The organism is Kitasatospora sp. NPDC051853 (assembly GCF_044452665.1).
Taxonomy (GTDB): Bacteria; Actinomycetota; Actinomycetes; order Streptomycetales; family Streptomycetaceae; genus Kitasatospora.
Map to the genome: position 1 here is coordinate 55829 of NZ_JBITBY010000018.1, position 54513 is coordinate 110341.

The following is a 54513-nucleotide window of genomic DNA, read 5'->3' on the forward strand; positions in this document are numbered from 1 at the left end:
GCTGGCCCCCGCGCCTGCGGGGGTCAGCCACTCCCAGGTGTGGGGGTTGCACTCCACCGCCAGAGGGTGGATGGCTGCGGCCTTGCGCAGGGTGGTCACGTGGGTGGACCAGGCGAAGGCGGGCGGGAGAAGGATCAGGTCGACGTCGACCGGATGCTGCCCCGTCTCGGTGCGACAGAGCGGGCGTGGTTGGGCAGGCTCAGGCGGTAGGGCCGAAGGTGAGGAGCGGCACGTCGTAGAGGTGGGGGTTGCGGGGGCGGGTCATGGTGGGCCCGGTGACCTCCATGATGAGGAGTTCGCTGAGGAACTGGACGCGGGCATTGAGCAGGTGGCTGGTGCGTCCGTCGGCGTCTTCGCCCTTGAGGCCGGCGGCGAGGTGGATGTGCGGGAGGATCAGGCCGGTGGCGGGGTCGTGGGCGAGGGTGCCGCCGCCGAGGGCTTCGACGAATTCGAGGCGGGTGCGGTCCCAGAGCGGCTGTTCGGGGTGGGTGAGGCCGTTGCAGGTGCCGACGATCTCGGCTTCGGAGAACGCGCCGATGAACATGGGGATGTAGCCCTGCCGGACGTCGTTGTCCTTGCAGAAGGCCGTGAGGGCGTCGAAGAAGTCCTCACCGTGTTCGAAGGTGACGCCGAACGTCCGGCCGAGGGTCAGTTCACTGGCACGCATGAGCAGGTCCTCACAGGGTCAGGGGCTGTTGCGGATCGCGGGATCAGAGGGCCACGGTCTTGAAGGCCGCGGCGATCTCATCGCTCTTGCGCCCCTGGGCGAGGAGGACGTGCAGGAGGAGCCGGGCCTTGTAGGCGTCGAGGTGGCCGCCTCGGATGAGTCCGCGGCCGAGCAGGTCCTTCTCGGAGCCGGGGAAGCTGTATGTGGCTTCCAGGACCGGTCCGTTGCCGATGCGGCTGGTGAGGATGACGGGGAGCCGGGAGGCGGTGATCTCCAGGGCGGTCACGAAGTTCTGGGGGACGTGGCCGACGCCGAACGCGGCGATGACGAGTCCGTCGCAGGCCTCGGCCATGGCGGCGAGGAGGGTGCCGTCGTCGCCGAGCGTCGCGGTGTACAGGCCGACGCGCGGGGCCGGTTCGGTGAGCGGTCCGGGGAACGCGATGCGGGTGGCGAGCGGGTGGTGGAGGTGGACGCGGCCCTCGTAGAGGCGTCCCAGGGGGCCGGTGGCCGGGGAGGTGAACGCGGCGGGGCTGGTGCTGTGGGACTTGCGGACGGTGCGGGCCGCGTGGATCTCGTCGCCGAGGACGACCACGGTGCCGGCGCCGTGCAGTTCCGAGGCTGCGGCGGCGATGACGGCGGCGTGGATGTTCGCCGGGCCGTCCGCGCCGGGCTGGGTGGGGTTGCGCATGGCGCCGGTGACGACGATCGGCTGACTGCCCTCGTGGAGGAGGTTGAGGAGGTAGGCGGTTTCCTCGATCGTGTCGGTGCCCTGGGTGACCACGGCTCCGTCGCAGCCGGCTGCGAAGGCTTCGGAGATGGCCTGTGACAGTGCGGTGAGGTCGTCGAAGCCGAGGGAGGCGCCGGGCAGGCGCCGGAAGTCGTGGACCTGTAGGTCGATGTCCAGGCTCTGCAGGGCGGGGACGGCGGCGAGGAGTTCCTGGGCGGACAGGGCCGGTACGACTCCGCCGGTGGCAGGATCTGTGGTCATGGCGATGGTCCCGCCGAGGGAGAAGACGGCAACTGTCCTCTTGTGCAACGCTGTTGTCTCCCTGTCAGCGGGTATTCCGCGAAGCGGTGCGGCCGGGTGGCCTTCGGGCAATCTATCGGTTCAGGTGGTGCGGTGGGAGGCGACGAAGCGGCATGCGGCGTCCGGGCCTTCCAGGCCCAGAAGCCGGCTGCGGGGGCGGGCGAGGGTGCGTGTTCCCGCCAGGGTGAGTTGGTGGCAGCGGCGGGTGAGCCAGGACCAGTCCAGGCCGAGGTAGTCGGCGGTGGCGATGAGGCGGTCGCGGGCGAGGCCGGCTGATGTCACGGAGTGCGCGGCGGCGTGCCCGATGGCGTCGGCGAAGGTGTGCAGATCTGCCGGTCGTGTGGTGAGGCCGAGTTTGGAGACGGCCTCGGCTCGTACCCAGCTGGCGATGCTGGCTCGCTGTCGTGGGAGCAGGACGAAGCCAGCGGTCTCCGCGAGGTCGGGGTTCTCGGTGATCCAGGTGGTGATGCCGAGTGATTCCATCAGGGAGGGCTGCGTAGGTGAACACCGAAGCTGGCATCCGGTTCTTCACCTCCGGGGTCGTCGGTGGCCGGGCCGCCGCCCTCGACGGGGCGCCGCTGGCCGGGCCGGGCCGGACGCTGGCGGCGGCGACCGAGAGCGCGGAGTTGCGCTCGTGCTTCTGCAGGGCTGTCTGGTCCCCGATCCCATTTGGCACCAGTAGCCGAGCCCTTCGTGGAGGTCGTTCCGCCCTGTCCCTCTTTCGGAGGTTCAGTGCGCCGGGCGGAACGGCCTGCCCACAAGTGGGCGGCGGGGAGCCCGGAAAGTCCCCTCCGACAGGAGGACGAGCTGGGAAACAGCAGGTCACGGGACCTGGCTAGGCGAGGCCCTACCCGGCAACTACCGCACGCACGGCTTCCTCTTCGGCCTTCAGGGTGCTGTTGATCCGGCGGGCGAGTGCCTTCACCTTCCGGCGGACCCACTCGCCGACAGACTCCGAATGTCCGGCGGCCAGCACCGCTTCCGCCCAGTTGGTCACTCCGCGGTAGCTCCGTGCGATGGCCACCGCCTGCTCGACCGAGGTGAGGGTTTCCAGGAGCGCGATCAGGCGGCTGTCGGCGAAGCCCTCGATGCCCGTCGCGTCGTCCGCATGCCGCCGAATACCCGGTCACGGACGGGCGGGCCCGCGAGATCCTGCAACGTCTGCAGCGCGGCGGACTGTTCTTCCGCGCCAACCCCAGCCGCGCCGTCTACGCCCTGAGGGCGAGCGCCCGGATGACCGAGAGGTAGCCAATGGCCAGCAAGGCGCAGCAGGTGTGGGACGGTCTGAACGACCGTCAGCGGACCTATCTGCAGGTCCTCTTCGGCATTGACCAGGGCTTGGAGAAAGAACATCACCACGACCTTGCGCGCGGTCACATCGACCGGCGGACAGCCCGAACCCGGAGGCGCATCCACTTCAACGACCAGCGCAGCCCGGTTGTCCGGGCACTGCACGCGGTCGGGGTCTACGACAGCGGTGCCGGGGCGGCCCTGGCCGCGCTCGCCGACCGGGACCTGGCCGAGGTGGACAGCGTGCCCGACCTGATCCCCACTCGCTTGGGAGGACACCTACTACGTTGACCAGATCGATGCGAACACCGGCCGACCCCCGCGCTTACGGGGAGGACGAACCAGGGTTGGTCGGCGATGACCGCTACGTGATACTGGCCCACATGAGCGAGGCGCTTGGGTACGCAAGTTCACAGCACTACCCCGCAGTTGTCACCGATCGCTGGGGTCAGTCCCAGACAACTTTGGTCAACAATGGCAGGATGTTCACGATGGTCCTTCGCGGCAACCGCTTCGAGGGCACGTCAGTTGATGGTCTCGAGCTGGTTGGAGCACCTGCCGATACCGACGAACCTCCCACGCTGCACCAGGGCGATCTGTGCTCGTGCACCATCCAGTGGCGCATGCCGGTTCAGGTTTCCCTGGCCGACGCCGGAATCATGAGCGCCCCGTTGGCTGCACGACTGGTCCTTGGAGATCCGGCACCCAACCACGCCATCGACTCTGTCGGTGTGACGTTGCAGCTGCACCTTCCGGCCGGGGTTGTGGAAACGACCACCCCCCAAGGCTTCATGGAGGATGCGTTGATGGACCTCCAGCGTGAGCTACCGGACGGCACCCGCCTCTTGGCCTGCATCTCATGCGCCTTCTCCGACTACCACCCGGCGGGCTCCGGGTTCATCGGCTCAATGGCGTGCTTCCGCGACTGCAAGGACACCTACCGGGCTGTCGCCGGCAAGCGGGACCTGTTCGCCCTCTGGGACAAGAGAAGCGGCTTCGTTCAGGAGACGTTCCACTGCCCTGACTTCGAGCAGCGCCAGTCCGGCACTGGATACCGCGGCTGAGGGCTACCCCACAACAGCTTCGCGCCCCAAGAGCAGCAGCTCAGGCCCCCTGTTTCGCGGCCGAGCGTGGCCGGCGGGGTGGAAGTGAGGCGCTGTTCGACGGGTCAGGTCTGGGCAGTGCCTACTGCCGCCTCACCCGACGGGAGGGCCGGCCAGGCCAGCTCGCCCTCGCGGCGCTCCCAGGACGGGCCGGTGGGGGGTGCGTCCACGACGTCGAGGGTGAACGGGGCGTAGTCGTTGAGGCTTTCGCGCACCGTGAAACCGGCCGAGGTGAGGATCGCGGTGATGGCCGCGAGCATGGCGTCCAGCACGGCGATGCTGTGGGTGAACGCGGGCTCTTGTGTCTGCCCGCGCATCGCCGCGTGGCGCGCACAGTCTGCCAGCCGGGGGCTGGTCTCCCATCCCACGCCCACTCCGGTGGCGATGGCGTCGGTGAGCGGGTCCACTGTGACCACCGCTCCCTGTGCGAGGTCCCGGTCCGCTCCGGAGGCCACCACTGGCAGGCCTGCGGCCGTCAGCTCACTGCGGACACGATCGGCAAGGCCCTCACGGGCCCGCAGAACCTGGTCACTCACTCTCTCCACCGCCCGAACGCTACCTGGCGGTCGTGACCGCGGCCTGACCAGTGACCCGCGCGGGCAGGCTCCCGTGGTCAACGTCTGGGTACAGGCCGCGCCCGCTGGCGTCGATGGTGGCCGACGGCTGCCTGAGCAGTCCGAGGCAGAAGGCAGGGGCTGTCGCCATGTGACCCTGTCGAGTGGGATGTCAGATGTCTCCTTGACGGGGGCGGATCAGCAGGCGCCGTCGAGGTGCTTGCCCTGACGGCGCCCGCCCGGCCCCGCCAGGAAGACGGCCCTTAGAGTGAGCCCCGTGGAGATCCCTGGCCTCGGCGCCCTCACCCCCGACCCTGGCCACGACGGCTACCGCAGCGACCCGATGCCGGTGCCGGGCCTGGGCGGCGCGGTCTGCGCAGTGGTGTTCCCCGACTGCGACGGCGGGCCGGTGGCGGAGGACCTCTTGGCAGCGGCTGTCGCCTTCCTCGCCCTTGACGCCTCCGTCCTCCGGGCTGCGGCGGGGCCGATCTTCGAGTACTACGAGGACGTGGTGAGCGTTCTCGGCGAGGACCTGCCGGACCGGGTGGCCGGACCGGCCGAGGTGCTGGCGCACATCCGACCAGGCCGGGAGGCACTGGTCGAGCGCGATGGCGACGAGGTGTACGTGTCCGTGGAGTGCGAGTGCTCCTGGGAGCCCGAGCACGGACTGCAACTGGTCTTCCTCGGGGGCCGGACGGTCTCCAAGGTCGGCCCGTACGACGGCCACCTCACCCACCACCCCCGCTTCCCGGGGGAGAACGTCGCGGGCGTGGTCTACCAGCGGATGCTCTGACCACCCGTGGCCGACGCGAGGCTGTCTGGGACGGCCCGGACGGGATCCGGCTGACCACAGGCGACGGTGCGGTGCACCTGGTCGGGCTGGCCACCAACGGCCGGCCCCGCAGCACGCTCTCCCGGGGCTACTGATGCTGGCGGCCGTGAGCACCTGAACGTCTGTCCGATCGCCTCGACATCGGCTTCCACAGCGGCCCGCTGGACGGCCCCCTCCCCCTCTGCCGTCTCCTCGCGCCTCAGCGCCCGCCCAGGTAGTGGTTGATGCCGTCGCGGATGAATGGCGGGAGGGCGAGGCCGGGGAGCTGGTCGGGGGCGAAGAACTGGAGTTTGACGCCCTCGGCCAGGGGGAGGGTGCTCTCTTCGCCGTCCCAGGTGCCGGCGAAGAAGGTGATGATCTTTCGTGCGGACGTGGCGGTGTCCTTCGTCTCGAAGAGCTCGATCAAGTCGTCGACCGCGAGTTCGGCTTCCTCCAGGAGCTCACGGGCGATCGCCTGGGCCGGGAGCTCTCCCGGCTCGCAGCTGCCGCCGAGCAGGCTCCAGTGACCGGCCCAAGGTATGCCCGGGAGGTCGTCGCGAAGGTGCAGGAGGAGGTCGCCGACGCGATTGGTGATGATCGCGACCGCCCCCCGAGGGGTGACCGTGGACTGCTGGCTGGGATCGGTAGGGAGGTTCATCCGGTCACCGTAGCGAGCTTGGTCGGTCGATCGGCGGGCGAGACACCGAAGGGCTAGGTGTCCGCGTACTGAACCGAGTGCTCCAGCGCGTACGGAGTTGTGTGCCTCACTGACCCGTCTCAGCGAGGTCGCTCTCATGGACCGTTCCGCTCACCGTAGTCTCGTGCCATGGTCGACGAACATGGGGCAACCGACGCCTTCAAGAACCGATGCACGAACGCGGCGCGGACGCTGGAGTCCTGCATCAGCTACTTCATCGAGCGCATCTCGTTGGACGAGTCCAACGAAAACCCCAAAGACAACGCCCTGGGCGTATGGCTGCGCGAGGGGCCGCACAAGCCCGATGTAGTGGTCTCGCTGTCCAACCTCCACTCGGTTCGCCCGTGGGAACCTGAGCTGACGCCCAGCTTCATCGACGGGATCTCCCTGATCCACCTGCCGACTTTGCCATCACCCTGGCCCGCCGAGGCGGTCGGCCGACTCGATCGCTCCGAGGACCTGCCCGAACTGGTCTGTCTGAGGATCGCGGGACCGCTCGAAGTCGACGCTGTGGCCTCGATCGTGACCGTTTTCCAGGCTCAGAGCGACGATGCGGCCTCTGTGCTCCGATGACAGCCTGAAGCCGTTCGACGGCTCAGGAAGCAGCCAAAATTTGATGAGCCTGGTCAACCGCTCAGGCGACGTCGGGTCCCGCCCGACGGCCTGGAGAGGGTTCTTGAGGCAGCAGCTGCTGCCGTTGATGGAGATGACGTCGCAGTGGTACAGGAGCTGGTCGAGGAAGGCGGCGGCGAGGACGGTTGTGAAGTTCCCCCTTGGTCCTGGACAGCGGTTGCTTACGCTGCGGGGGTGAAGTCGTGCTGCAGTCTGGCTCGCGTTTCGAGCGGGGTGATGTAGCCGAACTCGGGGTGCTTGCGGAGCCTGGTGCGGTTGTATTCGACTTCGACGAAGTGGAAGACTTCGGCGCGGGCCTCGGCCCGTGTGGCCCACACGGTCGTGCCGATCTCGGCCTTGAGCAGGGCGAACCAGCTCTCCGCCGCGGCGTTATCGTAACAGGATCCGACTCGGCCCATACTCTGCCGCATCCGCAACTCCCGTATCACTTCCCGGAATTCACCACTGGTGTACTCGCTGCCGCGATCGGTGTGCATGATGCAGCCCCTCTCCAGCTGCCCGCGGCCGGCCGCCATCCGCAGCGCGGCCACCGGCAGCTCGGCGCGGTGACGATCCGCCATTGCCCAGCCGATGACCTCGCGGGTGGCCAGGTCGATGCAGGTCGCCAGATACAACTTCCCTTCCAGAGTGACGAGTTCGGTCATGTCACCGACCAGGCGCATCCCCGGTCGTGGGGCGTTGAAATCCCGGCGGATCAGGTCCGCAGCGAAGACCGCACGCTTCGCCTGCCGGGTCAGACCCCGCCGCCCGCGGCGCGTGATTCCCACGATGTCGTTCTCCCGCATCAGCCGTTCCACCCGCTTGCGGTTCACGACCCGGCCGGCCCGCACCAGGGCAGCGTGAACCCGGGGCACGCCGTAGGCGCCGCGGGAGCCGGCGTGCAGCACCCGGATCTCGTCCACCAGCAGATCCTCGGCCCGGCGGCGTGCGCGCCGGGCCGTCCCGGCAGCCCGATGCGCATAGTAGGCGGAGCGGGAGATGCCCAGCGTGCGGCACAGGAAGGCCACGCTGTACCCGCCCAACCTCGTCCCATCGGCCTTCTCCGCGTCGATGAACGCGTAGCGCGCAGCTACTTCGTCCGGCGATTCGCGAAGAAGGCGGTCGCTTTTCCCAGGACCTCCACGGTCTGCTCCAGCTCGCGAACCTGGCGGCGCAGCCGCAGCAGTTCCTCGCGCTCGGCCGTGGTCAGCGCACCGGCCGGCCCCTGGCCCCGGTCGGTCTTCGCCTGGTTGACCCAGTTGCGCAGCCCCTCCGGGCTGACCCCGAGATCCCGGGCCACCTCGGTCACCGTCTTGTCCGAGGCCAGCGCGAGCTCGACCGCGTCCCGCTTGAACTCGGCCGTGTACCGCCTGCTCTTGTTGCTCTGCTTACTCACTACCTGAAACTGCTTCCTCCGGGACCATCCGTCCCAGTATCAGGCTGTCCAGGTCACAGGGGGAGCCTCAGTTGAGCCTGCCCTTCCTCTTCACGTCCCGTCACCCAGGCCAAGGTGGTGGATCGACGTCAGCTTCCGGGGTGGGAGTGGTGGGGGGACGGGCACGACGCTGTAACCGGTCTTGCCGAAGCGCCCGGTGGAGTCGCTGCGGACCTTGAGGATGAGGACTCAGGCCGGCCACTCCTCAGCGTCCCAGCGATGGATACGCCGCTGGCCGGCGCCCAGGTGCTCGGTGTCGGCGGCGATCGCGGCGGCCTGAGCGTCGTCGGGGGTGTCGGCGATCGTAAGGATTCCCTTACGGCTGACTGATCGTCAAGTAATCCTGACGGACCGCTGCGTTCGTCAGGAAACTCTGACGCATGGTCCGGGCGCGTTCGAACCGACGGAGTGTCAGATGTCGCTTGCCTGCCGGAGCCTGTGGGACCCCGCTTGCGGGGTTGCCTCGCTGGTAGGTCATGCTGCGGCGATGAGCATGCAGCACCCTCGGGAAGTTGGCCACGAGCAGGTCGTGGCCCGGTATGTCGCTGGTGAACGGCGATACCTCAAACTGCTGGGAGGTAATTTCCTTCACCTTGAGCAGGAGGCACGGGCTGCCTTCGTCGCCTCGCTGCAAGCTGACTCCCTCCAGGTGAGCGACCAGGAGATCCGGGCGCTCTTCGCGTATGAGTGGCGTTCCCGGCTGACTGCTGCGTGGCTGGTCGGCGTGGCCCGGCGGGTCGAGTGGCGTGAACGCATCGGGGGCCTTCTGCTGGCCAGTGAACTCACCTACGCAGGCCAGGGCTACTGCTTTGCGCTCGCCCGGTTCGGCAGCCAAGATGACGCGGACATCCTCGTGTCCTATCTGGACCGGTATCTCCCGCAGTTGGAATGCCGGTACGACCAGGGACCCGCCCTTGGAGCTCTCATGCGGCTGGATTCCCAGCTGGGCACACGTCACTCCGCGCGATTCGTTGCTCCGGACGGCCTCTGCGAACGGTGGGTCGATGCGCTTCCGCATACGCGCGGGACCGCGACCGCGTGGGCGGACAGCGCCAGAGCGGCGATCGACGCATGGTGCGGGCCTTGGGAGGCTTGACCTGTCCCAAGTGCGGGGTACCACCTGGCGCACCTACTGGCCCGGCACGGCCGCGGCGTCGAGGCCGTCGACGTGATGCGTGCCCAGGCCGACAACCACCCCGGCGAGGACTGGCTCCTCCACGCCCTGGCCGACCTGTGCCTCGACCAGGGCCGCCCGCAGGAAGGCTTGGTCCACCTCGATGCCCTCAAGGACAGGCGGGGCGGCGAGGAGCAGTGGGACCTGTTCCGGATCCGCCTGCCGCTGATCGCCGCCACCGCCGGGACCGACGCGGCACTCGAGCAGGCACGGGCCCACCCCGAAGGCCACACCCCATACGCCGCCGAAGCAATCGCCAGGACCCTGTACGACGCCGGCCACACCGAAGAAGCCCTCACCGTCCTGGACCCGGCCAACCCTGAAGACCACCCCGGCATGGCCGCCTACCTGATCCACCTCGGCCGCATCGAAGACGCCGTAACCCTCCTCCAACAGGACAACGGCCGCCCCTTCTCCCAATGGGGCGGCAACTGGTGCAGCGAACCCCCGTTCTGACGCCGCGCCACAGAACCGCCCGCAGCCGATCCTGAGGTCGAACTTCGGTGAGACACCGTCAAACTTCGATGAGACAGGACAGAGAGGCCGGTCACCGGTTCGGGGCGGCGGTCTCGATCGCGGCGAGCAGGTGGTGGTGGACGGCTTCGGCGGCCTCGCGGGTGGCCGGGTCCGGGTCTTGGAGCTGTGGGGCGATCAGGGCGGTGGCTGCGGCGAGGACCGGCACCGGCACGCTCGCCGAGCGCAGGTGCATCAGTTGGGAGGCGGCCTGCTCGCTGGGGGTGGCCTGGGTGCGAGCGGGGATCAGGGCGCCGATGCCCCGGGGCTGGATGGTCACCCGCCTCATTCTCCCGGGCTGGGGCGGGTGCCGGTCACCACGGTCGGCCTTCCTGGTCGCCGATGGGCAGGACACCGTGGTGGTACAGGAGCACCGCCTCGAGGAGCGCGGTGCGGGCTTGGTGCCAGCGGACGTCCTCGGTGCGGCCCGCATCCGCCGCCCACCCGGGCAGCGGCCGATCCTGCGCGGCCGCCACCAGGCCACGGCCGAGCGCTCCGATCGCCTCCTGGCAGGCACCGAGACCGCGCAGCAGCGAGCGCACCAGTTCGTCGACGGCCGCGGCGGGATCGGCGCCGAGCAGCCGGGCCTCGCCCGCCGCCTCGGCGAGCACGTCCTCGTCCAGGCCCTCGAAACAAGTGCCCGAAGAACCCAGCCAGCCGGCCTGCAATTACATAGCAGCGACATCCGGAAGCCCCTCATGGATGTGATGTCGGTCCTGGATGAGACCCTTCGCGCATGGATGGCGTGAATGGCTTGGCGATCGGGGCCGGCGATGAGCACGCCGTCGTCGCTCGGTTCCAGCTGGCAGCGGACGGCTTCGGCGGACAGAGCCAGAGGGCGACCGTCCGCCGGGCCCAGACGCTGTTGACCGAAGTGATCGACCGGGCCGGCGTCGGAGAGTTCGACGGAAACGAGTTCGGGGCCGGCGAGGTCACGCTCTACGCATACGGCCCCGACGCCGATGCGCTGTTCGCCGTCATGGCCCCCGTTCTGCGTGATCTTTCCTTCCGTCCGGCACATGTCGTGTTGCGCTACGGTTCGGCAGCCGATCCTTCGGCTGTCGAACATCGCGTGGACCTCTGACAAAGGAGCGGACCCGCCCGACCACACTCGCGAGCCCGCGGAGCAGGACGGGAGCCTGGGGAATTACGTCACCGTCCGCACAAGCAGGTGGCGACCAGCCAAGTCGGGCTCCACCCGCAGGCAATGGAGTGCGGGAGGAGTGGTCCGATCCTGTCGCGCCACCGGGACAGGACCGCAGCGGTGCCCTGCCCGAGACCCTCGAGCAGCGCCTTCCGTCAGCGAAAGAGCCGGGTGCGAGCGCAAGAGGGCTGCTCGGGTGAAGACCTTCCCGGCCGGGTGTCGAAGGTGCGGACATCCACGGCGGTGCCGATTCCGGGGCGTGATGGGAGCGGTAGTGCGGGTGGCCAAGGGGGGGATGAGCAGGGCACCACACGGCACCCGGACAGGCTCTCCCCTGGCGTGCGGTGGTTGGTTGGCGCCGCGCCCTGATCCGAAGGCGCAAGGTGCCGCGAGGTTCTGGACAGCAGGTGCCGCAGGTTCCACCACCATGTTGGCGAAGTCGGTTCCCCGAGAACCCAGCTGGGACTGCCCTGGCCTCACGGCCAGGGCTACTGGCGCCGGCTGCCACAGCTGTACACGGCCGACGAGCTCCGCAAGACCAAGGTCCGCCGCCCCTGCCTCACCTGCGTACCCGAGTAGTGACGCCGAACCGATCCGACGGTGGCCACGGCTTCGCGTACGGCGAATCGACTGCCTCCGGAGGTGACGGGAGCTGCCGGCCGCCGGTGCTGGTCCGTGTCGAGTGGCAACGACGACGGCAGCGAAGGCGGTGATGGTCAGTCGGTCCCCGCACCTGCGGCCAGGTCTGCGATCGCCGCGTGGAGTGCGGCCAGCTCGGCCGGGGTGGGGCGGGCCGGGTCGTGGGGTACCAGCGCGGCGGCGTTCACCACCGCGACGGTGCCCTCCGGGCCCGGCGTTCGGGCGGCGAGGGCGAGCAGGGCGGCCGGATCGGGCGGCGGGGTGGCAAGGCCGTTGCCGAGGCGCCGTAGCGCGTCCGCGAGCGGGGAACGCGGGAAGGGGTAGTCAGCCGGGAGCAGCTCTGCCTGCCAGGTGTGGTCGTCGCCGCGGAAGTCCAGGGTCCAGCCGTCCCAGCCCGGAAGTGGTCGGCGGTGGATGCCGGGCACGGTCTGGACCGCCCAGAGGGAGACGGTGCGGGCCTGTGGGTCGTAGTGGATGCCGGCGTACGGCATGTCGGTGGCCACCGGGGTCGCGGACGAGGACGCGAGCAGGCCGGCCAGGCGGGGCCCGTCGGCGAGGTGCTCCATGGGTTCCCGGCAGCCGCCCCAGGCGCGGACGCTTCCGTCGGGCAGGCGTAGGGAGAGGACGGTCCACGGGTCGGTCTCGTCGGTCTCCGAGGACCAGAGCGGCTCGGAGGGCTCGAACTGGTCCTGCGTGCGGGTCAGGTCCCGGCCCAGGCCGAGGTGGTGGGTCAGGTCGCCGACGGCGTCGTGCGCGAAGCGGACATCCCAGCCGGGCCAGGTCCGGGCCAGGAGGGCGCGGGCGGCGCGGTGCTCGGCCCAGGTGTCGAGGAACATGAACCAGAGCAGGACCTTGCGGTCGTGGTCGACGAGCGCGGCGCCCTCGCACCACACATCGTCCAGCCACTCCTCAGCCTCCCGGTTCGCGCGGAAGCAGCGCGTCGACGCAGCCGGACCGGGCAGCAGATCGGCCACCACCCGCTGGGCACCCCAGTGCGACCAGTACCGCTGCCACCTGCCGTTCTCCACCACCACGTACTGCGCTCGAGCTCCCATGACGGGCGAGGCTAACGCCGTCGAACGACAGACGGCGAACGCTTTTCCAGCACACCGGCACACCGGCACGGACGAGAGCACCCTGGTCCACACCGCGCCCGTCCCTCAGGAACCGCAGCGCATCCGCACCGAGACCCCCACCACTGACCAGCAGACCTACGAACTGTCCCGGGCCGTCGGCATGTGTCGGGCCGAGACCGCCGCCCGCATCCTCGACTCACCTGGCCGGTGCGGCCGTCAGGCCACCCCCCTCGCGGCCGCAGGCCGCCCGTGCGATGCGGAGCCAGCGGTACCGGGTGGTAAACGATTCGTTGTGGTGCTCGCGCGGCGGGCATGATCGCCGGGTGGACTTGACTGCCTTGCTGGCCGCGATCGAGTGCGGCGACGACATCCCAGTCCTCGAATTCCTGGACTTCGAGGACACGCCAAGGGCCGAACTCGGCGATGACGACGGTCTTGTGCTGCTGGCCGCCGCCGCGTACGCGGGGCGTCACGAGGTCGTGGGCCGGCTGATCGAGTGGGGCGTCGACCCCACGCGGCCCTGGGCCGACGGCACCGACCCGGTCACCTGGGCCGCCGAGAGCGGCGCCTTCTGGGTTCTGGAGGCATTGCTACGCCCTGAGGGCGACCCGCTGCGTGCCGACAGTTCGCACCGCCGCGCGCTGCGGGCGGCCCAGAGCGCTCTGAAGGCCGGCACCGGTGCCGGGTCGCTCCCGCCTCCGGCCCACCGGGCGGTGATCACCGCCATGGAGGCGAAGCTCGGTGTCCAGCGGAAGCCGGACGAGCTGATGGCCCGCGCCCTGGTCCACGCCGACCCCGACCACGACGACTGGCGCATATCGCTCTTCCGCATCGCTGACGGGGACAGCCGGGCAGCGTTCGACTGGGCCCGGACGGTCGCCGAAGAAGCCGATCGCACCGGCGACCTCCACCGCCGACGCTTCGCACTCGACACGGTCAGCGTCCTGGACCTCGGCCTTCACCTCGGCAACGAGGACGATCCGCCGCCGCTGCCGCGGGAAGCCGCTCAGTTCCTCCGCCCCCGTCTGGACACCGAGCAGGACCCGCACGCCCTGCGCTGCGTTCTCGCAGCCTTCATCGACTGCTGCTCCCGTGAGGAACTCCCGGCCGTCCTGACGCACGCCGGCCACCCCGCCTCGGTCGTCCGCAGCTGCGTCGTCCACGCGTTCCCCGAACTCCTGGAGCACCACCCCGACACGCTCGCCGTCCTCCTACGCCTGGCCGAAGACCCCATACCCAGCACCCGCACCAACGCGCTCTACAGCCTCACCTTCCCGCCCCACGGCACCCGGCCCGACACCCCCCACCTGCGCACCGTGCTCGCGGCACACCTCACCGACCCCCATCTCGAAGTCCGGTTGGAGGCCGCCGCGGCCCTGGCGCTGCGGGTGACGGACGCGGCACAGCGGTACTCGACGAGATCCGCCAAGGCGTCAAAAACCTCGGCAGCCGCGGCGCGGGCCGTCTCATGGGCCTCGACTACCAGCTCCGCGCCCTCACCCGCAGCGCCGCCCGGTAGCCGGCCTACAACGCACACCGGCTGCCGCCGGGTCCACCGACGACCTGAGGCATCGGATCATCACCCAGCACATCCCCGGCCCCGACGCCGCCCGGCTCCTGGACTCCCACGCCGCCGGCGCCGGTGACCGCGCCTTCCAGGACGTCCTGGCGGCCGCGCTCGGCGAGCACTACTCCAAGGAGGTCGGCCACCGCGCCGCCGACCTCCACCGCCGCCGCGTCTTCTTCCTGCCGCCCCACGACCGCGACCTTGACCCCGAAGGCCTCTACGCCGCCGGCGCCCCCGGCGAAGCCGTCGACCCCCGCACCATCGAACCCCGCACCGTGGGCGAGAAGACACCCCGCTCCCAACGCGGCCGCACCAGCTCGTAACCACGCCCAGCACCCCCGGAGGCCCGCACGGGGAGGGGCCGCCGGACCAGTCGGCGACACGCCTTGGCCCGTGCCCGGCGTGGCCACCCGGCCGGGGCGCTGACCACGCCGTCCGGCCGCACTTCCAAGGCCCCGCAGAGGACCCTGGTGCAGCGAGCGTGCTGTCGCCACCCAGCGAGAGGGAGGTCGGGATCTGTTTGGCGGCCGCGGAGGGGCAGCGTCGCCGCTGACCGACGACACCGCTCAGGAGGACAACGGTGGGGGAGATCGACGAGGGCCTGGAGCGCGCCGAGCGCACCCGGCCGATCCCGCAGTCCGTGGCCGCCCGGCCGCGGTTCCTGCTCAAGGGCCACAAGGGCTCGACCAAGCGGCTGGCCACTGAGCTCGGCGTCTCGCAGCGCACGGTGCAGCGGTGGCTGAAGGGCGCTTGCGTGCCCAAGCCGGCAGCGGCCGAGCGGATCGAGCGTCAGGTGAAGGCGCGCTGGCAGCCGAGGGTGCGTCAACGGGTGCGCCGGGAGGCGCAAAAGCGCGGCTTCATGCTGCACGTCCAGGCCCGGTTCGGCTTCACCTCATCCGCCGGCCCCACCGACGACCCCCGCCCGCGCACGCTCACCCAGCTGATGCCCGGCTCGGTGGCCGCCAGCCTCTACGCCGCCCGGGACGCCGGCGCCACCCACACCGAGCAAGAGCGGATCCTCGCGGACGCGCTCGGCGAGCACTACTTCAAGGACGGCGGCCACCGCGCGGCCGGGCTCGGCGTAGAGCTCACGGACTTGGAGTGGGTCGACATCGAGGGCATCTGACCTCTGAAGCACGCCACCGGCGTCGATGGCGGGGCGGCTGATGGGCAGATCTCACACGTGGCAGCGCACGTTGACGAGCAGCGTGTCAGCGGGCAGGGCGATGAGATAAGCCTGCACCCCCAGGTGCTCCATACCGAAGTCCGGCTCGTGGACGCACTCGAGGGGACCGTGGCATGTGCCGTGCAGGGGAGCCTCGCCAAGTTCGTACCACCACCCACTGAGCGTCAGCACGTTGCGCTGTGGCAGAACGCTGAACTCGTAGCCCGCAACGTACTCTTCGCGGCTGCACTGTCCGATTCCGACCGGATTCCAACCGAAAGAAAAGTGGTCCGCGATGTCGGGCCGGTCCAGCTCCGGCGCTACAGCCTCCCAGGCCCGGACGGCCGGCTGCGCCTGGTAGTCGGCGGCTTCCTGCGATGTCTCGTACGAGCGCCTGCTCCCTCCGGCGGCCAGGTGCCGGTAGAAGAACACGGATTCGTCGTCCGGGGCCGGGTGGCGGGAGACCACCTCCTGCCAGCGATCCCACACCCGGCCCGCGTGATGGGCCGCTTCGGCCCGCAGGGCGTCGCGGAAGTCGATCAGCCCTCGCGGCCCTCCCGCGCACTCCCCGGGCACTGCAGGCTCCAACGAACCGTCCCAGCGGGGGCGGTCAGCGACCAACCGCAGATCGTCCTCATGGCCTGCCAGCACCGGCAGACCCACGGAACCGCAGATCCGATAGTTGTCCCACACATCCCGCTCCACGGCGCCCACGCCGTCATTGGCAAACGGTGCCATCGCTTCCGCAACCGCCTCGTCCACCCTCCTCGCAGCCGAACCGGGCAGGCAGACGGTGATCGACATTCCAGCCATCCCGGGATCGTATGCACCAGGTTCCCCACACGCCATCTCATTGTTCGGTCGCCAATCAGCACAACGGGGCGCGCTCAAGGGCGTTCACAAGCTGGACGATGAGCAGCCGTACGACCTGCGCCGAGGGGAACACCACGTAACCGCGATGACGCCTCGCCAGTTCCCTCGGCCCCGCCCCCTGCAGCCGGGCCCGAGCGGCCAGGTCCAGCACGGCGGCCACTTGGCGCCGGCTCCGCGCTCGCGTCGGCTGCCCCTGACGCGAACGCCAGCGGCCGGATAGTGTCAGGATCTCGGTTCGAAGATCACTGGGCGGGGAGGCCACGATGGTGCGGGTGGAGCGGGGTTCGGGCCGGCTGTACGGGGCGATGCTCGTGTTGGCGGTGGTGGTCCTGCTCGCGGACCAGCTCACCAAGCTGTGGGCGGTCGCCGCGCTGTCCGACGGCGAGCGTATCGCCGTGATCCCGTCGCTGATCCACTTCCGGCTGCTCTACAACCCCGGCGCCGCCCTCTCCCTGGGCGCCGGATCGACCTGGGTGTTCACGCTGGCGGCGGCAGCGAGCGTGGCCGGCATCCTGTACACCGCCCGCCGCCTGGCCTCGAGGGCTTGGGCCCTGGTGCTGGGCGCGATGCTCGGCGGTGCGCTCTCCCACCTCGGCGACCGGCTGTTCCGGGCCCCTGGCCCGGCCCGCGGGCACGTGGTCGACTTCATCGACTACGGCCCGTTCGTCGGCAATGTCGCCGACATCGCCCTGGTCGCCGCCGCCACCACCCTGATGCTGCTCACCTTGCGCGGGGTGCAGCTCGCCGGTGCCCCGGCCGAGAAGCCCGCCTGAGCACCGGGCTGACGAAGCCTCAGGGCGGAAGAGAGCCGGCCGTGGCAGTGCGGGCGTGCGCTGATCCTCCAAAGGCGCGAGCTCTGCCTGATCCGCCACCAGAAGCCAGACGGCACCGAGCCGTTCTGCGCACCCGGCGGCCTGGTCCACGAGGGCGAGAGCACCATCGACGCGCTCGCCCGCGCGCTGGCCGAGGAGCAGGCCCGGACGTCGTCGCCCTCCCGGAGCCGCCGTAGCTGCGCCACGTTCAGGACCAGCTCACCACGCGGCCCGGCCGGCCCGGCCTGTTCCACCGGCTCCACCTGGTGCACGTCGTCCGGGTTCCGTTGACGGTGCGTCAGGGCATCGCGGTGGCCGAGCTGGACGCCGACGATGTCGCCGAGGTGGTCTGGGTGGACGTCTGCGCGCGGCTGGCCTGCGCCTCTACCCGGCCGTCGGCCCCGCCCTGGTCACCCTCAACGATCCCGCCGACCCGGTGCACCTGGCACCGATGACGGACGACTCGTACAGCTGGCGCTGACCCCGCCGGGCGACTGGCGGATCGTCAGGGAGCGTCACCCGTGACGCGGGCGAGCAGTCACTGAGTCACCGCCTTGGCGACGCCGCCGAGCACACTCGCGGACACCAGCACGGCGGCCGACCGCCCTCGCCGAACCGGTCGACGGTGCTTGGCCATGGTCGCAATCCCCTCCCTGGCACGGCATCCGGCCGGGCCCCCGGCCCTGATCCTGGGCCAGCCGCGCAGCGCAGCCAGGCCCGCCGAGTGGTAGCGAGTGTGGTCAAAGTGTTCGGCGGGTCCGTGACCGGGTCAGCGCAGCAGCGCCGCCATCAGCTAGGCCAGCAGGGCCAGCACCCACCCGAGGGCGGCACCGGCCAGCACGTCGCCGAGCCTGGCGAGGAGTCGGCCGACCGGCCGCTGCGGTGACCGCCAGGCGGACCACCTGCCGGAGGGCGCCGGCACCACCGCCGCTCCCGGTGCAGCGGAGCGCCGCTCCCGAACAGCCCGCCGTCGCTCGGTGCCGTCCCACCCCGCCGCGCCCGTCTCCTGGCCGCGCGGCCTCACCCCGGCAACGTCGCTCTCCTCGTCCCAACACCCGGCTGGTGAACAGCCGAACCCCGACGTCCGGGGTTCACAGCGCCGCACCGTAGGCATCCCAGGACGCCGGTCAAGCCCCTCCCGCCACGTGTCCCAGTAACACGGAAGGGTGCTGCGCCCCAGGCGCGGGTAGCGGCAGCGTCTGACCGGGGGTGGGATCGGTGTTCAGCTGGCGGGAGTGCCCGTCTCGTCGGACAGGCCGAGGTGGTCCTGAAGCGTACGCCGGCCGATCTCGGTGAGAGCGACGGCGCGGCCGGTACCGATCCGAGTGATCCAACCGGAGTCGAAGGCGTGGCGGCACAGGGCGGCACCGACGGCACCGGCCAGGTGGGGGCGGCGTTCGGTCCAGTCCAGGCACGAGCGGACGGGTGGACGCCGTGTGGCGGGCGGTAGCGCGATGCCGAGATCGGCCAGCCAGACGGTCCCGTTGCCGGTGAGTGTCAGCCCCTGCTCCCAGTCCAGCAGCCCCCGGTCGGTCATCGCCTCGGCGATCGCGACCCCGAGGGCGCCCGCGAGGTGGTCGTAGCAGGTGCGGGCGCGGGCCAGCGCCCGGCTCCGGTTGACGGCGGGCAGTGAACGGGACGCAGCGACACGTCGAGGCGCCATGGAGGCAAGGGTCTCGATCAGTTGGGCCGTCTCGGGATCGGCGAGGCGCACGTAGCGATGACGGCCCTGACGCTCCTGGGCGAGCAGTCCTCCGCCGACCAGGAGGTTCAGGTGCTCGGTGGCCGTCGAGGCGGCCACCCCGGCATGGCGCGCCAACTCGGTCGCGGTCCATGCCCGACCGTCCAGGAGGGCCAGGCAGAAGCTTGCGCGGGTGCCGTCCGCGAGAAGTGCGGCCAGAGCGGCCAGGTCCGGGCCCTCCGGGTGCGCGTCATGGTTTCTCATCGCCGTCCATCATCCACCAGCGATCCTTCGGTGGGGTCCGAAGTGTCTTCACCCTACGGTCGACTCCCATGGACACCGCTACACGCAGCACCATGCCCACCAACACGTCGCCCGCCCATGTGGCCATCGAGCCGAGCATCCTGTACTTCGGCACGCCGGTCGTACTGCTCTCGACGGAGAACGAGAACGGCTCCTTCAACCTCGCGCCGATGTCCTCGGCCTGGGCACTGGGCCACGTCATCGTCCTCGGTCTGGGCCCCGGGGGATAGACCGCGCACAATCTCCGCAGTCGACCCGATCTCGTCATCAACCTCCCCGCGCCCGCCCAGTGGCCGGCGGTGGAGCGGCTGGCGCCGCTGACCGGACGCACCCCGATACCCGTGGACAAGCGCGACACCTTCCGTTTCGAGCCGGACAAGTTCGCCGCTGCCGGCCTGCGACCCGAACCCTCCGATCTGGTCCGGCCGCCCAGGGCCGCCGAATGTCCCATCCAGCTGGAGGCCCGCGCAGCCCGGGTCCAACCCGATGCCTCCGGGGCGTTCCTCATCGTCGAAGCCCACGTGCTCAAGGTCCACGCCGATCCGCGCATCGTCGTCCCCGGCTCCCAGCACGTCGACCCGACCGCGTGGAGCCCGCTGATCTACAACTTCCGTCACTACTACGGACTGGGCCCCGAACTCGGCCGCAGCTTCCGCTCCCAGACACCCCGGCAAACCCACTGACCGACCTCGGCACCACTGTCACCCGGCCAGTTGCCGGTTACTGGCACACGCTCCTAGTGCTTCTGCTGTTCGAGGTTCTGCCGCCGCAGACGGCGAAGCTCCTCACGTTCGGCACTGGTCAGCTCGCCCGCACCACCGTCACCACGGTCGGCCTGGTCCCGCTTGACCCAGCTCCGAAGGCCCTCGGGGCTGACCCCCCTGGCCACCTCCGTGACCGTCTTGCTGGACGAGCGGGCCAGCCTCACGGCGTCCCGCTTGAACTCCTCCGAATACCGCTTGCCCTGCTTGTTGCTCACCTGGCTCTACTTCCTCTGGAACCTCACGTCCCAGTCTCCAGGTGTCCAGGTCCACGGGGAGGCTTCACCAGGGGCAGGTGGTGGTGCCGGACTGCGCCCCGGTTCGGTGGTGGTCCCTGCTGGGGTCCGGGGTGATGGGGGTCTGTGTGCCGCGTTCGGATCGTGTGGTGTCAGCGGGATGCGGCTTCGTGTCAGGGGTTGCTTGGAGGCTGAGCCGCAGGGGGATGTACAGCAGGGCTGGAACGCTGACGTTGGCCCGCACCTGCACTGACGTGTGGCCGCATGGGCCGGTAACTTCCGGTGCGGCCTCACAGCACGTAATGGGCGGTCAGATTGCGGTGGCCGGCGCTGCCGCAGCCGGTCCTGCAGTGATCCGGTCAGTCTGGGCGGCGGTGATCTCCCGGATCACCAGCAGCAGCATGACCCCGGAAGCGGCGGTGAGCACTGCGACGTACGGGGAGAACATCGGATTCGGCAGGGACCGAGTGGCGAGCAGCGCCACGACGACCTTGACCAGCCGGGTCCACCACCATCCCTCGACCAGCCAGGCGCGGCCGGCGAGTCCGCTGGCACGGCGGACATCGAGTGTCACCCGGCGCGGGATCCACAGCATGGCCACCGGGATGAGCCACCCGCCGATCGCGAAGCCGGGGCTGTACCGGTGGGTGCCGGGGGCGAACGCCTCTGCGTTGAGCCGGCACCGGCGGAGCCAGCAGATCACCGCGACCAACGAAACCGCGCTGAGGAGTGTCATAGCAGGCACGGCCTGCGGGAACGTTTCCGCTGCGCCCTCTCCGGTTGCCACCAATACGGCCTGTGCCAGCAACTCGATCCAGATCACTGCCTGTGCGACGGTCGACAGCACTCTCGGGTCGCGCACCGCCAGCGTCACAGGAGCGGGTGCCGCACTGGGTATTCCGGGTTGCATGCTGATTCCATTCAGGAGCACTGCGGTGCTGGTTACCTGCAGAGACAGGAGAAACCTAGCGGCACCGCGGCAGCCCAGTCCACAGGCTTGATCACGGTCCCCCTGGTCAGTCAGCCGCGGTGTGTGGGCCCGCTGGCGGGGTGCTGTGGGTCGGGGGGTGTGGCTGCGTTCGGGGGTGTCGGGGGGTGTCGGGGGAGAATCCGGCGATGAAGAAGTTCCGCAATCCCTCCTACGGGTTTTTCGCGTTCATGGCCATCGTCGGTGGTGTCGTCCTGTTGCTTGCCGACCTCGACAAGTTCCAGGACTTCCCTCGGGGTGACACGCCTTTGAGGCTGCTCGGCTACGCGGGCCTGACGGTCTTCGGGGTCCTGGCCACCCGTATCACGGTCGAGGTGGGTCCGCAGGGGGTGCGGGTGGTCAACCTGACCGGGACCCGCCGGGTGCGCTGGGCGGACATCACCGGGATAGCCCTGGAGACGAGCCTGGTGCTGACCCTGGCCGACGGGTCGCGGGTCAAGTGCGTCGCGGTCCAGCCGACCAACTTCGAGAACGCTTCGGGCCGCGAGGGCTACGCCCACCGTGTCGTGCAAGAACTCGACGTCATGAGGGCCAGAGCCTGAGCCGCCAGGCCGCGCCCGATCGGCCTGCCCGGCTCGGTCGTCTCTGCCGCTGGCCGGGCTGTGCAGCTGGGATCCGCCTGCCTTCGGCCGGGAGCGGCCCGCTCCGCCCGTCTCCGGCCGGGCTGCGCCTGGCCGCCCCATCCCGCCCCGCCCTGGGCCGGGTGCCCTGCCCGGCCGCCCGGGCCGGGCAGGGGGTGGGGTCGCGTGGGCGGGCGCCAGGTGTCGCACGGGGGGTGGTGTCGCGTCGTGTGAGGTGGGTGAAAGGGGCTGGAGCCCCCGCGTGGGGCCGGTGCGCGACAGTCGCGACAGGGGGCTGCGGTGCCCCTCCCGGTCTGGCCCGTCCCTGGGCCGTCCGGTGCTGCTGTGCCTGGCCGTCGTCCTGGGCACGGTGGCCGGCTTCTTCCTGGGCTGGGACAGGGGGTGCCCCAGCCTTGTCCCACCTGCGTCTCACCGTGCCCGGTTATGTCCGTTTCGCTGGGACGTCCCAAGCCGTTTTCCCAGGCAGTGGCGTTTCCGGTCCGGGGCTGGGACAGGGCGGGGACACGCCCGTGCCGGTCCGGCTGACCTGTCTCATCGAACTTCGACGAGTCTCACCGAAGTTTGACCAGGGCGGGTTTGTCTCATCGGAGTTTGACCACCCGGTTCAGAGATGATGCTCCGACCCGGTCCGGTGGGTGTGACTGCCCTGATGGGAGGCAAATTGGGTTGGCGGGTCTGCAAGGTGGTGCTAGGAACTGCGGGTGACAGTGTTTGCGTGTGTGGCCTGTGGATCTGCGATCACCGGACCGTTGACCGAGCTGGCTGAGGTCCCTGTTCGTCCGATGGAACAGGGCTACCCGAAGGACGGTGGGACGCGGACGGCGTACGCCAACGTGCCACGGGGGTACTTCGCGGTGGAACCGGAGCCTTGGGGCGCACCGTTTGTGCCCTGCGAGGACCCGGTGGCGATCTTCCCCGGAGGCCCGTGCGTCTGTGATCCAGACGGTGACGACTTCCTGGTGTCCGCAGGGCCGCGGAGGACGGTGGTTCTTCATCCCGGCGACGCGCCGGGCCTTGAGCCGCTTCGCGTCCCGGACTTCGAGGATGCCGGCTGCTGCGGGTATTCGGGCAGGGGTGGGATGAACCGCCGGTGCCCGTGCGGTGCCCCGGTCGGCACGCAGATCAGCGACTGCTCGACCCCGTACGAACTGCACCTCGACCCCGGACAGGTCCGTCAGCTCGTGGCCTGATGGAGACATGTTGGCGGTGCAGTGCTGCGGCCGGTACCGCCGATGGATGGGCCGAACGTCGTGCGGTCAAACTTCGTTGAGACTCGTCAAACTTCGATGAGACGGGTCACCGGCCTGCCCGCCTCCGCCTGGCCGGGTGTGCGGCTCCGCTGTGGGGCCGTCAGGCCGGGCTCGGTGTACCGGTGCTGGCGGTCCGTCAGGAGGGTGCCCGGCCGGGGAGGGTGCCGCAGGCGCCCCGCGCCCCCGCTCCGGGCCTGCCACGGCCCCGTCACCGGCCCTGCTGCCGGGCCGCCGCGCCCCGGCCCCGCCCCGTTGGTGCGGCCGTCAGGCCGGCACCCCGACGCGGCCCCCGGGCCGCCCGCTCGAGGACCAGGAGGAGCTGCCCGCCCCCGCCCGTCTCCGGCCCGGCTGCGTCACCGCTCCCTCGCCTCCCCCTCGGGCTGCGCCGGGCCGTTGCCGGTGCCGTAGGCACCCGGCCCCGGCCCGGTTGTGGGGCGGTCAGGTCCCGGCCCGCAGCCGTCCACCGGTGCGGCCGCCGTCAGGCCGGTCCTGTGCGACCGCAGGTGGCCCGCAGCGGGACCAGGAGGAGCTGGTTGAGCCGGAGGGCCTGGTGGTGTGCCGGGCTGCGCCTGGCCGTGGCGCCGGGGTTGCTGGTTTGGCTGCGGGTGGGGTGGTCGGGGTGCTGGGGTGGTGGCCTGTCGGGTGGGTGTGGTGCCCGGGGTGGAGCGGGAAGGAGTGTTGGCGGTGTCGGATTTCGACGAGCTGTTTGAGAGGGTGCGGGCCGAGCGGCGTGAGACCGAGGCGTTGGCGGCCGGGCGTGGGCCGAAGCCTGCCCCGGTGGTCCCGCTGACCGGGTACGAGCTGATGCGCGCCCTGGGGGCCTGGGCGCTGGAGAAGTACCTCGTGGCCGGGATCGCGCCGACGTACCCCTCCAACGCCGCGGGGCCGTGGCATCCGCGCCGTGTCGTGGCCCGCCCCGCTCCCGAGCCCGGCCGGTGGTGGCGGCGCCGGACTTCTGCGGGCCCGCTGGAGTACGAGCCGGTTCCCGACCTGTGGGAGATCTTCTCCTACGAAATCTCCTATGACGTCCAGGGGAAGTACGTACCGGTGGAGCCGGGAATGTACGACAGCGGCGGCGGGGGCTACTACGAAAAGGAACAGATCAACGCGCGGGCGGTTGTCTGTACCGACCGTGAGGGCAACCTTGTTGATTTCCGGCAGGGCTGCTGTCTCGCAATCGATAACAAGGACCGGCCGTTGTTCGGCGTCGTGATCAGCGACGAGGACATTAAGCACCTCGTCATGAACACGGTGGACCGCGCGATCCGGAGAGAAAAAGAGGCCGGGTAGCCTCAGTCGGGATTGCTGTCGCATCGGGCTTGCATTGACCATGGATTGGCCAGCGCATTTGTTCCTCAGGCGCCCGTCCGCGAGTGCCAGAAACGGCCACCGGAGCTGCCCGGATTCACCGATGTACCGTTACCGGAATCGCCCCGCACCCCTGTTCCGAAGGTGCCCGACCCCGCCTCCCGCCGCTGCTACGGCCCGGCCCGGCCCGGCTCCGGTACGCCGGACCCAGCCCGCGCACCGCCAGCGCTGTGCCGGTCCCGGCCCTGGGGGAGAGGGGTGCCCTGCTCTGGGAGCGCCAGCTGTTCCGGCCGGGCTGTCGCTCCGTCGCCGTGGTGCTCCTGTTGCTGCGGGGGGTGTGCTGCTGCTCCTCGGGGGCGGCAGGCTGTCCGATGTGGTCACCACCCTGTTCAGGCCTGTTCAGGTCTGGTCTGGTGTCCATCGCCTCATTCTGGGCCTGGGCCTGGGCGTGGCCTGCCTGCTGCTGTGCGTGGGGGTTGTAGGCAGGCCGGCCGGGCTGGGGCGTTTTGGGTGTTGTCCGCCTCAGCCGCCACTCCCTTTCCCTGCCCCCTGGTGGTTGGTCAGACGAGGACGAGTGGGTCCTCCAGAGCGTCCACGTTCTTGATGACGTCGATGGACTGCTGGTCGGTGACGTTCTGCTGCGCGACGTTCTGGGTGTTGCTGGAGTGGGAGACGGATCCGGTGGTGTTGCCGTTGTTGTTGGCCTGGTTCTGGGAGTGGATCCCGCTCACCTACGCCGCTGGTCTCCACCTCTACCCCGCCATCGGCCTCGTCCTCCAACATGCCGCCGAGCCCGCCTCCGGCCTGGTGTTGCTGGCGCCGATGACGAGCGACTCCTACCAGTGGCGATGACCGCGGCCGCGCTCACCTTGATGGTCACCCTGCGGTCTGGCCGAGACCTTGATACCCACGGTCGGTGCCACCGAGGCACGGAGTCACATGATCTTGACGATGGTCCAGTTCTGGGGCTTGAGCTTGCTCGTGCAAGGGCCGAGGTACACGTACGGGGTGCGCAGATAGTTCCGGGTGGACTTGTCCGCCGTCCAGCACAGCGTGGCGTCACCCTTGGGCTTGATCCTGGTCGTTTTGTCCACGGCCCACTTCTGGCGGGGGTTGTCGCCGCACGTGGTGGCCAGGAGCGGTCCTCCTTGGATCGCGCTGTTCTGGCGTTGTTTCGGCGCCTCGACGCAGAGGCTGTCGTTCCAGTTCTCCAGCTGGCCCGTCGAAGGGTAGTAGTGCCACTTCTGCGCCGCGATCGTCTTGTCGCAGGCCCTGAGCACGATGGCGGTGTGCTTGAAGTCGGCGGAGTAGAGGTTCTGGGCGCACGTGCCGTTGTACGCCTTCAGCTGGAACGCGGTGTTCTTGTCCGGGAACTCGATGGCGCCGGCGGGGGTCGTGGTGGTGAGGGCGGCGAGTGTGAGGAGTGTGCCGGCAGCCCAGGTCCGGGTCTTGCGCATGGGTGTTCCTGTCAGGTCGGTGCGGCCGTCGGCCATGCGAGGCGGCAGGGAGGTCAGGCCGGCTTGTGAAGGCACACGGCGTAGGCGGTGCCCACGCTGTCACCGTCCTCGGTGTCCTCCGGCGCCTGGTCCCCGGTCACCTCGAAGGTCTCGGCCGCCCAGGTGCGGCCGTTGTGCCACGTCGCGCCCAGTTCCCAGGGAGCCGCGAGGTCCGCGCCGCCGGAGACGGCCACCGTGTCCTCGGGGCATTCGAGCGTCACCGCGGCGTACCAGAGTTCCTCGTCCTCGCCGGAGAGGTCGTGGACGGTCATCGGGCCCGAGACGGTCACGAACTCGGCGGGATCGGCTTGGGTGGCGTGCGCGGTGGTGGCGCCGAAGGCGAGGAGCAGGGCAGCGGAGGCCGCGGCAGCGGCAAGGCGTCGCATCATGAGCACAGGATGTGACAACCGGCGCGGCCGATGCGCTCGTCTGCGTGCAAACAGACCTTCCGGTTCACCGCTACCGGTGACCGCAGCCGAGTGGCCCGGTGGGGTGATGCCTTTCCGGTGGCGGTATCTGATTTTCACCGTTGCCTGCCCGACCACTCGCTGCATGGTCGCCGTCGCCGAGTTGGACGACCTGGGTGGGGCCTGTCGGGGTGTCAGGAGCTCCGCTGAGGAGTGTTTGCGTCGGCTGCGGGGCGGAGACGTTCGCCGGGCGGAACGTGGTCGGCGTCTCCGTTCGGGTGAGCGCGATGATCGCGATGTCGTCGGCGAGGTGGTGGTCCAGTCGCGGACGTCGGTGTCGAGGTGGTGGACGAGTGGCTCGGGTGCGTGGTCGGGGCCGCTGTCCAGGCGTCGGGTGAGGGGGGTAGAACTCGCCGGTGGAGTTGCGCGCCTCGTCCAGGCCGTCGGTGTGGGCCAGGATCGTCGCTCCGCCGGCCAGCGGGATCGGGTGCGGACGGGCGCAGCCGCCGGCGCCCAGCAGACCGAACCCGAGCGGAAGTTCGGCCTGCAGCGACAGTTCGCGGCTTCCGTCCGCGGTGATCTCGAAGGGCGCGAGGTGGCCGCAGTTGACGGCCTGGAGGTCCGGTGATCCGGTCTCGTGCTGGAGGAGGAGGGCGGTGGCGAAGAGCTCCGCGTCCCCGCGGGAGACCGCGGCCCGCTGGACCTGCCGGTCCAGGCAGGCGGCGACCTCGCCGAGGTCCTCGGTCTCGTGGGCCTGGCTGCGGAAGCAGCCCAGCAGGTCGGTGACGGTCTGGACGGCCTGCAGGCCCTTGCCGCGCATGTCGCCGATGAGGATGCGGGTGCCGTAGCGGGTGTCGAGGGCTTCGAGGAAGTCACCGCCGATCGCGGTGCCCACGGTCGCCGGACGGTACAGCCCGGCCAGGCGCAGCTCGCCGAGCGCGGCGGGGATGGGGTGCAGCACGGCGTGCTGGAGGGCGGTGGCGGTCTCGCGCGTACGGGAGAGCCGCTCGGCCTGCTCGCGGCGGGACCACGCCACCGCCCCGGCCGTGGCGCCGACGCCGAGGGCGGCGATCATGCTCACCGGCTGGCTGGTCTCGCCGTGGACCATCGCGTACTGCAGGAGCGAGGCGCCCGCCACCGCGAGCGCGACGACCGGCCGGCCGAGCACGCACGCGGCCACCGCGACCACCACCGTGGCGATCCACAGCAGTTCACGGGCCTGCCCGGGCGCGGGCGCCGCACCGGCCGGGGAGGTGTAGGGCATGGCCTGCGCGGCCGCCGTGCCGAAGAGGATCGCGGAGGGCAGCAGCGCCGCGTACACCCCGAGGTGGGGGCGCGGGATCGCGGCGAGGTAGCGGGCCATCTGCGGGGCCACCGCCAGCATGGTGCCGAAGCCGATGAGGGTGACGACGGCGAAGCCGACGGCGAGCGGGTGCCGGCCGTGGTCCGCGAGCACCTGCGCCAGGGCCAGGCCCAAGGCGGCGAGCGGCAGCCCGAGGGAGGCGCCGGCCAGCGGGGAGACGGAGCGGTGCCGGACGGGCGCAAGCTGTGGTGCCTGACGGCGGCCGGCCGCCGCGAGGCCGCCGCCCTGCTCCCGGCCGGGACCAAACTGTCCGCGCTGCGCCCGGAGCGGGAGGGCGCCGGGGCGGTGTTCTCCGAGCACACCCTGGACGTGGTGGCCACCGCCGGGCTGCTCGCCAAGGCGGGCATTGGCCACCTGGAGGCGTTCTCGACGGAGGTGGAGCACCGGCTGCCTGGCCGCCGCTCCCTGTTCACCGACCTGATGGTGCGCGAGCCCGGCGCCGCGGTGCCGCTGCTCCTGGTGGAGGTCGGCCGGGAGAACGAAGGCATCGGCACCCTGGTCGACAAGCTCACCGCCTACCGCGCCTGGTGCGAACTCCCCGCCAAGGGCGCCACCAGGGCCGCCTTCGACAAGGCCCTCGCCCGCCACGATGCCCGCACCCACGAGCTGCGCCTGTGGTCCGCCCTCTACCCGGCCACCGGCCACGAGGGGCCGCCGCCCGTCGCCCTCGTCTTCGAAGCCGGCCGCAAGCGCGCCCGGCCCGGCAGCGCCCCGCTCACCGACCAGCAGAAGGCCGAGAAGGAGAAGGCCGACCGCCGCCGGCTGGTGCGCCGCGGCCAACAGGTCGAGGCCGCCTCCGAGCACCTCTGGTACGCCCCGCGCTACCGGGAGGACGGCATCAGCGCCCGCAACTACCACCGGGCGCTGCCGGTGGTGGCCACGACCCTGCCGCTGCTGCGCGAGCGCGGTGCGGACGCGGCGATCTGGCGCCGCTTCGGCCGTACCGGCTGGCACACCCTCGCCGGCGCGCTCGACAACCCGGACGGCGACCGGCTGCTGAAGGTCGAGCAGGCCGCCATCGAGCAGGCCCGCCAGGAGAAGGAACGGCAGGAGCACGAGCTCCGCCGCCCGTCCTGCCGGCGTTGCGCGGCGAAGTTCACCGACGAGCGGTGGGCGGAGAAGGAGAGGGCCTGGAAGGACGACGGGCTGTGCGCCGCCTGCCGCCAGGCCGACGCCGACCAGCAGTCCCAGGCGGAGGCTGAGCGGGAGCGGGCCGCCGCCGAAGCCGCAGCAGCATCGGCGGCGGCCGAGGCCAAGCGGGCCAGCTTTTGGTGGCGCCGGACCTGACCGCGGACACCGGCCGCCTGGTGCGCAAGGCCCACGTGCTGCGCTACGAGATGACCACCGCCCGCCTCGGCGCCGAGCGCGAAGCGGCCCAGGCCGCCGAGCAGCAGCCCGGGCGACTGAGCCCCCGAAACCGACCGGCCGGACGGCCGCTGTCGGCGCCCGTCCGGGTGACGTTCGCGAGTTCGGGCCCCGTAGGTAGGGGCGGGCTGGGACGATGCCCGGGTTGTGATTGTCTGATGGGTCCGGAGCCGGGCCTGCGAAGGGAGTACCGCCGTGGCAGAGGACTGGGGCCAGTACCGGCCGTGCACCGCCGACGACACGAAGGCGTTTCTCGCGGTGCCGGGCATCGTCGACTACGTGACCCGAGGCCTGCAGTTCACCGGGCCGGTCGAGATCCTCCCGGAGGCGGTCCGCGCATCCAAGGACAACCCGAAGCGGCTGCAGTACCTGGTCATGGGCGGACAGCCCACCATTGATGCCGACGAGGACAACCGCGAGGGCTACGCCTTCGTCACCGACGGGGCCATCGCGGCCCCGTTCAAGCCGATCGTCCTGCCGGTCCTCACCTGAGCCGGCCACCGTCGGGCCGTCCGCGCCTGCGGATCGCGCTGTCCCAGCCTGCTCTACCCCCGTCCCAAGCTGTCCGGTTCGGGCGTTTCGCTGGGACGGATGTGGGACTGTCCTAGGACAGTCCCACCCCGTTTTTGCTGGTGGGAGCGTTTTGCAAGAGTGCTGGGACAGGCGATCGGCTACCGGCTGGGCGAGACGTTGACCTCTGACAGGCGACCCTGACCGATTGCCAGGTGAGTTTGACCGGCTGGGGGCCGCAGGTCAGGTGTAGACGTTGTGGCCGTACTCCTCACGGCTGACCTGGAAGTCGTCCGGCCGGTCGCGGCGGAGCTCTTCGTACCGCACCCCGAAGATGTCGATCGCTTCGTGGAGCGTGCAGCCGGTCGCGTCCATGATCTCTTTGAAGGCCCGGACTATGCGCTCGTCCAGGATGTGACGGTCCACGCTCTCGGGCAGCTGTTCCATGGGCTGACCGTACCGACAGCCGTTCGACTGTGCCGGTCAATATCACCTGGCAAACGGTCAAGATCGCCTGTCAGAGGACAGACGTCCTCTATGGCGGTGAGCAAGCGCGCGTGGCCGGTGCCAGCGGCTTCGCGGGTGTCCGGGGCCGGGGCCTCGAGCTGCGGGGCGATCAGTGCGGCGGCCGCAGCGAGGACCGGCACGGTCGCCGACCGAAGGTGCAGCAGCTGGGCGGCGGCCCGCTCGCTGGGCGTCGCCTGGGAGCGAGTCGGGATCAGGGAGCCTATGCCGCGCGGCTTGGCGCTGCTCGCTGACCCAGTCTCCCGTGCGCGGACGGGTGATGATCACCATGGCCGCTTCCCCGCCGCACCGCCGGGCAGGGCACCGTGGTGTTCCCTGTCAGGTCAGCGTGCTGATGGGGGCGGTCGGGCTGGCGTCCTCGAATCCCCTGCGCACGATGATCGTCGGGAGCTAGGGTCAGGCCGACAGACGTCGCAGCATCCTCCAGGAACTCACCGTAGGTGGGCCCTGAACGAAATGTGGAGACATACATGGAGCCGGTGCCGGTCACCAGCGCGGGACTTGTGCTTGTCTGGCCGCTCATCCCGCGTTGGCTGCATGCCGCCGGGCTGCTGACGAAGAGCAGCGAGGACGCGCCGGCGGGGTTCGCTGATGACGCCGACCGCTTGCGGGCTGCGCAGGCCCTCGACTACGTCGCGTGGGGCGACGAGTCGGACGGGAACGGAAGCACGGGCCGGCGCAGCACGACCAGCACCTGGCTGGTCGGCCTGCCGTCGGACACGGACGCCCCGACCGCCGAGCCGCTTTTGGCTGATCTTCGTGCTCAGCTTGATCAGCAGCTGGCGGCCGCTCTCAATCAGCTGATCCAGCTCCAATTCCACGCTGGGCAGTCGCGCACTGGCCTCAGAGGGGTCACCGTTCAGGACCTGCGCCAGCTCTACCTGCAGCGACCTGGGCAGGTGCTGCCGAATGACAGTGGAGCGACCGTCTCTGTGGATTTGCACCCTGGGGACATACTGCTTTGGGGGCTGCCGTGGCCTCTGGAGCAGGTGGCGTACCCCTGGCTGGACAACCCGTTGAAGATCTCTTGGGAGCTGCCCCAGCTCCCGGCCCAGGCTTGAGCCGGGGTGGTCCGCCTGCCGATGGACAAGGCCGCCACCAGAAACGGACTCAACGCCCACTCAGTCCTTGGACGGCCGCACGGCGAAGGCGTGGTTGGCATCGTTGGTGAAGGCGTCGTAGGGGTGCAGGGCGCCGTTGCCGCGCAGGACGAAGTCGCCGGCCTGGCCGTTCCACGATCCGACGTGGGCGCTCTCGACACTGTTCCGCTGGAGCATCGTGACCAGCTCGTGGATGTTGGCGGAGGTGGCACCCGCCGGGATGAGGCCGTTGTTCGCCGCGATCGCCGCCGGGCTCTCATCGGCGTCGGTCCCCGCGAGAAGCAGTACGTTCGTCTCGTCGGTCATCTGTGGCGCTCCCATCGAGGTGAAGATCAACTGGGATCTTACGTACAGCCCCCCTGGTGCTGAGCGGCCGCAGGCCAGATCCAGCCACATCCCCACCACCCGAACCGCCATCCGGCCCGACGGTGGCGGCCAGGCCGACGGCCATCTCCCCGCCGCGCTGCCGCCGGCCTCGTCCGGCACCTCCACGGGCGCCTCCGCCCGCACCTCCATGGCCCTGCCGCCCCGTAACGGGACAGCCGCAGGCCAGGGGCCGGGGACAAGGGGGTCGGGTCGTGGCGACAACTCCTCTCCCTCTCTCCTGCGCGTCCGTGATGCTGCCGCTGTCGAAGACCGGAGCAGCGCGGAGAAGAAGGAGGGGGAGTGGAAGCGCGGATCGACGGCCCCGGTGCGGGGCGGTGTGCTGGCCGCGCTCGGCCTGTTCCAGCGGGCCACCCCCAGGGAGCTGTGGCCGCTCGTCCTGCCCCACCAGCGATCCGACCGCTCCATCCGCGACGCCCTGGGCGACCTGCGGGATGCCGGGAAGGTCCGCGAGGAGCTGCGCCTGCCGGACGGCCGCAAGCTCTGGTGCCTGACCCCGGCCGGCCGCCGGGACGCCGCCGCGCTCCTGTCGGCCGGGGCGAAGCTGGCCGCGGCCCGCCCGGTGCGCGAGAAGCGGGCTGCCGCGTACTCCGAGCACGCCCTGGACGTGGTGGCCACCGCCGGGCTGCTCGCCAAGGCGGGCATCGGCCACCTGGAGGCGTTCTCCACGGAGGTGCAGCACAAGCTGCCCGGCCGCCGCACCCTCTTCGCGGACCTGGTGCTCCGCGACCCCGGCGCCAACGTGCCGGTGCTGCTGGTGGAGGTCGACCGGGAGAACGAGGGCAACGGGACGCTGCTAGAGAAGCTGACCGCCTACCGCACCTGGTGCGAGCTGCCCGCCCGGGGCGTCAGCCGCAAGGACTTCGAGGCCTCCCTCGCCAAGCCCGGACCCGCGGTCAACACCCTGCGCCTGTGGTCGGCCCTATACCCGGCCACCGGCCGCGAGGGCCTGCCCCCGGTCGCCCTGGTCCTGGAGGCCGGCCGCAAGCGCCCCCGCCCCGGCACCAAGCCGCTCACCCCCGCGCAGAAGAAGGCCAAGCAGGAACGCGACGACAAGCGGCTGCTGGGCCGGATCGAGGCGGTGGAGGCGGCCTCCGAGAACCTCTGGGCGCCCTCGGCCGCCCGGAAGGAGGGGGTGAGCGCCCGCTACTACCATCAGGCGCTGCCCGTGGTGGCGACCACCTTGTCGCACCTGCGCCGCTTCGGCGCCGATGGCGAGGTGTGGATCCGCTTCGGCCGCCCTGGCTGGCATACCCTCGCCGACGCGCTCGACAACCCGGACGGCGACCAGTTGCTGGAGCGCCAGCTTGCCGCCCTGCACCGGCGGCGGGAGGAGGCCGAGCGGCTGCGGGTGGAGTTCGAGCGGGAGCAGGCGGAGCGGGAGCGCGTGGCGGCCGAGCTGCGGCGGAGGGAAGCCGATCGCGCCCGGCAGGAAGCCGAGGAGGCGGCCGAGCGTGAGCGCCGTCGTCCGGCCTGCGGCCGCTGCTCGGCGACGCTCTCCGACCAGCGGTGGGCGGACATGGTCCGGGCCGGGGTCTGGGGAGACGACGGCCTGTGCGATGCCTGCCGCCAGGCCGACGCCGACCAGCGGGCACAGGCACCGGCGGAGGCCGAGTGTGAGCGGGCCGCAGCCGAAGCCGCAGCGGCCGAGGAGAGGCGGGCTGGCTCCTGGTGGCGCCGGACCTGACCGGCCGCTACCCGGGGGTGCGCGATCCTGCTTCACGACGGCCGCCTGGCCCTGATCCGGCGGGAGCGCCCTGACGGCGCCGAGCACTGCCTGCCCGGCGGCCTCCTCCAGTCCGGCGAAGACCCAGGCACCGTCCTGCACCGCGAGCTCCTCGAAGAGCTCGGCCTGGGCGAGGCGATGCTTCGGCTGTTGGTGGGAGGAGAGCTCGGTGCGGCTGGTCGAGGCGGCTGCCGCTGCAGGCGCTCCCCGGATGCTGGCCCCGTGCGGCAGGCTCCGCTCCTGGCTTGTAGATCTGTACGGGCCATTGGGTGCGTACCTGTAAAGCTGATAGCTGTTCTGACAAGCATCTGCTAGCCACTCTTACTTCTCTTCCTTGCAAATGCGAGACTCTCCTGAAGAGGCGAGAGGAGCTGAGGATGACCGGGGAACCGGAGCGGGACACCTCGCAGGAGTGGCTGCGGGGGCTGGAGGTGTTCGCCGGGCCGTTGCCGGAGTTCGATCCGGCCCTGGCGCCTGGCGATCCGGTGCGGTTGTTCGTGGCCTGGCTGGAGGAGGCGGTGGCGGACGGGGTGCGGGAGCCGCACGCCATGACGCTGTCGACGGTGGACGCGGCCGGCGACCCGGACGCGCGGGTCCTGATCCTGAAGGGCGTCGGCGCGGCGGGCTGGCAGTTCGCCGCGCACGCGCTCAGCCCCAAGGGCGAGCAGCTGGCCGGGCATCCGCAGGCGGCGCTCACCTTCTACTGGCCCGAACTCGGACGCCAGGTGCGAGTGAGGGGATCGGTGACCTCGGGGACGGCGGAGGAGAGCGCGGCGGACTTCCTGGCTCGCTCGCCCTCCGCCCGCGCGGAGGCACTGACGGGCAGGCAGAGCCGGCGTGTCGAGGACACCGACGCCGGCCCGGACGGGGCACTGGACAAGGCGCTGGCGCTGATCGAGCAGGAGCCGGGACTCGTCGATCCGGCCTGGACGCGCTACACCCTGGCCGCGACCAGGGTGGAGTTCTGGCAGGCCGCGCGCAGCCGTGCGCACACCCGACTGCGCTACGAACGCGACGGCGAGCACTGGCAGCGGTACCGGATCTGGTCCTGAGCGAGGCAGGGGCACAAGGCAGGGACAGGGGGAGGGCACCGTGACCGTCTCGTTCGAGCAGGTCCGTTCCGGGGCCGTCCGGCCCGAACGCGTTGTGGTCGGGAGCGGTGTGCTCGGGCGGCCCGATCCGCGGGTGGCGAGGGTGGTCGCGGAGGCGCTTGGCGGCGCGCTGACGGTCCTGAACGTGATCACCGGCCCCGGTGCGCGGTGCGGTGCGGTGGCGGCCGGGCCGCGTACCGCACCGGCGGCGCCGCGGGCGGCGGTCGGACCGATGCCCGCGGTGGACGCCGTCGTCGGCGAGCTCCCCTTCGTGGACGGCGCGTTCGACGCGGCGATGGCGATCCTCAACGTGCACCGGTGGACCGACCTGGCGGTGGGCCTGCGGGAGATGCGCCGGGTGACCCGTGGCCCGGCCGTGATCCTCACCCACGACCCCTTGTTGGTGCGGGAGTTCTGGCTGCACGCCTACGCACCCGAGGTGCTCGACGCCGAGGCCGTCCGCTACCCGCCGGTCGCCGACCTGGTATCCCTCCTGGGCGGGCGGGTGAGCGTCCGTCCCGTGCCGGTCCCGCTCGACTGCACCGACGACTTCAACGAGGCGTACTACGGCCGGCCGGAGCGGCTGCTCGACCCGGCGGCCCGGCAGGCCGGCTCGGCCTGGGACCTGGTCGGCGACGCGGTCCGAGACCGCTTCGACCGGGCCCTCCGCCACGACCTGGCCTCCAGTGCCTGGGACGCCCGGCTGGGCCACCTGCGCCGGCAGGCCAGCCACGAAGGGGCGCTCGTCCTCGTGCGCGCGACCCCGTGACCAACCGGAACAGCTACAGGAACAGGAACGTCACCATGGGAGCACCGGACCGGATGGACGAGCAGTTGCGAGCCCTCGGGCTGGTCGCGGCGCAGGCGAAGGCGGAGCGGCTGTTCGCCGAGGTGGCGGCGCGAGGGCTGGTGGCGCCAGGGGCCGGTGAGCGCGAAGTCAGCGACCGGATCAGGGACTTGGCGAACGAGATGTTCGGCACCACCAAGCACTGGCACAAGCGGATCGTCCGCTCCGGCCCGCACACCATGTTCCCCTACAAGGAGAACCCGCCGGACCGGACCATCGGGGAGGACGACATCGCCTTCGCCGACTTCGGCCCGATCTTCGAGGAGTACGAGGCCGACTTCGGCCGCACCTTCGTCTTCGGCGACGACCCCGACAAGCACCGCCTGCGCGACGACCTCTCCACCGTCTTCACCGCGGGCCGGGCCGCCTTCCACGCCGACCCGCACATCACGGGCGGTCAGCTGTACGCCCGGATCGAGCACTTGGCAGCCGAGCGCGGCTGGACCCTCGGCGGCTGGCACGCCGGCCACCTGGTCGGCGAGTTCCCCCACGAGACCATCGACGGCGCCAAGGCCGAGTCCTACATCACCCCCGACAACCACACCCCGCTGCGCCGCACCGACCGGGCCGGCTGGCACTGCCACTGGATCCTGGAGATCCACCTCGTCGACGAGCAGCGCGGCTTCGGCGGCTTCCACGAACAACTCCTCGACCTCGCATGACAGCGCAGGATGACGCTACGGCCGGCCTCGGGCCGACGAAGGCGGGCAGGACGGCACGCGACTGGGAGATCCGGCGCTTCACCGCAGCGGACACGTCCGCCGTCACCGCCCTGCTGCACCGCGCCTACGCCGAGCTCGCCGCGGCGGGGCTGAATTTCACCGCAGCCCACCAGGACGAGGGGACAACGCTGCGCCGGGCCTCGGCCGGTGCCTCCTGGGTCCTGCTGCACCACGGTGTGATCGCGGCAACCAGCACGATCTCCCTGCCGCCGGAGGACGGGCTGCGGGCACTCACCGCCCAGGCCCGCGAGCCGGGCCGGGCGTGGCTCAACCAGCTCGCTGTCGACCCCGGGCACCGGGGGCCGGGCCTGGCCCGGCTGCTGCGCGACACCGGCTTCGACTGGGCCCGCCGGGCCGGCGCCCACTCGGTGGGCCTGGACACGGCACGACCGGCCGGCCACCTGGTCCGGCTCTACACCGGGTGGGGCTTCGCGGACACCGACGAGATCCGGTGGCCCGGAAAGACCTACCGCAGCAACGACCTCAACGACCACGACCTCCTGCGCAACGCCCAACACGCCGTCCGCGTCGGCACCCACCCGAGCCTGGACGCGGTCGCCCACGTCACCGTCCCGACCGACCCGGCCGCCGTCGCCGCCGAGATCACCCGCCTTGCCGGGGCCACCGCGGCACTCTAAGACCCCGCACGTAGAGCTGAGGGTGTGGCTGGAAGGGGTGGGGCGGCGCCGGAGTGCTCGCGTGCGCCACGGGTCGGCCGTGCTGGTGCCGCGCAGGTGGGCCCGGACGGTCGTCGGCACCCATCTGAGCTGTGGACGGCCTCGAATTCCCGTTGGAGGAGGCGCATCCGGCGTCGCCTCAGGCGGAAGCGGTCCCCATGCTCACGTTGGTCCTGATCGGCATGCTCGGCGGCCTGATCACCGCGGTCTCGCCGTGCATCCTGCCGGTCCTGCCCGTGGTCTTCCTCGCCGGCGGCCCGAGTAGCGCACCCCCACCACCGGCCACCGCGCAGGGCTCGGCGCCGACCGGAGCCGAGCCGGACGACGGGACAGTCCTGACGAGCGCCCCCGAGGCACCGCCCGCACCCGGCCGCACCCGCAACCGCCGCCCGTACGCGGTCGTGGCCGGCCTGGTCCTGAGCTTCAGCTTCTTCACCCTGCTCGGGGTCACGATCATCTCGGCGCTGGGCCTGCCGCAGGACGTCCTGCGCTACACCGGTCTGGCGCTGCTGGTGCTGATCGGCCTCGGGCTGGTCTTCCCGCCCGTCGAGCACCTGCTGGAGCGGCCGTTCTCCCGGATCCCGCAACGGCGGGTCAACCAGGAGGGCAGCGCCTTCGTCCTCGGTCTGGGGCTCGGACTGCTCTACGTCCCCTGCGCCGGTCCGGTCCTCGCCGCGATCACCGTCGCGGGCGCACGCGGGGAGATCAACGCGGGCATCGTCGCCCTGACCCTCTCCTTCGCCGTCGGCACGGCGATCCCGCTCCTGGTGTTCGCCCTCGCGGGCCGCCGGGTCTCCGAGCGCGTCGCCGCCTTCCGCACCCGCGCCCGCAAGCTTCGGATCGCGGCCGGGCTCTTGATGATCGTGCTGGCCTTCGCGCTCGCGTTCGACGTCACCACCGCCCTCCAGCGGGCCCTGCCCAACTACACCGCCGGCGTGCAGAAGCAGGTCGAGGACAACGACACCGCCCGCCAGAAGCTCTCCGGCCTCTTCGACGACTCCAACAAGGACCTCGCCCGCTGCGAGGACGGCGTCGACGAGCTCCGCTCCTGCGGCACCGCCCCGCCGATCGCCGGCATCGCCACGTGGCTCAACACCCCGGGCGGAGCGCCTGTCGACCTGGCCGCCCTGCGCGGGCGAGTGGTCCTGATCGACTTCTGGACCTACTCCTGCATCAACTGCCAGCGCAGCCTGCCCCACATCGAGGCCTGGGACCGTGCCTACCGGGACAAGGGCCTGACCGTCATCGGCGTCCACTCGCCCGAGTTCGCCTTCGAGAAGAACCCCGGCAACGTCGCGGACCAGGCCCGCAAGCTCGGCGTCACCTACCCCGTCGCCCTCGACAACGACCTCGACACCTGGGACAACTACCGCAACCGCTTCTGGCCCGCCAAGTACCTCATCGACGCCCAGGGCACCGTCCGCTACTTCACCTTCGGCGAAGGCCGCTACGCCCAGACCGAGAACCTGATCCGCGACCTCCTGCGGCAGGCCGATCCCACCGTCCAGCTGCCCGCGGCGACCGGGCAGGCCAACGACGAGCTGGCAGCCGACCGCACACCGGAGACCTACCTCAGCACCACCGGCATCCGCGGCTACACCGGCACCCCCGCACTCGTCCAGGACACGGCGACCACCTACGCCTTCCCCGCCGGCGACCTCCCCCCGGGCCGGCTCTCCCTCGCCGGCACCTGGACCACCGGCTACGAACAGTTCACCGCCGGCCCCGACGCCCGCCTCGCCTTCACCTACCGCGCCAAGAACGCCAACCTCGTCCTCGCCGGCGAAGGCACCGTCACCGTCCTGGTCGACGGCCGGCAGACCAAGACCCTCCAGATCCACGGAACCCCCACCCTCTACCGGCTCACCGACGACGACACGGCCCGCCAGGCCCACCTCGAACTCCGCCTGACCCCCGGACTCCAGGCCTTCGCCTTCACCTTTGGCTAGAGCGCGCTTCGACGCGCTGAGCTGGTGACGTGGCCTTGCATGGGGCGGCTTTGGCCCCGGGGAAGGGCGAGCGTTTCGCCACCTTGATGCACGCTGCGCGCTCCGGTTCGACTCCTTGACGGTCTTTCGGCCGTACACCTTGATGCTCACCTTGGAAGGCTCCGCCGGGCACCTTGGAGAGCCTCCCGGGTACCTTGGAGACGCCCCCGCCACCGGTTCCGAGAACCTTGGAAGCCGGGCAACATCGCAGGTCAAAGCATTGGTGACGGTCGGCCCTCGGATACCTTGATGCCCCGCCCAGAACCTTGGACGGGCCATCAAGGTGAGGGGGCGGGTCAGGCCTGCAGCTCGGTCCAGCCGATCGGTGCCCGACGCTCGCTGCCGAGCGGGTGCCACACCGGGGCGGCGGGCCCGTGCAGGGCCAGGTCTTCGAGGCGGGCGGCGCCGGCCGGGACGGCGGCCAGGAGTTCGGCGGTGGTGGGGTTCTCCTCGGCGGCGAGTAGCAGGTCCTCCACCGCCGCGTCGAGGTCGGTGGCCGCCGTGCCGGTGAGGACGATCAGCAGGGTGGGGAAGGTCCGCCAGCGCTGCTCGCGGGCCTGGCCGGTGCCGTCGGGGCCGGGGTGCTGCCAGGGGCGGGCGCAGGCGGCCAGCTGCTCGGCGGCCTGCTCGGTGCCCGCGCTCGGCCGGTGGAGCTCGACGAAGGCGCGCAGCCGCCGGCGGTGGTGGCGGTGTAGGCGAGTACGGCGGCGGGCTCGTACGCCTGCGTGTCCGGGCCGATGGAGTGGGTGGGGTCGGGACCGGGTCGAGTAGGCCGCCGCTCTCGCCGCGGGTGCGGGCGTCGGTGATGAAGGCGTCGTGGATGCCTGCTGTGCCGGGTCTCGGTGGCCAGCACAGATCGGTGGACCTGTCGTCACGAGGACGAGCGGGGGGCTGCCGCCGGGACGTGGTAACCGCCCCGGCGGCTGGTTGGTGCTGCCTAGCGGGCTTGCTCGCCTGCTGCTCCCTGGTGCGAGGTGTCGTGGTTACCCGAGTACCTGGTCGATGGTCAGTGTGAGGGTTGCGGCGAGGGTGAGGGTGCCGACGAAGGCGAACGCTGCCCGGCCGATCACCTGCGAGGGGCCGGCCCCCTCCCGGTGGGCCAGCAGCCCGGCCGCCCAGCCCACCAGCAGTGCGAGGACCACGATGACGGCCGCGGCGAGCAGGGTGACGGCCACCTTGGTCGAGTTGTTCACGAGGAGTCTCCGTTTCCTGGGTGTGACGTGCTGCCAGGGAGGACACTGCTCTCGAAGGGGTTCGCCGAGGTTCGGCTGAACCTTCGTGAACCTTTCTGAACCGAGGCGGACCGTGTGCCGGGGGGCGACGTGGCTCAGCAGGACGACTTCGGGCTCGCCGACGCCCCGGCCACCACGACGGGGCGCGGCGCACTCGTCCTGCTGCGCCAGGAACTGGAGCGGGGGCGAGCTGGCCGCAAGCTGACGAAGACCCAGCTGGTGGCCAGGACGGGGTTGGGCAAGACCACCGTGATCCAGGCGTTCAGCATGAGCGCCCCGCCTCCCAGCGCGCTCACTGTCGCGAAGCTGGCGGACTGCCTCAAGCTGGACCGGGACCGTCTTCTCGAACTGCTCGCGAACAGCGCAGTACGGCCGCCTTCGGCCGCCGTCGAGTCCGTCTCCTCCAGCCCGTTGCCTGTTCAGGGCGAGCCATCGGGGGGCGGCGGTACCGGTGACACCCGGACGGACGAGGCGGTGGCCCGGATCGCAGGCCGGGTCCTCGCCGACGAGACGGAACAGGTTTCCCGGCTGCTGGGGCCCGGCGGACACCGGATCGACCTGGTGTTCCGGTGTCTCCCCGAGCCGGCCAACAACGCGGTCGGCGCCCCGAAGCAGGGAAGCCTGCGCGACGCGCAGACCTTCTACCTCGGGCTGCGACCGGCCCGTCTGGTGATCACCGGCGACGCCGGCGCCGGGAAGACGCTGCTGGCCGTTCACCTGATCCTGGCGCTGCTCTCGAACCGGTCCCGGTCCGGGCCTGTCCCGGTGCGCTTCTCGATGGCGGACTGGCCTCCAGGGCTGCCGCTCCGGCGGTGGCTGACCGAGCAGGTGGCCGACCGCTTCGCCGGCGAGGGCATTAGCCGCCGCCGGGCCGCCTCCCTGATCGAGCGCCGCCGGATCCTTCCGGTACTCGACGGCTTGGACGAGATGGACGCGGCCGACACCCCCCTCGCCCGCAGCCGCGCCTACCAGGCACTGGAGGAGCTCAACTCCTACCAGGACGCACAAGGTAGCGCACCGGTGGTCCTTACCTGCCGCACCGAAGTGTACGAACGGCTGGCAGCCCTTCAAGTGCGGATGCGGGACGCGGCCCGTATCCGCATCGAAGCGGTGTCCACCGTCGAGGCAGTCTCCTACCTCACCGACCGCACCGCCGACCCCCAACGCTGGCAACCGGTACTTCGGCACCTGCGGACACCCGAACCGGGCCCGCTGGCCGCCGTACTGAACACTCCATGGCGGCTGAACCTGGCAGCTACCGTCTACGAGCAGCGCGACGCTGAACTCGCCTACCGGCGCGACCCGGCCGACCTGCTCGCCTTCACCTCCGCCGAGCAGGCGGGTGAGCACCTGCTCGAGCTCTACCTCCCCTCAGCGTCGGCCCAGCACCCTACCGCCCCCGACCGCTACCCGGTCGAGGACACCCGCCGCTGGCTCGGTGTCCTGGCAGCCGGATCCACCGCCGGGACACCAGGGCCTGCGACGGACCTGTACCTGTACGAGCTTTGGCAGCTCATGCCCTGGCGGGTACGGACTGCCGAACTCCTGCTGGTCCTGCTGTGGGTCGCCCTCCTCTGCGGGTGGGCGTGGCTGGCGGAGCCCGTTGCGATCAGGATATGGATGGCCAACGCCGTGCTGCTGGTCGTGCCTCTCGGCCTGCGTGCCTGCAAGCGCCGGCTCGTGCCGCGAGCCGCGCAGCTCGGACGGTTGGGCACCCTCGCCGGATTGCGGTTGATGGGGCGGCGCCTTGTCGGAGCGGGCACGGCGGGCTGCTTGATCGGCCTCTTCATGGCGGGCTTCGTGACTCTGGCCGGGGCTCTCGGCGGTCTCCTCGACAAGCCCGAGATGCCCGAGTTACCCAACCCGCTCGCGGTTATGGCGGTCGCGACTGCGGCCTGCGTGGGCATCGGCCTCCCGGCCGGACTGCTTTTCGGGATTTTGATTGGACTGACAGGGCCGGTCGCCTGGGAAAGCACGGCTGTGCCGCTGACTCGCTTTGGCGAGTATGCCCGAGCGGAATGGTGGAGGAAGCTGACCTACGGTCGCTCGGTCGGCACGGTTGTCCAACCTCGTCCCGATCCGCACCTCGCGATCCGCGATGACCTGTTGGTCGGGTTCGTGTTCGCGCCAGTGGTTCTCCTGTTCGGCGTATCACTCGCCATCAAGGGGCTCCGAGCTGCTACTCACGGGCCGCCGCTCACCCTCGAAGCGCTCGCCGTCTTCCTCGTCCTCGGCCTCTTGGCCGGGCTGTACTTCCTGACCGGAACTGGCCGGCGCTACCTGGTGTTCCTGCTCTGCGCGCGCGGGAAACTCCCCTGGCGGCTAGGCCGGTTTCTGCGCTGGGCCTACGGAGCCGGCCTGCTCCGGGTGTCCGGAGCCGCTTACCAGTTCCGCCACCGGGAACTCCAGAACTGGCTCAGCACGCGAACCACATCCATCCCGTCGCGCCGCGACTGACCGGCTCAGTAACAGCTGGACACCGTTACCGGCACCCCACTCACTTCGGCCGCGCCGGGCGGTCCCCCCTGCTGGAGGCGTTGGACAGCCCGCACACCCGCGAGGCCTACGACGAGCGCCAGGCCGCCCGGAAGGAGAAGGCCCGCCAGGAGCACGCCGAGCTGATGGCCACCCTGGCCTGCTCCGACTGCGGCGACGTACCGCGCCTGGAGACCACCACGGTGTACGGCCTCCGAGGCGAGCAGCAGTGGGTCCGCCATCCGGGCGGCCGCTGCTGGGACTGCCACCAGCAGATCCAGGAACACCGCAAGAAGCAGCGGGAGGCCAAGGCGAAGGCGCGCCTCGAGGCAGCCCGCGAAGCCAACGCGAAGCTGCGCCCGTGCTGGACGTGCCGCGGTTCGATCGGGGGTAAGGAGGGCTCGCGGCGGGAGCTGACGCAGGAGGCCGGCCCCAACCGGCTGGAGTGCCCGCACCGCGCGAAGACCCGCAGGGACAAGAAGCTCGGCCCGCTGGTGCTCCCGCTGCCCACCCTCCGGGAGCAGCTGGCCGCCTGCCGCTCCCTGGTCATACTTACCTCCTCGAAGCCCACCTTGGAAGGCCCCCCAGGGCACGTTGGAGGGCCTCCCGGAAACCGGGGTGCCGGATGTTCTCCGCGCTCGGCGGGGGGCCTGGTCTCGGTGGTGTTGTTTTGTCCTCTTCACTGGTCTGGCAGCCTGATCGGGTGACCGGTGGCCTGTGCGTGCATCTCCAGGAGGACGATCGGCACTCGCTCGGTGTGCGGGTCGAAGGTGATGCCGTGGTCGGCTGCCCAGGTGGACATCTGGGCGATCACCTCGCGGCGGGTGGCCAGGGGTTGGACGCCGCGCACGGCGTAGGCCGTCAGCGGCAGGTCGCCGATCACCTCCTGCGGGAGGCCGAGGCCGAACCGCCGCTCCAGCACGCCGAGGCTCCGGTCCTTGCGGGCGCGGTAGTCGGTGCCTGGGTGCGGCCTGCCGTCCGGGGTCAGGACGCCGGCGGCGATCAGGTCGGCCAGCAGCAGGTCCGGCTGCTCGCCTCCGCGGAGGTTTTCCTCCAGGAGCCCGAAGCCGACCAGCACCCGCCCGTCCGCCGCGTAGGCGACCTGGGTGGGCGGGTGCTCGGGGGAGGGCTGGTAGTGGAACACCTCCGCCCCGCCCTGGGAGATCTCGGCCAGCCGCTCCTGGGCCCGGACCGCGCCGTACTCGAGGGCGAAGGACCATTCGCTGTGCGCGCCGACCCGGACCATCCCGTCGCACTCCGGGCTTCTCCCACTGCCCGGCATCATCTCCGATGCCTGTCCGTGGGTGAGTGGACGGTCGATCAGGCCCGCGCCCGGGTCGGCGCCCAACCGGGCGGCCAGTTCCTGGGGGCCGACCCCCTTGGCGAGCAGAAGTCCGCTTAGCCACTGCATCTGCTCGTCGTTGAACCACCGGATGCCCACGTTCGTCTCCCCGCCTCAACGTTGTTCGACCGTTCAGGCTATGACGAACCGGTGACACGGCCGGTCCGATCGCTCCGCACCACCTCTGCCGGCAGGGCGACCAGGTCCTCCCGGATCCGGGCTGGGGTGACCGTTGCCAGCGGCATCTTCCGGGTGCGGGCGGTTGGAGCGGCCGGGTGAGCCGCCTCGAGGCCGCTCCTGGCGGTGTCGGTGGCCGGCCGCCTTCCGCCCTGGGGCGGGTTTGCGGCGACGAGCGTTGCCGTCGCTCGTTGGCCGGGCCGGTGCGGTCAGTGGATTCGCTGCCCTGGTGGCCGCTGCTGGGACCGCCACGAGCAGCACCAGGAACGCCGCAAGAGGGAGCGGGAGGCCAAGGCCAAGCAGCAGCTCGAGGCGGCCCGCACCGCCAACGCTGCGCTCCGCCCGTGCTGGACGTGCCGGGGTGTGATCGAGGGGAAGGAGGAGTCGCCACTGGAGCTGACGCCGGAGGCGTTACGCCGTCGCTAGAAGTGCTCGAAGTCGAGCTCGTTCTTGTCCTTCGCCTGCCCGAAGACTCGGATCACCGACACCGGCGCGTTGGGATCTTCGTCGTCCCGCGTGACCTCCTGGATCAGGTTCAGCAGCCGTTCGCTCGCGTTCAGCTCGAACCATTCCCCGGTTCCCTCGGCGACCGCCAACCACGGCCCCGGCTCCGAGACCTCGGGGACAAGTACCTCCAGGACGAACTGCTGCTGCTCATCCGCCTTGGCCCGGACCCGCGTACCCACGATTCGGTCGGTACGTATCTGCATGGTGCTCACGTTTGTCTGCCCGGTCGAGACCTCCAGCCACACCTGGGGTCCTCGCTGGCTGGCGAGGCTGCCCAGCAAGGTGTGGGCGATCGCGGCCAGTCCCTCGCCCACGGCATCCGTCAGGCTGTCGCTGCCCGTCCTGCCCTGAGCGTCGGAGGTGAGCTGCTCGGCTTCTGCACGGTGGTCGGTTTTCTTGGTGCCGCGCACGTGCGCATCCCTTCTCCGGGCACTGGCGATGTGCCAGTCGGACCAGGCTGCCCAGGACAGGGGACTCCCACGCCCACTGGAGTCCGAGAGGCCCGAAATTCCTCTCTTCCCTGAAGATCTCAGGCGTAGCCTCTGGTCATGAGCGAACCGTGGAGGCGGCTGACCGACCGTCTGAACCCCGATGCGGAGCCCGAAGCACTGTTCGAGGGGGTTCCCGAGCACCTTGACGGCTTCGTCCGGACCTGGGTGAAGGAGACCCTCTCCGAGGAAGAGCTCACGACGAGGCTGGTGCTGCGACTGCGCCTGCCATCTTCCCTCTCCGCCTACAAGGTGGCCGCGTTGGGCACCAACGATCCGTTGCAGCTGCTGGAGATCGTGGATGCGACGTTGTCACTCCTGCCCCTTTACGGGATCGGCGTCAGGGTCCCGTTTCATGTGCGTGTCAGGGATCTGGACATCCTGCTCACTGAGGGTGGGTCAGCGTGGGCGGTGGCGGAAGACCAGTTGTCCCTTCAGCGGCGTGTGGACGACACCGCGGTTGCGGCGGCCGGTGCCGCTCGTGCCGGCGCCGCGTCCGCTGAGGCGGCCGGCTCGGCTGCGGATCATCTGAAGGCGGCGTGGCAGGCCGCGTACGGGATCAGCCCGAGTCCGCACGAGGCATACAGCCAGGCCATCAAGGCAGTCGAGTCGGCCGCCCATGCCGTGGTGGAGCCGAACAACACGATGGCGACGCTCGGTTCGATGATCGGAGTGGTCAGGAACTCCCCAGCGAAGTTTAAGCTGGCCATCGACGGCGGCCCGAACGGCGGTGATCCTGCTCCCTTGCTGGCGATGCTGCAGCTGCTGTGGCAGGGGCAGACCAGCCGGCACGGTGCCCAGACCGTAACCCGGCCGGAGAGCCAGGAGGCTGCCCAGATGGCTGTGCACCTGGCAGTTACCCTCGTGCAGTGGTTCACCTCCGGTGCTGTGGTCCGGGTTCCGTAGCTCCGGAGTTCTCCCTCGTTCGGCAGTTCCACGATCCCGGAACTGCCGCATCTTCCTTCAGGGCCTCCCTGCTGACGGTCGAACCCTCGGCGGCCCAACGCGGCTGCGCTAGCCTCAACTGACGGACACACAGATGTGAAGGAGGAGCGATGCACCTCACCTTCGACCCGGCCGAGGCTGATGGGCTGCGCGAGGCAGCGCGGGACGCCGCGCTGGAGGATCCGCGGTTGGCATACGTCCTGCTGGACTTGGCCGAGCACGGCGTGGACCTCAACCGATGCCGGACCTGGGACGAGATCCGGGCCGAACGTGGCCTGCCCGATGACCAGGAGCAGCAGGTTGCCTGAGCGACCCTCACGCCGACGGGCCGTCATCACGTTCCACAAGGTGGCCGAACGGCAGATCGCGGAGATGGACGCCGACGCCCTGGCCCGCCTTGATCCGCACCTCAACGCGATCGCGTTGGATCCGAAGACCGGCGTTCAGCGCCAACCGTCCAGCCCGGTCCGCGAGTACGCCAAGGACGGCGTCCGCATCGCCTATGTCTCTACCGTGCTCGGCACGATTGTCTTGGTGGCCTACGTCGAGGTCAGCTGACAGGAGCCATTTCCCCGCGTCCCTCTCGGTGGCAGACGTCATCGTGTCTGAGCGCTGGTGGGAAGAGCAGACGGTGAGGGCCGCCGGCCAAAGTTCGGGGTACCCCGAACAAAAACCACAGGTGACGTGCATGACTGCACGTCACCTGTGGTGAACGGGGACGCGGCAACGTCGGCCGTTCTACTCCCGGGAGCCGTCGGTGGAGCCCGTGCACACACCTGGGAGGGCACCTTGTAGAGCGGGTGCCTGACTGATCGACAGAGTCACACGGGCTTCCCGAAGCCGCAATGGCAAATGGGACAGCCATGCATCAATTCTGCCGTGACGAGGGTCTGTCGAGCCGCCGTGTTAGGGTCCACGCCCCTTGCCCCGGTAGTAGAAGCGGTTTCAGGGGAAAATCGCAGGTCAGAGCGCGAATCGACTTGCACAACCCAGGGTTGTAAACCTTCTCCTTGCAGGGGTGGCAAACGATGGCACACCCCGTCCTGAACTCATTACTTCCGGTCTCCCGGTTGGACGGATTCGCATCAAAGCGCTCTGGAGGGCTGGAGCACGACCGTGGTGTGCGAGCAGAGGTGGGATCATCGATGGGTGGTCCACAACGCCGGGTCGGCAAACCCGAGTTGGCCACAGTCGACAGGGCCATGAGGCCCTGCTGGAGCCTGTGCACCCTCCCGAGCCCAGCTCGGGCACACCTAAGGAGAATGACAGCCTTATGGCGATGATCCCCTTCTTCCGCCGGTCCGGATCCACCCCCTGCACCGGGACCAACGAGCCGCCGCGCAACCGTCGGCACCTCTCCGGCACCGAAACGGTCGTCGTGATCGTGGTGCTCGTCCTCGCCGGAGCCCTCGCCTACAGCGGAATGCCCGTCTTCGGCATCATCGACCTGCTCGCCGGCACGGCCTACGTGGCGACCAAGCTTGTCACCTCCACCCGCTCCGGCAACGGACCGGTTGCCCAGACCGTCCCGACAGCCTGATCGAGTGGGGCGTCCCGAACGCCCCATCACCTCGTTCAGCGAAGAGATCGCCGCGCTGGCGATGGACCTCCGGGCCCACCGCCAGCGCGCTGGCCTCAGCTACGCCCAACTCGCCGAAATGGCCAGGATGGACCGGACGCGGCTCTCCCGAGCCGCGTCCGGAAAATCCGTCCCGCCCATGGCCGTCGTGGAGGCGTATCTGACGGGGTGTGGGGCCACGAAGAAGCAGATCGCCCGTACCCGCGGACTATGGCGCGCCGCTCGCCGCGCCGGTCGGCAACGTCCCGAGGAGGCCCCGCAGCACATCGCGTTGATCAAGGACCGACTCGGGCTCTCGGTTGCGATGCAGCACCTTTACCTGAAGATCGGCAGGCCATCCCTGCGCGATCTCGAACGCCAGGCGGGCGCACACGGCGAACTCCCCCGAAGCAGCCTCAGCCGAGTCTTGCGAGGTGACGCTCCACCCAACCGCGCTCTTCTGGAGGCCTTCGTCAAAGCCTGCGCAGTGCCGGCCTCCGAGATCGAGACGTGGCTGGAGGCATGGGACCGAGTCAACCGTCCCCGCCGCCACGAGGGAGCGAACCACTTCCACTCTCCCGCCCTCGCCTTGAGGGCGGCGCGAGCCAACCAGCTTCTTGCTACCTCGGGCCCCGACGACTAGTCCACCAGCCAGCCCCGCTGTTGGCACCGACCTGAACCACCCTCAATGATCCAGCGGTCCCCGCTGCAGCACCGCCGAGCCCGAGTCTTGAGTGCTACTGGTTTCGTGACGATCCGCCACGAAACCAGTAGCCCGCGGGCGACCCCGGACTTGGCCCGACCACGGCCGGCCCGGGTACCCGCCGGTCGCCCTGGTCGTCACCGATGCCGGACCCCTCGCCTTGGCCAACCGGCAGGAGAAGGTGGCGGCGCTGGCGCGCGACGCCGTCGGTGCGGCCTGGTGGACCATGCCCGGCGGCAAGGCGGGCGGTGACGGCTGGCACGAGTACGACGACGCCGTACCGGTCGTCGCCACCACCCTTCAGTTGCTGGCCGAGCACGGCCCGCTCGGGCCCGTGTGGTGGCGCTTCGGCCGCGCCGGGCGGTCCTCCCTGCTGGAGGCGTTGGACAGCCCGCACACCCGCGAGGCCTACGACGAGCGCCAACAGGCCCGTGAGGAGAAGGCCCGCCAGGAGCACGCCGAGCTGATGGCCACCCTGGCCTGCTCCGACTGCGGCGACATCCCCCGCCAAGAGCACGGCACGGAGTACGGCCCCCGAGGCGCGCAGCAGTGGGTCCGCCGTCCGGGCGGCCGCTGCTGGGGCTGCCACCAGCAGATCCAGGAACACCGCAAGAAGCAGCGGGAGGCCAAGGCGAAGGCGCGCCTCGAGGCGGCCCGCGAAGCCAACGCGAAGCTGCGCCCGTGCTGGACGTGCCGGGGCTCGATCGGGGGTAAGGAGGGTTCGCGGCGGGAGCTGACCGAGGTGGCCGGCCCCAACCGGCTGGAGTGCCCGGACTGCGAGAAGACCCGCAGGGACAAGAAGCTCGGCCGGCTGGTGCTTCCGCTGCCCACCCTCCGGGAGCAGTTGGCCGCCCGCGTCTCCACCCCGGCCGACCCGTGGTGGCAGCTGCGGGTGCAGTACGCCACGCTCTACCCGGCCAAGGACCGCCGGTGAGCGCTCGTCCCGCCCCTGTCGCGGGGGCTGTCGGGCCTCCTATCACGTGGGGCGCTGTCGCGCCCGGTGACCTGCACGGACACCTGCCCACCCCCGGGTGAGACCCGGACGCGACAAGGCCCGGGCAGCGCGCGCGTGCCCACCAGGGGCGGAGCGATTCGGTATTCCGTGATCTGACGATGCGTTAGTTTGTGTCTCGTAGTGTCCGTGGCCGGTCAGGGCCGACAACTGTGCGGGAGATCAAGGGTGTTGACAGAGGCAGTGCTCCAGCTGATGGCTACCGGGGGTGCCGCGATCGTGGCCGCTGCCGCGACGGACGCCTGGAACGGTACGAAGGGCGGCGTGGCCCGGCTGTTCGGCCGCGGCGATGCGGGGGAGGAGCAGCGCATCTCCGTTCAGCTCGACCGCATCCCGCTGCAACTGGAGCAGGCGCCTCAGGCGCAGCAGGAGCAGGTCCGGACGGTGCTCGCCGACCGCTGGCGGGTGAAACTGACCGAGCTCCTGGAGGAGAACCCGGAGCTCGAGGGCGAGCTCCGGGCGCTCGTCGAGCAGGTTCAGGCGTCCGTGCCGCAATCGCAGCAGACGTTCATCCAGAACAACCACTCACACGACAACTCCCGGCAGCACATCGTCCAGCACGGCACCATCGTGATCAACGAGGGCCCGGCAACTCGGCAAGGGTCATGACCTCCGACGGCCGTAGAGGCACGCAGAACAACACCTCGCGCGACAACTCCCGGATGTACGTCGCCGAGAACATGACTGTGGCGGAGCCGCCAGGGGAGGCCGGCCACCGGGCGAAGCACCGTAGTTGGGTCAAGTGGGGCATCGTCATACTCGTGATCATCGTGGCCGTGGGGACCTTCTACGTCGTCAGGCTTGATGAGCACGCCCAGGTGTCCAACGACCTTGCCCGGCATGGCCCGGAGCTCAAATCCGATCTCGCGCTCTCACAGGTATCGGCCTACGTCACCAGAGGCGGCGAAGGAGAGGAGCGTGACGTCACGGACGCCAGCGCGCCGGTCGAGAAGCGGACCGGGCTCCAGGGGGCTGGCATCGACCTGACGCTGGGGAACGTCGCCAACGGCACCTCGTTGGTCACGAAGGCCAGCATCACGTTCAACTCACTGCGGTCACTGCCTCCGTGCGCTTCCACTGGCGGGCCTCTGGTCATCACCGCGAACTACCAGTTCACGCTCCCCGAGGACCAAGGGCCCGTTCCGCCCGCCAAGCCCTTCACCCTCACGAAGACGATCAGCCACGAAGTCGTCGCCAACAAGCACGACCGCCTCATGCTCACCGTGGGGATGCCCACCATCGTCGAGGGCGTCTCGCCGTGGGTCGCGGTGGTGGACGTCGTCCTTGAGCACGACGGTGGCCAGCAGCTCAAGACCGGCCCCATCGCCATCCTGTACCCCGGTTACCAGTACGACTTCTACCCCGACGGCGACGACTGGAAGATTCCGACAGAACCCAATGTGGGGTGCATCGCCGAGAACCGTGAGCTGCTCGCCGAAGTGCTGAAGACGCCGAACCTCGTCCTCGCCAAGGAAGTTGCCAGCCTGGACCGCATCCTGCGGAACTACAGGGGATAGGGGCCGCCGCCCCGAGCCGCCCTGCTGGCCGCCCCCGAGGTGGCGCGTCGGAGCCGGAGTGGCGGGGCCATGGTCAGATGGCCGCTGTCCCTGGCCCCGCCACTCCGTGTAGTGAGCGCCCGCTGCTCCAAGCCGTCGTGCTCGGCCACCGCGTAGTTCTCCAGGCCGGGCGGCTGGGGCCCGGCTACCCGACCCCGGCCGCCGGCCCGGCCCCTACGCGGCCCCCGGGGCAGCCCGCGAAGCCAACGCGAAGCTACGTTCGTGTTGGACGTGTCGGGGCTCGATCGGCGGTAAGGAGGGCTTGCGGCTGGAGCTGACGGAGGTGGCCGGCCCCAACCGGCTGGAGTGCCCGCACTGCGAGAAGACCCGCAAGGACAAGAAGCTCGGCCCGCTGGTGCTGCCCGCCCGGGCGCTGGGACGCGGCCACCAGGCCGGTTCCGGCCGCGCTCGCGGAAGGCCCGCTCCGATGTCCACCACCACCTCCACCCGCTCCGACGGCGGCGGCCAGGCCGTCGGCCACCTCCCGGCGGACCCGCCGCAGGCCTCGCCGGGCCGGGACAACCCGCCGTCCGGCACCACCGTGGGCACCTCCGCCCCCACCTCCACGCCCCGGCCGCTCCGTACCGGCAAATCCGCAGGCCAGGGGCCGGGGACAAGGGGGTCGGGCGGTGGCGACAACTCCTCTCCCTCTCTCCTTCTTCTCCGTGATGCTGCCGTTGTCGAAGACCGGAGCGGCACGGAGAAGAAGGAGAGGGAGTGGAAGTGCGGATCGACGGCCCCGGTGCGGGGCGGGGCGCTGGCCGCGCTCGGCCTGTTCCAGCGGGCCATGCCCCGAGAGCTGTGGCCGCTGGTCCTGCCCCACCAGCGCTGCGACCGGTCGGTACGCGACGCCCTGGGCGACCTGCGGGATGCCGGGAAGGTCCGCGAGGAGCTGCGTCTGCCGGACGGGCGCAAGCTGTGGTGCCTGACCCCGGCTGGCCGCCGCGACGCCGCCGGGCTCCTGCCGGCCGGGACGAAGCTCGCCTCCCCCTCGTCCGGGCCGGAGCCTGCTTCGAACGTGGTCAGCTGGTCGAGCGGAATGATGTGATTGCCGCATGACCGGCTCTCACGACGACGAACCCCCCGAGCACCTGCGCTATGCCCGATACCTGCGGGCCCTGGACAGCGTCGCGCAGGCGGAGGAGGCCGGCCTGCTGGCCACCGTCCTTCGCGACGACGACGCAGCCATGGCCGAGAGCGCCGTGAACCATCACCTCGAACGCCGGGCGGCCCAGCAGCTGACCAGCCCCCAGTTCCCCACCTGGGCCACGATGATGGCCACGGTCATTGGCGACCGCGCCTTCCTTGCCCGGCGCCTGCGCGAGTGGACTCTGCTCAGGTCTGTCGCGCTGGGCGAGCCCTGGACCGATGAGGAACTGCTGACCGCGTCCGACTGGTTCCAGCGCACCGCCGCTGCCACCCAGCTCGTCACTTCCCCTGCCGCCCTCAGCCTGCTGGCCGAGCACGGGCGCACCCGCCGTGTCCGCAACGCGGCGAGCCGCCGAACCTAACGACCGGATCAACGCCCCAGGCTGATCTGATCCACAGGTCTTGACGATTCCTCCCGCCGGGGACGGCGGCCAGCGGCTCGGCGGTGGCTGGCCTCCACAACGGCTCACCTTGGAAGCGGGTCCCCGAACCTTGGAGGCCGTCCAGGCCGGGCCGGGGAGCCTTGGAGACGGCTGCCGCCGGTGCCTCCGACACCTTGGAAGCCGGTAGCCCCGCAGCTCAACGCGTTGCTGGTGGCCGGGGAAGAAGCCTTGGCGGCCTCCCGGTGGACTGCCCCGGGCGAACCGCCGGCTTCCCGTCCCGGCCGCGGCGTATCCCCGGCCTCGCAGCCTTCGACGTCTGAGGGTGACGGAGGCGGGGGCTCCGGAGATACTGCGGGCGAAGGTCCGGCCGGGGGCCGGGCCCGGTCCGGACCGGGGGATCTGATGCGCAGGACGCTGTTCGTGAAGGGGGCGGTGCTGGCCGCCGTGGCCGGCGCGCTGCTCGCCGGGGGTGCGGTCACCACCGACGGCGACGACTACCACTCGGGTACCGGGGGCGTGGTGCAGTCGGAGAACTTCTACCCGTCGAGCGGTGGGGTGGTGCAGGCGAAGGACAACGCCTTCCCGTCGAGCGGGGGCGTGGCCCCGGTGAAGGACGACTACTACCCGGGCCACGGGGGCGTGGTGCAGGCGAAGGAGAACCTCTTCCCGTCGAGTGGTGGGGTGGCTCCGGCGGGGGTGTTGGAGTGGCCGGACTTCCTCGCCGCCCGGGCTCTGGAGGTCTGATCCGCTGACGGTGCCGCCGGCTTGGCAGCGGCACCGTGCCGGGTGTCACCGGGTGGTCCACTCCTTCCGGTCGGGCTGACCTGCTCGGCAGGACGAGGGCGGACCACCCGGCCGGGGAGCCGCTTTGAGTAGTCCACCGCCGGGTCCGCACCGTCGTCCCGCCGATCGTTCTGCACTGCGCAGAACGAGGTGATCAACCCTGTGATAACACCACGGCCAGTTGGTGCTGCTCCTCGCGGCGGTCAGCGCCGGCTGCGCGGCGAAGTTCACCGACGAGCGGTGGGCAAAGAAGGAGAGCGTCTGGAGGGACGACGGGCTGTGCACCGGCCGCCGAGGCCAAGTACACCAGCTCCTGGTGGCGCCGGACCTGACCGGCGGCCCCCTCCCCGCCGCAGGGCTGCTGACCTGCGGCGGGGAGTTTCGGCACCCTTCCTGACCTGGGCTGGTGAGTTTCGCGCTCCGGCCGACGAGTTTCCGATCCGAAGGCGGTGAGTTCCGTTTTCTGGCCCGGTGAGTTTGCCCGTCCCAGGCGGCCGCTGGCCGGTGAGTTTCCTGGATCTGCGCAGTTCAGGGGCTGGTTAGAACGGCAGCGGGCCGTTCTAACCAGCCCCCTTGCTGCTGCTCCGTCCGGGTGGCCGGCGGTTGGTCGGCTGGGCCGGGTGGGCAGAGCCTTCGGCATAGCGCCTCCTGCAACCGGCCGCCGATGTCGCCGCCGTCCGGCCCGGCTCGCCCTGCCCGCCACCGCCGCGCCGGGCGGTAGGTGGCCAGGTCGGGTGTTGGCCTGGTGGATCTGGCTTCAGGTCTCGACATCGCTGCTGGGATCATGGATCGCATGCATGAGGATTCGCACCCGTTGACGGCCTTGTGGCCGCTCGCGCCGTCTTGCAGGACCGACTGGCTCCTGGAGCTGTGCGGCGACGGCGTGACCGGGTTCATGCCTCCCGCGATGCCCGACGCGGTCTGGGTCCTCAACCCCATGTACGAACGCGAGCACGGGCCGGCCGGGCTCTCCCAGCACGAGCCCCGGCAGGGGCGGCTCGCGGATGGAAGCACCCAGCCCGCCACTTTCACCGGCGCCGACGCCGCAACGGGCGTGGCCCCGGCAGACGGCCCCGTGCGGACCGGGCACCTCGGCGAGGGCCGGCGCCGGCTGCGCTGGGCGGAGCTCGCGCAGCGCGTCGGTGATCCCGTCGTCCCCGACGGGCTGCTGCCCTCCTCCCGCTGCTTCCCCTCGGCCAGGAAGGACACCGGCTGGCCGCCCGGCATCTTTCTGCCCACGGAGGGCAGCCTGGACCGTGACACCTGGAACCGGCTGATCTCCGTCCTCACCGAGCACAGCACCGCAGGCCCGGACACCCCGTGCCTGGCCTACTACAACCCGCTGATGCTCGTGCCCACCGACTTCGAGAACCTCCACGTCCGCGCGGGACGCCTTGGCAGCGCCGAGGCCCTGTACGACAACCCCGAAGCCGGCTGCAGCCCGTCCAACCTCTGGACCGAGGACCACTCCTGGGTCCTGTGCACCGACTACGACCTGTGGGCCACCAAGGTCGCCGGACCGCCAGCCCTCATCGAGGCGCTGCTCAACGACGCCGAGATCGAGGCGGTACGACTGTCCTGGGCATCCTGACGGTCAGTCGTTGTCGCCGGCCTCGACTCTGAGCACCTGGCCAACAAGGCTGAACAGGCTGGTTGGCCAGAGCGGTGGGCCGCTCGTGGTGGGACCGGGCCTTCAGTAGCCCTGCGGGTGTGACGACAGCCAGTCGGGGTGCCG

The 54513-nt window shown here is 70.6% G+C and carries 64 protein-coding genes and 2 pseudogenes (1 of these 66 running past the window's edge); 39 read left to right on the top strand and 27 right to left on the bottom strand.

All coding sequences use genetic code 11. The features are described 5' to 3' along the window. Positions 1 to 199 precede the first annotated feature (199 nt). The 4 genes from ACIA8O_RS37035 to ACIA8O_RS37050 form a co-directional block, all read right to left on the bottom strand. Entirely contained in the window at positions 200 to 667 is a 468-nt protein-coding gene (locus ACIA8O_RS37035) for a PPC domain-containing DNA-binding protein (protein WP_396298461.1), read from the bottom strand. Between the two features lie 43 nt (positions 668 to 710). Beyond that, on the bottom strand, positions 711 to 1766 hold the full coding sequence (locus ACIA8O_RS37040) for an asparaginase (RefSeq protein WP_396298462.1): 1056 nt from the start codon (positions 1764 to 1766) through the stop codon (positions 711 to 713). A 9-nt stretch (positions 1767 to 1775) separates the two neighbouring features. Then, positions 1776 to 2177 carry a hypothetical protein gene (locus tag ACIA8O_RS37045; RefSeq protein WP_396298463.1) on the bottom strand — a complete coding sequence of 134 codons (402 nt, stop codon included), beginning with the start codon at positions 2175 to 2177 and terminating at the stop codon, positions 1776 to 1778. A gap of 364 nt (positions 2178 to 2541) precedes the next feature. Beyond that, positions 2542 to 2691, bottom strand: a complete 150-nt coding sequence (locus ACIA8O_RS37050) for a hypothetical protein (protein WP_396298464.1) — start codon at positions 2689 to 2691, stop codon at positions 2542 to 2544. A gap of 254 nt (positions 2692 to 2945) precedes the next feature. On the opposite strand from ACIA8O_RS37050, the gene ACIA8O_RS37055 reads away from it, so the two are divergent. Together ACIA8O_RS37055 and ACIA8O_RS37060 are read left to right on the top strand one after the other, a co-directional pair. Then, entirely contained in the window at positions 2946 to 3275 is a 330-nt protein-coding gene (locus ACIA8O_RS37055; protein WP_396298465.1) for a hypothetical protein, read from the top strand. A 92-nt stretch (positions 3276 to 3367) separates the two neighbouring features. After that, positions 3368 to 4048, top strand: coding sequence for a DUF6304 family protein (locus tag ACIA8O_RS37060; RefSeq protein WP_396298466.1), 681 nt, complete (start codon positions 3368 to 3370; stop codon positions 4046 to 4048). Positions 4049 to 4152: 104 nt separating this feature from the next. On the opposite strand, the gene ACIA8O_RS37065 is transcribed toward ACIA8O_RS37060, so the two are convergent. Then, positions 4153 to 4503 carry a hypothetical protein gene (locus tag ACIA8O_RS37065; RefSeq protein ID WP_396298467.1) on the bottom strand — a complete coding sequence of 117 codons (351 nt, stop codon included), beginning with the start codon at positions 4501 to 4503 and terminating at the stop codon, positions 4153 to 4155. Positions 4504 to 4918: 415 nt separating this feature from the next. Here ACIA8O_RS37065 and ACIA8O_RS37070 point away from each other — a divergent pair, with 415 nt between their 5' ends. Next, on the top strand, positions 4919 to 5434 hold the full coding sequence (locus tag ACIA8O_RS37070) for a DUF6985 domain-containing protein (RefSeq protein WP_396298468.1): 516 nt from the start codon (positions 4919 to 4921) through the stop codon (positions 5432 to 5434). A 238-nt stretch (positions 5435 to 5672) separates the two neighbouring features. Here the strand turns inward: ACIA8O_RS37070 and ACIA8O_RS37075 are convergent, their stop codons facing one another. After that, the gene (locus tag ACIA8O_RS37075) at positions 5673 to 6110 is read right to left on the bottom strand and encodes an NUDIX domain-containing protein (RefSeq protein WP_396298469.1); all 438 of its coding nucleotides are present in this window, start codon (positions 6108 to 6110) and stop codon (positions 5673 to 5675) included. 168 nt (positions 6111 to 6278) lie between these two features. On the opposite strand from ACIA8O_RS37075, the gene ACIA8O_RS37080 reads away from it, so the two are divergent. Further along, on the top strand, positions 6279 to 6722 hold the full coding sequence (locus ACIA8O_RS37080) for a hypothetical protein (protein ID WP_396298470.1): 444 nt from the start codon (positions 6279 to 6281) through the stop codon (positions 6720 to 6722). A gap of 221 nt (positions 6723 to 6943) precedes the next feature. Here the strand turns inward: ACIA8O_RS37080 and ACIA8O_RS37085 are convergent, their stop codons facing one another. Together ACIA8O_RS37085 and ACIA8O_RS37090 are read right to left on the bottom strand one after the other, a co-directional pair. Next, positions 6944 to 7834, bottom strand: a complete 891-nt coding sequence (locus tag ACIA8O_RS37085; protein WP_396298538.1) for an IS3 family transposase — start codon at positions 7832 to 7834, stop codon at positions 6944 to 6946. 17 nt (positions 7835 to 7851) lie between these two features. Beyond that, entirely contained in the window at positions 7852 to 8157 is a 306-nt protein-coding gene (locus tag ACIA8O_RS37090) for a transposase (RefSeq protein WP_396298471.1), read from the bottom strand. A gap of 526 nt (positions 8158 to 8683) precedes the next feature. Between ACIA8O_RS37090 and ACIA8O_RS37095 the strand changes: the two genes are divergently transcribed. Together ACIA8O_RS37095 and ACIA8O_RS37100 are read left to right on the top strand one after the other, a co-directional pair. Beyond that, a complete protein-coding gene (locus ACIA8O_RS37095; RefSeq protein WP_396298472.1) occupies positions 8684 to 9292 on the top strand; it encodes a DUF6000 family protein in 609 nt (202 codons plus the stop codon). A 72-nt stretch (positions 9293 to 9364) separates the two neighbouring features. Then, positions 9365 to 9826 (top strand): hypothetical protein, encoded by a 462-nt coding sequence (locus tag ACIA8O_RS37100; RefSeq protein ID WP_396298473.1) that lies wholly within the window; start codon positions 9365 to 9367, stop codon positions 9824 to 9826. 91 nt (positions 9827 to 9917) lie between these two features. Here ACIA8O_RS37100 and ACIA8O_RS37105 read toward each other — a convergent pair whose 3' ends face one another. Next, positions 9918 to 10163: a hypothetical protein gene (locus ACIA8O_RS37105; RefSeq protein ID WP_396298474.1), complete on the bottom strand. Its 246-nt coding sequence runs from the start codon at positions 10161 to 10163 to the stop codon at positions 9918 to 9920. Between the two features lie 34 nt (positions 10164 to 10197). Continuing rightward, entirely contained in the window at positions 10198 to 10551 is a 354-nt protein-coding gene (locus tag ACIA8O_RS37110; protein ID WP_396298475.1) for a hypothetical protein, read from the bottom strand. A 68-nt stretch (positions 10552 to 10619) separates the two neighbouring features. Here ACIA8O_RS37110 and ACIA8O_RS37115 point away from each other — a divergent pair, with 68 nt between their 5' ends. After that, entirely contained in the window at positions 10620 to 10967 is a 348-nt protein-coding gene (locus ACIA8O_RS37115) for a hypothetical protein (RefSeq protein WP_396298476.1), read from the top strand. 776 nt (positions 10968 to 11743) lie between these two features. Here the strand turns inward: ACIA8O_RS37115 and ACIA8O_RS37120 are convergent. Beyond that, the gene (locus ACIA8O_RS37120; protein WP_396298477.1) at positions 11744 to 12721 is read right to left on the bottom strand and encodes a hypothetical protein; all 978 of its coding nucleotides are present in this window, start codon (positions 12719 to 12721) and stop codon (positions 11744 to 11746) included. 344 nt (positions 12722 to 13065) lie between these two features. On the opposite strand from ACIA8O_RS37120, the gene ACIA8O_RS37125 reads away from it, so the two are divergent. From ACIA8O_RS37125 to tpg, 3 genes and pseudogenes are all read left to right on the top strand, one after another. Then, entirely contained in the window at positions 13066 to 14388 is a 1323-nt protein-coding gene (locus tag ACIA8O_RS37125; RefSeq protein WP_396298478.1) for a hypothetical protein, read from the top strand. A gap of 73 nt (positions 14389 to 14461) precedes the next feature. Next, positions 14462 to 14632 (top strand): annotated as a pseudogene (locus tag ACIA8O_RS37130) (DUF6009 family protein); the annotation flags it as partial. A 257-nt stretch (positions 14633 to 14889) separates the two neighbouring features. Next, positions 14890 to 15435: a telomere-protecting terminal protein Tpg gene (gene tpg / locus ACIA8O_RS37135; protein ID WP_396298479.1), complete on the top strand. Its 546-nt coding sequence runs from the start codon at positions 14890 to 14892 to the stop codon at positions 15433 to 15435. Positions 15436 to 15486: 51 nt separating this feature from the next. Here tpg and ACIA8O_RS37140 read toward each other — a convergent pair whose 3' ends face one another. Next, positions 15487 to 16278, bottom strand: a complete 792-nt coding sequence (locus tag ACIA8O_RS37140; RefSeq protein ID WP_396298480.1) for a hypothetical protein — start codon at positions 16276 to 16278, stop codon at positions 15487 to 15489. A 332-nt stretch (positions 16279 to 16610) separates the two neighbouring features. Between ACIA8O_RS37140 and ACIA8O_RS37145 the strand changes: the two genes are divergently transcribed. Together ACIA8O_RS37145 and ACIA8O_RS37150 are read left to right on the top strand one after the other, a co-directional pair. Beyond that, the gene (locus tag ACIA8O_RS37145; RefSeq protein ID WP_396298481.1) at positions 16611 to 17120 is read left to right on the top strand and encodes a signal peptidase II; all 510 of its coding nucleotides are present in this window, start codon (positions 16611 to 16613) and stop codon (positions 17118 to 17120) included. A 63-nt stretch (positions 17121 to 17183) separates the two neighbouring features. Beyond that, complete coding sequence (locus tag ACIA8O_RS37150) at positions 17184 to 17450, top strand: NUDIX hydrolase (protein WP_396298539.1); 267 nt, start codon at positions 17184 to 17186, stop codon at positions 17448 to 17450. 502 nt (positions 17451 to 17952) lie between these two features. Here ACIA8O_RS37150 and ACIA8O_RS37155 read toward each other — a convergent pair. Together ACIA8O_RS37155 and ACIA8O_RS37160 are read right to left on the bottom strand one after the other, a co-directional pair. After that, positions 17953 to 18081: a hypothetical protein gene (locus tag ACIA8O_RS37155; RefSeq protein ID WP_396298482.1), complete on the bottom strand. Its 129-nt coding sequence runs from the start codon at positions 18079 to 18081 to the stop codon at positions 17953 to 17955. A 300-nt stretch (positions 18082 to 18381) separates the two neighbouring features. Next, on the bottom strand, positions 18382 to 19104 hold the full coding sequence (locus tag ACIA8O_RS37160) for a winged helix-turn-helix domain-containing protein (protein WP_396298483.1): 723 nt from the start codon (positions 19102 to 19104) through the stop codon (positions 18382 to 18384). A 68-nt stretch (positions 19105 to 19172) separates the two neighbouring features. Between ACIA8O_RS37160 and ACIA8O_RS37165 the strand changes: the two are divergent. Next, positions 19173 to 19826, top strand: a pseudogene (locus ACIA8O_RS37165) (flavin reductase family protein). 53 nt (positions 19827 to 19879) lie between these two features. Here the strand turns inward: ACIA8O_RS37165 and ACIA8O_RS37170 are convergent. Beyond that, on the bottom strand, positions 19880 to 20122 hold the full coding sequence (locus ACIA8O_RS37170) for a transposase (RefSeq protein WP_396298484.1): 243 nt from the start codon (positions 20120 to 20122) through the stop codon (positions 19880 to 19882). A gap of 328 nt (positions 20123 to 20450) precedes the next feature. Continuing rightward, positions 20451 to 20963, bottom strand: a complete 513-nt coding sequence (locus ACIA8O_RS37175) for a DUF4328 domain-containing protein (RefSeq protein ID WP_396298485.1) — start codon at positions 20961 to 20963, stop codon at positions 20451 to 20453. A gap of 293 nt (positions 20964 to 21256) precedes the next feature. On the opposite strand from ACIA8O_RS37175, the gene ACIA8O_RS37180 reads away from it, so the two are divergent. Further along, on the top strand, positions 21257 to 21670 hold the full coding sequence (locus ACIA8O_RS37180) for a PH domain-containing protein (RefSeq protein WP_396298486.1): 414 nt from the start codon (positions 21257 to 21259) through the stop codon (positions 21668 to 21670). 1973 nt (positions 21671 to 23643) lie between these two features. After that, positions 23644 to 24249, top strand: a complete 606-nt coding sequence (locus ACIA8O_RS37185; protein ID WP_396298487.1) for a hypothetical protein — start codon at positions 23644 to 23646, stop codon at positions 24247 to 24249. Positions 24250 to 24827: 578 nt separating this feature from the next. On the opposite strand, the gene ACIA8O_RS37190 is transcribed toward ACIA8O_RS37185, so the two are convergent. From ACIA8O_RS37190 to ACIA8O_RS37205, 4 genes are all read right to left on the bottom strand, one after another. Continuing rightward, the gene (locus ACIA8O_RS37190) at positions 24828 to 24998 is read right to left on the bottom strand and encodes a hypothetical protein (protein WP_396298488.1); all 171 of its coding nucleotides are present in this window, start codon (positions 24996 to 24998) and stop codon (positions 24828 to 24830) included. Between the two features lie 204 nt (positions 24999 to 25202). After that, a complete protein-coding gene (locus ACIA8O_RS37195) occupies positions 25203 to 25724 on the bottom strand; it encodes a ricin-type beta-trefoil lectin domain protein (RefSeq protein ID WP_396298489.1) in 522 nt (173 codons plus the stop codon). Between the two features lie 53 nt (positions 25725 to 25777). Continuing rightward, positions 25778 to 26152 (bottom strand): hypothetical protein, encoded by a 375-nt coding sequence (locus ACIA8O_RS37200; RefSeq protein ID WP_396298490.1) that lies wholly within the window; start codon positions 26150 to 26152, stop codon positions 25778 to 25780. 70 nt (positions 26153 to 26222) lie between these two features. Next, entirely contained in the window at positions 26223 to 27647 is a 1425-nt protein-coding gene (locus tag ACIA8O_RS37205; protein ID WP_396298491.1) for a PP2C family protein-serine/threonine phosphatase, read from the bottom strand. Here ACIA8O_RS37205 and ACIA8O_RS37210 point away from each other — a divergent pair. Both ACIA8O_RS37210 and ACIA8O_RS37215 read left to right on the top strand, forming a co-directional pair. Beyond that, positions 27612 to 28820, top strand: a complete 1209-nt coding sequence (locus ACIA8O_RS37210; protein WP_396298492.1) for a hypothetical protein — start codon at positions 27612 to 27614, stop codon at positions 28818 to 28820. The genes ACIA8O_RS37205 and ACIA8O_RS37210 overlap by 36 nt on opposite strands. A 273-nt stretch (positions 28821 to 29093) precedes the next feature. Beyond that, entirely contained in the window at positions 29094 to 29390 is a 297-nt protein-coding gene (locus ACIA8O_RS37215; protein WP_396298493.1) for a hypothetical protein, read from the top strand. A 261-nt stretch (positions 29391 to 29651) separates the two neighbouring features. Here the strand turns inward: ACIA8O_RS37215 and ACIA8O_RS37220 are convergent, their stop codons facing one another. After that, complete coding sequence (locus ACIA8O_RS37220; RefSeq protein ID WP_396298494.1) at positions 29652 to 29855, bottom strand: hypothetical protein; 204 nt, start codon at positions 29853 to 29855, stop codon at positions 29652 to 29654. A gap of 548 nt (positions 29856 to 30403) precedes the next feature. On the opposite strand from ACIA8O_RS37220, the gene ACIA8O_RS37225 reads away from it, so the two are divergent. Continuing rightward, positions 30404 to 30994, top strand: a complete 591-nt coding sequence (locus tag ACIA8O_RS37225) for a contractile injection system tape measure protein (RefSeq protein WP_396298495.1) — start codon at positions 30404 to 30406, stop codon at positions 30992 to 30994. Between the two features lie 60 nt (positions 30995 to 31054). On the opposite strand, the gene ACIA8O_RS37230 is transcribed toward ACIA8O_RS37225, so the two are convergent. Continuing rightward, positions 31055 to 31339 carry a hypothetical protein gene (locus ACIA8O_RS37230; RefSeq protein ID WP_396298496.1) on the bottom strand — a complete coding sequence of 95 codons (285 nt, stop codon included), beginning with the start codon at positions 31337 to 31339 and terminating at the stop codon, positions 31055 to 31057. 385 nt (positions 31340 to 31724) lie between these two features. Between ACIA8O_RS37230 and ACIA8O_RS37235 the strand changes: the two genes are divergently transcribed. From ACIA8O_RS37235 to ACIA8O_RS37265, 7 genes are all read left to right on the top strand, one after another. Then, complete coding sequence (locus ACIA8O_RS37235; protein WP_396298497.1) at positions 31725 to 33104, top strand: replication-relaxation family protein; 1380 nt, start codon at positions 31725 to 31727, stop codon at positions 33102 to 33104. 24 nt (positions 33105 to 33128) lie between these two features. Further along, the gene (locus ACIA8O_RS37240; protein WP_396298540.1) at positions 33129 to 33458 is read left to right on the top strand and encodes an NUDIX domain-containing protein; all 330 of its coding nucleotides are present in this window, start codon (positions 33129 to 33131) and stop codon (positions 33456 to 33458) included. Positions 33459 to 33520: 62 nt separating this feature from the next. Beyond that, entirely contained in the window at positions 33521 to 34195 is a 675-nt protein-coding gene (locus tag ACIA8O_RS37245; protein ID WP_396298498.1) for a pyridoxal 5'-phosphate synthase, read from the top strand. A 40-nt stretch (positions 34196 to 34235) separates the two neighbouring features. Beyond that, on the top strand, positions 34236 to 35003 hold the full coding sequence (locus ACIA8O_RS37250) for a methyltransferase domain-containing protein (protein WP_396298499.1): 768 nt from the start codon (positions 34236 to 34238) through the stop codon (positions 35001 to 35003). A gap of 35 nt (positions 35004 to 35038) precedes the next feature. Next, positions 35039 to 35743, top strand: coding sequence for a M24 family metallopeptidase (locus ACIA8O_RS37255; protein ID WP_396298500.1), 705 nt, complete (start codon positions 35039 to 35041; stop codon positions 35741 to 35743). Then, entirely contained in the window at positions 35740 to 36441 is a 702-nt protein-coding gene (locus tag ACIA8O_RS37260) for a GNAT family N-acetyltransferase (protein ID WP_396298501.1), read from the top strand. Before ACIA8O_RS37255 ends, ACIA8O_RS37260 begins: the two co-directional genes overlap by 4 nt. Before the next feature lie 197 nt (positions 36442 to 36638). Beyond that, positions 36639 to 38429: a cytochrome c biogenesis protein DipZ gene (locus ACIA8O_RS37265; RefSeq protein WP_396298502.1), complete on the top strand. Its 1791-nt coding sequence runs from the start codon at positions 36639 to 36641 to the stop codon at positions 38427 to 38429. 335 nt (positions 38430 to 38764) lie between these two features. On the opposite strand, the gene ACIA8O_RS37270 is transcribed toward ACIA8O_RS37265, so the two are convergent. Then, positions 38765 to 39343 (bottom strand): hypothetical protein, encoded by a 579-nt coding sequence (locus tag ACIA8O_RS37270; RefSeq protein WP_396298503.1) that lies wholly within the window; start codon positions 39341 to 39343, stop codon positions 38765 to 38767. 108 nt (positions 39344 to 39451) lie between these two features. Further along, positions 39452 to 39661 carry a hypothetical protein gene (locus tag ACIA8O_RS37275; protein ID WP_396298504.1) on the bottom strand — a complete coding sequence of 70 codons (210 nt, stop codon included), beginning with the start codon at positions 39659 to 39661 and terminating at the stop codon, positions 39452 to 39454. A gap of 129 nt (positions 39662 to 39790) precedes the next feature. On the opposite strand from ACIA8O_RS37275, the gene ACIA8O_RS37280 reads away from it, so the two are divergent. Beyond that, positions 39791 to 42157 (top strand): NACHT domain-containing protein, encoded by a 2367-nt coding sequence (locus ACIA8O_RS37280; protein WP_396298505.1) that lies wholly within the window; start codon positions 39791 to 39793, stop codon positions 42155 to 42157. Between the two features lie 80 nt (positions 42158 to 42237). Continuing rightward, on the top strand, positions 42238 to 42882 hold the full coding sequence (locus tag ACIA8O_RS37285; protein ID WP_396298506.1) for a hypothetical protein: 645 nt from the start codon (positions 42238 to 42240) through the stop codon (positions 42880 to 42882). Here ACIA8O_RS37285 and ACIA8O_RS37290 read toward each other — a convergent pair. Together ACIA8O_RS37290 and ACIA8O_RS37295 are read right to left on the bottom strand one after the other, a co-directional pair. Then, a complete protein-coding gene (locus ACIA8O_RS37290; protein ID WP_396298507.1) occupies positions 42855 to 43616 on the bottom strand; it encodes a DUF6461 domain-containing protein in 762 nt (253 codons plus the stop codon). The genes ACIA8O_RS37285 and ACIA8O_RS37290 overlap by 28 nt on opposite strands. 500 nt (positions 43617 to 44116) lie before the next feature. Continuing rightward, positions 44117 to 44611, bottom strand: a complete 495-nt coding sequence (locus ACIA8O_RS37295) for a hypothetical protein (RefSeq protein WP_396298508.1) — start codon at positions 44609 to 44611, stop codon at positions 44117 to 44119. 138 nt (positions 44612 to 44749) lie between these two features. On the opposite strand from ACIA8O_RS37295, the gene ACIA8O_RS37300 reads away from it, so the two are divergent. The 12 genes from ACIA8O_RS37300 (at position 44750) to ACIA8O_RS37355 (ending at position 54369) form a co-directional block, all read left to right on the top strand. Continuing rightward, on the top strand, positions 44750 to 45595 hold the full coding sequence (locus ACIA8O_RS37300; RefSeq protein ID WP_396298509.1) for a hypothetical protein: 846 nt from the start codon (positions 44750 to 44752) through the stop codon (positions 45593 to 45595). Between the two features lie 149 nt (positions 45596 to 45744). Beyond that, entirely contained in the window at positions 45745 to 45942 is a 198-nt protein-coding gene (locus tag ACIA8O_RS37305; protein WP_396298510.1) for a hypothetical protein, read from the top strand. A gap of 40 nt (positions 45943 to 45982) precedes the next feature. Next, a complete protein-coding gene (locus ACIA8O_RS37310; RefSeq protein ID WP_396298511.1) occupies positions 45983 to 46192 on the top strand; it encodes a hypothetical protein in 210 nt (69 codons plus the stop codon). 715 nt (positions 46193 to 46907) lie between these two features. Continuing rightward, on the top strand, positions 46908 to 47174 hold the full coding sequence (locus ACIA8O_RS37315; RefSeq protein ID WP_396298512.1) for a hypothetical protein: 267 nt from the start codon (positions 46908 to 46910) through the stop codon (positions 47172 to 47174). Between the two features lie 4 nt (positions 47175 to 47178). Continuing rightward, positions 47179 to 47835 (top strand): helix-turn-helix domain-containing protein, encoded by a 657-nt coding sequence (locus ACIA8O_RS37320; protein ID WP_396298513.1) that lies wholly within the window; start codon positions 47179 to 47181, stop codon positions 47833 to 47835. Positions 47836 to 48055: 220 nt separating this feature from the next. Further along, entirely contained in the window at positions 48056 to 48829 is a 774-nt protein-coding gene (locus ACIA8O_RS37325; protein WP_396298514.1) for a hypothetical protein, read from the top strand. Between the two features lie 261 nt (positions 48830 to 49090). Beyond that, positions 49091 to 49516, top strand: coding sequence for a hypothetical protein (locus tag ACIA8O_RS37330; protein WP_396298515.1), 426 nt, complete (start codon positions 49091 to 49093; stop codon positions 49514 to 49516). Between the two features lie 53 nt (positions 49517 to 49569). Further along, positions 49570 to 50424: a hypothetical protein gene (locus tag ACIA8O_RS37335; RefSeq protein WP_396298516.1), complete on the top strand. Its 855-nt coding sequence runs from the start codon at positions 49570 to 49572 to the stop codon at positions 50422 to 50424. A gap of 301 nt (positions 50425 to 50725) precedes the next feature. Then, on the top strand, positions 50726 to 51511 hold the full coding sequence (locus tag ACIA8O_RS37340; protein ID WP_396298517.1) for a hypothetical protein: 786 nt from the start codon (positions 50726 to 50728) through the stop codon (positions 51509 to 51511). Between the two features lie 7 nt (positions 51512 to 51518). Continuing rightward, entirely contained in the window at positions 51519 to 51974 is a 456-nt protein-coding gene (locus ACIA8O_RS37345; protein WP_396298518.1) for a hypothetical protein, read from the top strand. Between the two features lie 423 nt (positions 51975 to 52397). Beyond that, entirely contained in the window at positions 52398 to 52739 is a 342-nt protein-coding gene (locus tag ACIA8O_RS37350; RefSeq protein WP_396298519.1) for a hypothetical protein, read from the top strand. Between the two features lie 946 nt (positions 52740 to 53685). Next, positions 53686 to 54369: a hypothetical protein gene (locus ACIA8O_RS37355; protein ID WP_396298520.1), complete on the top strand. Its 684-nt coding sequence runs from the start codon at positions 53686 to 53688 to the stop codon at positions 54367 to 54369. Between the two features lie 102 nt (positions 54370 to 54471). Here the strand turns inward: ACIA8O_RS37355 and ACIA8O_RS37360 are convergent, their stop codons facing one another. Continuing rightward, positions 54472 to 54513, bottom strand: the final stretch of a protein-coding gene (locus ACIA8O_RS37360) for a hypothetical protein (protein WP_396298521.1). It continues 228 nt past the right edge of the window; only the last 42 of its 270 coding nucleotides appear in the window; the start codon falls outside the window, past its right edge — the gene reads right to left on this strand; the stop codon is at positions 54472 to 54474.

What these genes read in the sequence shown, in the direction of transcription:
- ACIA8O_RS37035 (WP_396298461.1), bottom strand. Translation starts at nt 667, where the DNA reads ATGCGTGCCAGTGAACTGACCCTCGGCCGGACGTTCGGCGTCACCTTC.
- ACIA8O_RS37045 (WP_396298463.1), bottom strand. Translation starts at nt 2,177, where the DNA reads ATGGAATCACTCGGCATCACCACCTGGATCACCGAGAACCCCGACCTC.
- ACIA8O_RS37055 (WP_396298465.1), top strand. Translation starts at nt 2,946, where the DNA reads ATGGCCAGCAAGGCGCAGCAGGTGTGGGACGGTCTGAACGACCGTCAG.
- ACIA8O_RS37060 (WP_396298466.1), top strand. Translation starts at nt 3,368, where the DNA reads ATGAGCGAGGCGCTTGGGTACGCAAGTTCACAGCACTACCCCGCAGTT.
- ACIA8O_RS37075 (WP_396298469.1), bottom strand. Translation starts at nt 6,110, where the DNA reads ATGAACCTCCCTACCGATCCCAGCCAGCAGTCCACGGTCACCCCTCGG.
- ACIA8O_RS37080 (WP_396298470.1), top strand. Translation starts at nt 6,279, where the DNA reads ATGGTCGACGAACATGGGGCAACCGACGCCTTCAAGAACCGATGCACG.
- ACIA8O_RS37095 (WP_396298472.1), top strand. Translation starts at nt 8,684, where the DNA reads ATGAGCATGCAGCACCCTCGGGAAGTTGGCCACGAGCAGGTCGTGGCC.
- ACIA8O_RS37115 (WP_396298476.1), top strand. Translation starts at nt 10,620, where the DNA reads ATGGATGGCGTGAATGGCTTGGCGATCGGGGCCGGCGATGAGCACGCC.
- ACIA8O_RS37120 (WP_396298477.1), bottom strand. Translation starts at nt 12,721, where the DNA reads ATGGGAGCTCGAGCGCAGTACGTGGTGGTGGAGAACGGCAGGTGGCAG.
- ACIA8O_RS37140 (WP_396298480.1), bottom strand. Translation starts at nt 16,278, where the DNA reads ATGTCGATCACCGTCTGCCTGCCCGGTTCGGCTGCGAGGAGGGTGGAC.
- ACIA8O_RS37145 (WP_396298481.1), top strand. Translation starts at nt 16,611, where the DNA reads ATGGTGCGGGTGGAGCGGGGTTCGGGCCGGCTGTACGGGGCGATGCTC.
- ACIA8O_RS37160 (WP_396298483.1), bottom strand. Translation starts at nt 19,104, where the DNA reads ATGAGAAACCATGACGCGCACCCGGAGGGCCCGGACCTGGCCGCTCTG.
- ACIA8O_RS37180 (WP_396298486.1), top strand. Translation starts at nt 21,257, where the DNA reads ATGAAGAAGTTCCGCAATCCCTCCTACGGGTTTTTCGCGTTCATGGCC.
- ACIA8O_RS37195 (WP_396298489.1), bottom strand. Translation starts at nt 25,724, where the DNA reads ATGCGCAAGACCCGGACCTGGGCTGCCGGCACACTCCTCACACTCGCC.
- ACIA8O_RS37200 (WP_396298490.1), bottom strand. Translation starts at nt 26,152, where the DNA reads ATGATGCGACGCCTTGCCGCTGCCGCGGCCTCCGCTGCCCTGCTCCTC.
- ACIA8O_RS37220 (WP_396298494.1), bottom strand. Translation starts at nt 29,855, where the DNA reads ATGGAACAGCTGCCCGAGAGCGTGGACCGTCACATCCTGGACGAGCGC.
- ACIA8O_RS37225 (WP_396298495.1), top strand. Translation starts at nt 30,404, where the DNA reads ATGGAGCCGGTGCCGGTCACCAGCGCGGGACTTGTGCTTGTCTGGCCG.
- ACIA8O_RS37230 (WP_396298496.1), bottom strand. Translation starts at nt 31,339, where the DNA reads ATGACCGACGAGACGAACGTACTGCTTCTCGCGGGGACCGACGCCGAT.
- ACIA8O_RS37245 (WP_396298498.1), top strand. Translation starts at nt 33,521, where the DNA reads ATGACCGGGGAACCGGAGCGGGACACCTCGCAGGAGTGGCTGCGGGGG.
- ACIA8O_RS37255 (WP_396298500.1), top strand. Translation starts at nt 35,039, where the DNA reads ATGGGAGCACCGGACCGGATGGACGAGCAGTTGCGAGCCCTCGGGCTG.
- ACIA8O_RS37260 (WP_396298501.1), top strand. Translation starts at nt 35,740, where the DNA reads ATGACAGCGCAGGATGACGCTACGGCCGGCCTCGGGCCGACGAAGGCG.
- ACIA8O_RS37265 (WP_396298502.1), top strand. Translation starts at nt 36,639, where the DNA reads ATGCTCACGTTGGTCCTGATCGGCATGCTCGGCGGCCTGATCACCGCG.
- ACIA8O_RS37300 (WP_396298509.1), top strand. Translation starts at nt 44,750, where the DNA reads ATGAGCGAACCGTGGAGGCGGCTGACCGACCGTCTGAACCCCGATGCG.
- ACIA8O_RS37305 (WP_396298510.1), top strand. Translation starts at nt 45,745, where the DNA reads ATGCACCTCACCTTCGACCCGGCCGAGGCTGATGGGCTGCGCGAGGCA.
- ACIA8O_RS37315 (WP_396298512.1), top strand. Translation starts at nt 46,908, where the DNA reads ATGGCGATGATCCCCTTCTTCCGCCGGTCCGGATCCACCCCCTGCACC.
- ACIA8O_RS37335 (WP_396298516.1), top strand. Translation starts at nt 49,570, where the DNA reads ATGTACGTCGCCGAGAACATGACTGTGGCGGAGCCGCCAGGGGAGGCC.
- ACIA8O_RS37345 (WP_396298518.1), top strand. Translation starts at nt 51,519, where the DNA reads ATGACCGGCTCTCACGACGACGAACCCCCCGAGCACCTGCGCTATGCC.
- ACIA8O_RS37350 (WP_396298519.1), top strand. Translation starts at nt 52,398, where the DNA reads ATGCGCAGGACGCTGTTCGTGAAGGGGGCGGTGCTGGCCGCCGTGGCC.
- ACIA8O_RS37355 (WP_396298520.1), top strand. Translation starts at nt 53,686, where the DNA reads ATGCCCGACGCGGTCTGGGTCCTCAACCCCATGTACGAACGCGAGCAC.